At 56.9% G+C, this 57,059-nt stretch carries 55 protein-coding genes (1 of these 55 running past the window's edge); 20 read left to right on the top strand and 35 right to left on the bottom strand.

Annotated elements, in window-relative coordinates; translation table 11 throughout:
- On the top strand, nt 1-957 hold the 3' portion of the coding sequence (locus tag NH344_RS10395; RefSeq protein ID WP_058577520.1) for an AbgT family transporter. 615 nt of this gene lie to the left of the window's left edge; the window shows 957 of its 1,572 coding nt (coding positions 616-1,572); its start codon lies off the left edge, out of view; its stop codon occupies nt 955-957.
- A gap of 109 nt (nt 958-1,066) precedes the next feature.
- Here NH344_RS10395 and rpoD read toward each other — a convergent pair whose 3' ends face one another.
- The 3 genes from rpoD to rpsU all read right to left on the bottom strand — a co-directional run bounded on the left by rpoD (nt 1,067) and on the right by rpsU (nt 5,421).
- Entirely contained in the window at nt 1,067-2,923 is a 1,857-nt protein-coding gene (gene rpoD, locus NH344_RS10390) for an RNA polymerase sigma factor RpoD (RefSeq protein WP_044629663.1), read from the bottom strand.
- A 235-nt stretch (nt 2,924-3,158) separates the two neighbouring features.
- Nucleotides 3,159-5,018: a DNA primase gene (gene dnaG / locus NH344_RS10385; RefSeq protein ID WP_253027879.1), complete on the bottom strand. Its 1,860-nt coding sequence runs from the start codon at nt 5,016-5,018 to the stop codon at nt 3,159-3,161.
- 187 nt (nt 5,019-5,205) lie between these two features.
- Complete coding sequence (gene rpsU, locus NH344_RS10380) at nt 5,206-5,421, bottom strand: 30S ribosomal protein S21 (RefSeq protein ID WP_016416934.1); 216 nt, start codon at nt 5,419-5,421, stop codon at nt 5,206-5,208.
- A gap of 200 nt (nt 5,422-5,621) precedes the next feature.
- Here rpsU and tsaD point away from each other — a divergent pair, with 200 nt between their 5' ends.
- Nucleotides 5,622-6,665, top strand: coding sequence for a tRNA (adenosine(37)-N6)-threonylcarbamoyltransferase complex transferase subunit TsaD (gene tsaD / locus NH344_RS10375; RefSeq protein WP_058577501.1), 1,044 nt, complete (start codon nt 5,622-5,624; stop codon nt 6,663-6,665).
- 51 nt (nt 6,666-6,716) lie between these two features.
- Here the strand turns inward: tsaD and plsY are convergent, their stop codons facing one another.
- Complete coding sequence (gene plsY / locus NH344_RS10370) at nt 6,717-7,286, bottom strand: glycerol-3-phosphate 1-O-acyltransferase PlsY (protein ID WP_074210214.1); 570 nt, start codon at nt 7,284-7,286, stop codon at nt 6,717-6,719.
- A gap of 101 nt (nt 7,287-7,387) precedes the next feature.
- Between plsY and folB the strand changes: the two genes are divergently transcribed.
- Together folB and folK are read left to right on the top strand one after the other, a co-directional pair.
- Nucleotides 7,388-7,768, top strand: a complete 381-nt coding sequence (gene folB / locus NH344_RS10365; RefSeq protein ID WP_044629667.1) for a dihydroneopterin aldolase — start codon at nt 7,388-7,390, stop codon at nt 7,766-7,768.
- Nucleotides 7,765-8,310, top strand: a complete 546-nt coding sequence (gene folK / locus NH344_RS10360) for a 2-amino-4-hydroxy-6-hydroxymethyldihydropteridine diphosphokinase (RefSeq protein WP_137093555.1) — start codon at nt 7,765-7,767, stop codon at nt 8,308-8,310. The genes folB and folK overlap by 4 nt, the downstream gene beginning before the upstream one ends.
- A gap of 5 nt (nt 8,311-8,315) precedes the next feature.
- Here folK and NH344_RS10355 read toward each other — a convergent pair whose 3' ends face one another.
- Genes NH344_RS10355 through NH344_RS10325 form a run of 7 tightly spaced genes read right to left on the bottom strand, consistent with a single transcriptional unit; the run spans nt 8,316 to nt 16,099 of the window.
- Nucleotides 8,316-9,443, bottom strand: a complete 1,128-nt coding sequence (locus NH344_RS10355; protein WP_253027878.1) for a polynucleotide adenylyltransferase — start codon at nt 9,441-9,443, stop codon at nt 8,316-8,318.
- Nucleotides 9,444-10,259 (bottom strand): symmetrical bis(5'-nucleosyl)-tetraphosphatase, encoded by an 816-nt coding sequence (locus NH344_RS10350; protein ID WP_074210211.1) that lies wholly within the window; start codon nt 10,257-10,259, stop codon nt 9,444-9,446.
- Between the two features lie 22 nt (nt 10,260-10,281).
- Nucleotides 10,282-10,659 carry a Co2+/Mg2+ efflux protein ApaG gene (gene apaG, locus NH344_RS10345; RefSeq protein WP_058577498.1) on the bottom strand — a complete coding sequence of 126 codons (378 nt, stop codon included), beginning with the start codon at nt 10,657-10,659 and terminating at the stop codon, nt 10,282-10,284.
- Nucleotides 10,656-11,504, bottom strand: coding sequence for a 16S rRNA (adenine(1518)-N(6)/adenine(1519)-N(6))-dimethyltransferase RsmA (gene rsmA / locus NH344_RS10340; protein WP_054645097.1), 849 nt, complete (start codon nt 11,502-11,504; stop codon nt 10,656-10,658). The genes apaG and rsmA overlap by 4 nt, the downstream gene beginning before the upstream one ends.
- Nucleotides 11,505-11,530: 26 nt before the next feature.
- Nucleotides 11,531-12,574 (bottom strand): 4-hydroxythreonine-4-phosphate dehydrogenase PdxA, encoded by a 1,044-nt coding sequence (gene pdxA / locus NH344_RS10335; RefSeq protein ID WP_253027877.1) that lies wholly within the window; start codon nt 12,572-12,574, stop codon nt 11,531-11,533.
- Nucleotides 12,574-13,614, bottom strand: coding sequence for a peptidylprolyl isomerase (locus NH344_RS10330; RefSeq protein ID WP_054641172.1), 1,041 nt, complete (start codon nt 13,612-13,614; stop codon nt 12,574-12,576). Before NH344_RS10330 ends, pdxA begins: the two co-directional genes overlap by 1 nt.
- A gap of 37 nt (nt 13,615-13,651) precedes the next feature.
- Nucleotides 13,652-16,099 carry an LPS-assembly protein LptD gene (locus NH344_RS10325; protein WP_172514804.1) on the bottom strand — a complete coding sequence of 816 codons (2,448 nt, stop codon included), beginning with the start codon at nt 16,097-16,099 and terminating at the stop codon, nt 13,652-13,654.
- A 70-nt stretch (nt 16,100-16,169) separates the two neighbouring features.
- Between NH344_RS10325 and NH344_RS10320 the strand changes: the two genes are divergently transcribed.
- From NH344_RS10320 to speD, 4 genes are all read left to right on the top strand, one after another.
- Nucleotides 16,170-17,180 (top strand): phosphotransferase, encoded by a 1,011-nt coding sequence (locus tag NH344_RS10320; RefSeq protein ID WP_253027876.1) that lies wholly within the window; start codon nt 16,170-16,172, stop codon nt 17,178-17,180.
- On the top strand, nt 17,177-17,839 hold the full coding sequence (gene murU / locus NH344_RS10315) for an N-acetylmuramate alpha-1-phosphate uridylyltransferase MurU (protein WP_213262123.1): 663 nt from the start codon (nt 17,177-17,179) through the stop codon (nt 17,837-17,839). The genes NH344_RS10320 and murU overlap by 4 nt, the downstream gene beginning before the upstream one ends.
- Nucleotides 17,840-17,933: 94 nt before the next feature.
- Nucleotides 17,934-18,353, top strand: a complete 420-nt coding sequence (locus NH344_RS10310) for an OsmC family protein (RefSeq protein WP_054641169.1) — start codon at nt 17,934-17,936, stop codon at nt 18,351-18,353.
- Between the two features lie 227 nt (nt 18,354-18,580).
- Nucleotides 18,581-19,375: an adenosylmethionine decarboxylase gene (speD, locus tag NH344_RS10305; RefSeq protein ID WP_058577493.1), complete on the top strand. Its 795-nt coding sequence runs from the start codon at nt 18,581-18,583 to the stop codon at nt 19,373-19,375.
- Nucleotides 19,376-19,453: 78 nt separating this feature from the next.
- On the opposite strand, the gene lpxL is transcribed toward speD, so the two are convergent.
- The 12 genes from lpxL to NH344_RS10245 form a co-directional block, all read right to left on the bottom strand.
- Entirely contained in the window at nt 19,454-20,368 is a 915-nt protein-coding gene (lpxL, locus tag NH344_RS10300; RefSeq protein WP_054641168.1) for an LpxL/LpxP family Kdo(2)-lipid IV(A) lauroyl/palmitoleoyl acyltransferase, read from the bottom strand.
- 12 nt (nt 20,369-20,380) lie between these two features.
- Nucleotides 20,381-21,481 (bottom strand): alanine racemase, encoded by a 1,101-nt coding sequence (gene alr, locus NH344_RS10295; protein ID WP_074210204.1) that lies wholly within the window; start codon nt 21,479-21,481, stop codon nt 20,381-20,383.
- Between the two features lie 180 nt (nt 21,482-21,661).
- Nucleotides 21,662-22,636 (bottom strand): RNA polymerase sigma factor RpoS, encoded by a 975-nt coding sequence (gene rpoS, locus NH344_RS10290; protein ID WP_044630278.1) that lies wholly within the window; start codon nt 22,634-22,636, stop codon nt 21,662-21,664.
- Nucleotides 22,637-22,789: 153 nt separating this feature from the next.
- Nucleotides 22,790-23,830 (bottom strand): peptidoglycan DD-metalloendopeptidase family protein, encoded by a 1,041-nt coding sequence (locus tag NH344_RS10285; protein ID WP_228168297.1) that lies wholly within the window; start codon nt 23,828-23,830, stop codon nt 22,790-22,792.
- 28 nt (nt 23,831-23,858) lie between these two features.
- Nucleotides 23,859-24,824, bottom strand: a complete 966-nt coding sequence (locus tag NH344_RS10280; RefSeq protein ID WP_253027875.1) for a DUF368 domain-containing protein — start codon at nt 24,822-24,824, stop codon at nt 23,859-23,861.
- Complete coding sequence (locus tag NH344_RS10275) at nt 24,821-25,498, bottom strand: protein-L-isoaspartate(D-aspartate) O-methyltransferase (RefSeq protein ID WP_054641166.1); 678 nt, start codon at nt 25,496-25,498, stop codon at nt 24,821-24,823. Before NH344_RS10275 ends, NH344_RS10280 begins: the two co-directional genes overlap by 4 nt.
- Entirely contained in the window at nt 25,485-26,231 is a 747-nt protein-coding gene (gene surE / locus NH344_RS10270; RefSeq protein ID WP_062374003.1) for a 5'/3'-nucleotidase SurE, read from the bottom strand. Before surE ends, NH344_RS10275 begins: the two co-directional genes overlap by 14 nt.
- Nucleotides 26,232-26,252: 21 nt before the next feature.
- On the bottom strand, nt 26,253-27,293 hold the full coding sequence (locus NH344_RS10265; protein WP_253027874.1) for a tRNA pseudouridine(13) synthase TruD: 1,041 nt from the start codon (nt 27,291-27,293) through the stop codon (nt 26,253-26,255).
- Nucleotides 27,286-27,774 carry a 2-C-methyl-D-erythritol 2,4-cyclodiphosphate synthase gene (gene ispF, locus NH344_RS10260; protein WP_062360982.1) on the bottom strand — a complete coding sequence of 163 codons (489 nt, stop codon included), beginning with the start codon at nt 27,772-27,774 and terminating at the stop codon, nt 27,286-27,288. Before ispF ends, NH344_RS10265 begins: the two co-directional genes overlap by 8 nt.
- Complete coding sequence (gene ispD, locus NH344_RS10255) at nt 27,774-28,484, bottom strand: 2-C-methyl-D-erythritol 4-phosphate cytidylyltransferase (protein WP_074210202.1); 711 nt, start codon at nt 28,482-28,484, stop codon at nt 27,774-27,776. Before ispD ends, ispF begins: the two co-directional genes overlap by 1 nt.
- The gene (gene ftsB / locus NH344_RS10250) at nt 28,481-28,843 is read right to left on the bottom strand and encodes a cell division protein FtsB (RefSeq protein WP_044630252.1); all 363 of its coding nucleotides are present in this window, start codon (nt 28,841-28,843) and stop codon (nt 28,481-28,483) included. Before ftsB ends, ispD begins: the two co-directional genes overlap by 4 nt.
- A gap of 82 nt (nt 28,844-28,925) precedes the next feature.
- Nucleotides 28,926-30,074 (bottom strand): GNAT family N-acetyltransferase, encoded by a 1,149-nt coding sequence (locus NH344_RS10245; RefSeq protein ID WP_253027873.1) that lies wholly within the window; start codon nt 30,072-30,074, stop codon nt 28,926-28,928.
- Nucleotides 30,075-30,245: 171 nt separating this feature from the next.
- Between NH344_RS10245 and NH344_RS10240 the strand changes: the two genes are divergently transcribed.
- The 4 genes from NH344_RS10240 to NH344_RS10225 all read left to right on the top strand — a co-directional run bounded on the left by NH344_RS10240 (nt 30,246) and on the right by NH344_RS10225 (nt 36,923).
- A complete protein-coding gene (locus tag NH344_RS10240; RefSeq protein ID WP_253027872.1) occupies nt 30,246-31,601 on the top strand; it encodes an aldehyde dehydrogenase family protein in 1,356 nt (451 codons plus the stop codon).
- Nucleotides 31,602-31,673: 72 nt separating this feature from the next.
- Nucleotides 31,674-34,304 carry a GAF domain-containing protein gene (locus tag NH344_RS10235; protein WP_253027871.1) on the top strand — a complete coding sequence of 877 codons (2,631 nt, stop codon included), beginning with the start codon at nt 31,674-31,676 and terminating at the stop codon, nt 34,302-34,304.
- Nucleotides 34,301-36,070, top strand: a complete 1,770-nt coding sequence (locus NH344_RS10230; RefSeq protein WP_172514808.1) for an EAL domain-containing protein — start codon at nt 34,301-34,303, stop codon at nt 36,068-36,070. Before NH344_RS10235 ends, NH344_RS10230 begins: the two co-directional genes overlap by 4 nt.
- Nucleotides 36,060-36,923, top strand: a complete 864-nt coding sequence (locus tag NH344_RS10225) for a MurR/RpiR family transcriptional regulator (protein WP_054641164.1) — start codon at nt 36,060-36,062, stop codon at nt 36,921-36,923. The genes NH344_RS10230 and NH344_RS10225 overlap by 11 nt, the downstream gene beginning before the upstream one ends.
- 13 nt (nt 36,924-36,936) lie before the next feature.
- Here NH344_RS10225 and NH344_RS10220 read toward each other — a convergent pair whose 3' ends face one another.
- Both NH344_RS10220 and NH344_RS10215 read right to left on the bottom strand, forming a co-directional pair.
- Nucleotides 36,937-37,296, bottom strand: a complete 360-nt coding sequence (locus tag NH344_RS10220; RefSeq protein WP_044630258.1) for a RidA family protein — start codon at nt 37,294-37,296, stop codon at nt 36,937-36,939.
- Between the two features lie 81 nt (nt 37,297-37,377).
- Nucleotides 37,378-37,854 (bottom strand): Lrp/AsnC family transcriptional regulator, encoded by a 477-nt coding sequence (locus tag NH344_RS10215; protein WP_044630259.1) that lies wholly within the window; start codon nt 37,852-37,854, stop codon nt 37,378-37,380.
- Between the two features lie 197 nt (nt 37,855-38,051).
- Here NH344_RS10215 and NH344_RS10210 point away from each other — a divergent pair, with 197 nt between their 5' ends.
- Entirely contained in the window at nt 38,052-39,737 is a 1,686-nt protein-coding gene (locus NH344_RS10210) for a 2-isopropylmalate synthase (RefSeq protein WP_228168300.1), read from the top strand.
- A 58-nt stretch (nt 39,738-39,795) separates the two neighbouring features.
- On the opposite strand, the gene NH344_RS10205 is transcribed toward NH344_RS10210, so the two are convergent.
- Nucleotides 39,796-40,650, bottom strand: coding sequence for a universal stress protein (locus tag NH344_RS10205; RefSeq protein WP_253027870.1), 855 nt, complete (start codon nt 40,648-40,650; stop codon nt 39,796-39,798).
- Nucleotides 40,651-40,827: 177 nt separating this feature from the next.
- On the opposite strand from NH344_RS10205, the gene crcB (NH344_RS10200) reads away from it, so the two are divergent.
- Nucleotides 40,828-41,205 (top strand): fluoride efflux transporter CrcB, encoded by a 378-nt coding sequence (gene crcB, locus NH344_RS10200; RefSeq protein ID WP_253027869.1) that lies wholly within the window; start codon nt 40,828-40,830, stop codon nt 41,203-41,205.
- Between the two features lie 13 nt (nt 41,206-41,218).
- Complete coding sequence (crcB, locus tag NH344_RS10195; RefSeq protein ID WP_253027868.1) at nt 41,219-41,614, top strand: fluoride efflux transporter CrcB; 396 nt, start codon at nt 41,219-41,221, stop codon at nt 41,612-41,614.
- Between the two features lie 93 nt (nt 41,615-41,707).
- Here the strand turns inward: crcB (NH344_RS10195) and cfa are convergent, their stop codons facing one another.
- The 3 genes from cfa to NH344_RS10180 form a co-directional block, all read right to left on the bottom strand.
- Complete coding sequence (gene cfa / locus NH344_RS10190; RefSeq protein ID WP_054641161.1) at nt 41,708-42,862, bottom strand: cyclopropane fatty acyl phospholipid synthase; 1,155 nt, start codon at nt 42,860-42,862, stop codon at nt 41,708-41,710.
- 157 nt (nt 42,863-43,019) lie between these two features.
- Nucleotides 43,020-43,877: a universal stress protein gene (locus NH344_RS10185; RefSeq protein ID WP_058577479.1), complete on the bottom strand. Its 858-nt coding sequence runs from the start codon at nt 43,875-43,877 to the stop codon at nt 43,020-43,022.
- A gap of 19 nt (nt 43,878-43,896) precedes the next feature.
- Nucleotides 43,897-45,387, bottom strand: a complete 1,491-nt coding sequence (locus tag NH344_RS10180) for a SulP family inorganic anion transporter (RefSeq protein ID WP_074210198.1) — start codon at nt 45,385-45,387, stop codon at nt 43,897-43,899.
- Between the two features lie 499 nt (nt 45,388-45,886).
- Between NH344_RS10180 and NH344_RS10175 the strand changes: the two genes are divergently transcribed.
- Nucleotides 45,887-46,900, top strand: a complete 1,014-nt coding sequence (locus NH344_RS10175; RefSeq protein WP_044630268.1) for an isocitrate dehydrogenase — start codon at nt 45,887-45,889, stop codon at nt 46,898-46,900.
- A 2-nt stretch (nt 46,901-46,902) separates the two neighbouring features.
- Here NH344_RS10175 and NH344_RS10170 read toward each other — a convergent pair whose 3' ends face one another.
- Nucleotides 46,903-47,679, bottom strand: a complete 777-nt coding sequence (locus tag NH344_RS10170; RefSeq protein WP_074210196.1) for a ZIP family metal transporter — start codon at nt 47,677-47,679, stop codon at nt 46,903-46,905.
- 56 nt (nt 47,680-47,735) lie between these two features.
- On the opposite strand from NH344_RS10170, the gene NH344_RS10165 reads away from it, so the two are divergent.
- Complete coding sequence (locus NH344_RS10165; protein WP_082051476.1) at nt 47,736-48,005, top strand: sigma factor; 270 nt, start codon at nt 47,736-47,738, stop codon at nt 48,003-48,005.
- 60 nt (nt 48,006-48,065) lie between these two features.
- Here the strand turns inward: NH344_RS10165 and NH344_RS10160 are convergent, their stop codons facing one another.
- The gene (locus NH344_RS10160) at nt 48,066-48,716 is read right to left on the bottom strand and encodes a peroxiredoxin (protein WP_044630270.1); all 651 of its coding nucleotides are present in this window, start codon (nt 48,714-48,716) and stop codon (nt 48,066-48,068) included.
- Nucleotides 48,717-48,821: 105 nt separating this feature from the next.
- The gene (locus tag NH344_RS10155) at nt 48,822-49,859 is read right to left on the bottom strand and encodes a CNNM domain-containing protein (protein ID WP_044630271.1); all 1,038 of its coding nucleotides are present in this window, start codon (nt 49,857-49,859) and stop codon (nt 48,822-48,824) included.
- Between the two features lie 171 nt (nt 49,860-50,030).
- Between NH344_RS10155 and NH344_RS10150 the strand changes: the two genes are divergently transcribed.
- Genes NH344_RS10150 through NH344_RS10140 form a run of 3 tightly spaced genes read left to right on the top strand, consistent with a single transcriptional unit; the run spans nt 50,031 to nt 55,074 of the window.
- A complete protein-coding gene (locus NH344_RS10150) occupies nt 50,031-53,507 on the top strand; it encodes a DNA methyltransferase (protein WP_228219440.1) in 3,477 nt (1,158 codons plus the stop codon).
- The gene (locus NH344_RS10145) at nt 53,507-54,256 is read left to right on the top strand and encodes a HipA family kinase (protein WP_058577478.1); all 750 of its coding nucleotides are present in this window, start codon (nt 53,507-53,509) and stop codon (nt 54,254-54,256) included. Before NH344_RS10150 ends, NH344_RS10145 begins: the two co-directional genes overlap by 1 nt.
- Nucleotides 54,253-55,074, top strand: coding sequence for a DUF3037 domain-containing protein (locus NH344_RS10140; RefSeq protein WP_054641159.1), 822 nt, complete (start codon nt 54,253-54,255; stop codon nt 55,072-55,074). The genes NH344_RS10145 and NH344_RS10140 overlap by 4 nt, the downstream gene beginning before the upstream one ends.
- Before the next feature lie 92 nt (nt 55,075-55,166).
- Here the strand turns inward: NH344_RS10140 and NH344_RS10135 are convergent, their stop codons facing one another.
- The 3 genes from NH344_RS10135 to NH344_RS10125 form a co-directional block, all read right to left on the bottom strand.
- Nucleotides 55,167-55,634 carry an S-ribosylhomocysteine lyase gene (locus NH344_RS10135; protein WP_054641158.1) on the bottom strand — a complete coding sequence of 156 codons (468 nt, stop codon included), beginning with the start codon at nt 55,632-55,634 and terminating at the stop codon, nt 55,167-55,169.
- Nucleotides 55,635-55,687: 53 nt separating this feature from the next.
- Nucleotides 55,688-56,035 carry an antibiotic biosynthesis monooxygenase gene (locus tag NH344_RS10130; protein WP_044630276.1) on the bottom strand — a complete coding sequence of 116 codons (348 nt, stop codon included), beginning with the start codon at nt 56,033-56,035 and terminating at the stop codon, nt 55,688-55,690.
- 63 nt (nt 56,036-56,098) lie between these two features.
- Complete coding sequence (locus tag NH344_RS10125) at nt 56,099-56,776, bottom strand: haloacid dehalogenase type II (RefSeq protein WP_228219439.1); 678 nt, start codon at nt 56,774-56,776, stop codon at nt 56,099-56,101.
- Between the last annotated feature and the right edge of the window lie 283 nt (nt 56,777-57,059).

Genomic DNA, 57,059 nt, shown 5'->3' with positions numbered 1-57,059 from the left:
GCACGGTTGCTCGACCCTACCTATTCAGTCGGGGCTGAAGCCAACTGGTTCTTTATGTTTGCCAGCACCTTCTTTGTGACTCTCATTGGCGGCTTGGTCACCGAACGCATTGTGGAACCTAAGCTTGGCAAGTTTGACTCCGCCTATGCGGATAGCGATATCGACCAGAACCGTATGGAGGGCCTGACGCCCACTGAAAAGCGGGCACTAAAAGGTACCGGCTTAGCCACCCTGGCCCTCATTGCGCTGGTCGCTGTGATGGTAGTGCCAGAAAGTGGCATTCTGCGGAACCCGGAGACGGGCCTTGTGAGCGGCTCACCCTTCCTGCGCGGCATTGTGGTTATTGTCGCCATTGCCTTCACCGTGCTGGGCTTTGTCTATGGTCGACTCGCGGGCACCATGCAAAACGATCGCGATATCGTCGATGCCATGGCCAAAAGCATGAGCAGCCTGGGGCTCTATATTGTACTGGTGTTCTTTGCCGCTCAGTTCGTGGCGCTGTTCAACTGGAGTAATTTTGGCACCGTGACTGCCGTGGCGGGCGCTGACCTGCTGGACTCTCTTGGCTTGCGCGGCCCGGGCTTGTTTGCGCTGTTCATCCTCATGTGTGCCTTCGTCAACCTCTCGCTGGGCAGCGCCTCGGCGCAGTGGGCGGTCACTGCCCCCATCTTCGTGCCCATGCTGATGCTGATGGGCTACGCTCCCGAGGTCATTCAGGCGGCGTATAGGATCGGCGACTCCGTCACCAACTTGATTACACCGATGATGAGCTACTTTGGCCTGATTCTCGCAGTGGCGACCCGTTATCGTAACGACATGGGCATCGGCACGCTGGTCGCTCTCATGCTGCCTTACACGCTGTTCATGCTGATCGGTTGGAGCGTGCTGTTCTTTATCTGGGTGTTTATTCTTGGCTTGCCGGTTGGTCCAGGCTCTGCCACTTACTACACGCTCTAAGCTTTAAACGGCATAACATAAACCGAAAAGCCCGCCGTTCAGAGAACGGCGGGCTTTTCGGTCTTCGTGGCGACTCTATTTCACCACTCACTCTTCACTACTCGCGGCTTTACTCGTCTAGGAACGAACGAAGCGGTTCTGAGCGGCTGGGGTGACGCAGCTTGCGCAGCGCTTTGGCCTCGATCTGACGAATCCGCTCACGGGTGACGTCAAACTGTTTGCCCACCTCTTCCAACGTGTGGTCGGTGTTCATGTCGATACCGAAACGCATACGCAGGACTTTCGCTTCGCGGGCAGTCAAGCCACCCAGCACGTTGCGGGTTGCTTCGATCAAGCCTTCGCCGGTGGCCATATCGATCGGCAGCAACATGGTGCCGTCTTCGATAAAGTCACCCAGGTGCGAATCGTCGTCATCACCAATCGGCGTCTCCATAGAGATCGGCTCTTTGGCGATTTTGAGCACCTTGCGCACCTTGTCTTCCGGCATTTCCAGGCGTTCGCCCAGCTCTTCCGGCGTCGGCTCACGACCCATCTCTTGCAGCATTTGACGGGAGACGCGGTTGAGCTTGTTGATCGTCTCGATCATGTGGACCGGAATACGAATGGTCCGCGCCTGATCGGCAATCGAGCGAGTGATGGCCTGACGAATCCACCATGTCGCGTAGGTCGAGAACTTGTAGCCACGACGGTATTCGAACTTGTCCACCGCCTTCATCAAGCCGATGTTGCCTTCCTGAATCAGATCGAGGAATTGCAGGCCGCGGTTGGTGTACTTCTTGGCAATCGAGATTACCAAGCGCAAGTTCGCCTCAACCATCTCTTTCTTGGCGCGACGAGCTTTTGCTTCACCAATCGACAGCTTGCGATTCACCTCTTTGAGGTCGGCAACCGAGAGCTGCACCATGTCCTCTTCGAAGGCAATCTTACGCTGAGCGCGGGCGATATCGGCACGCAGTGGCTCTAAGCGGTCAGCGTACTTGGGATGCGCTTCTTGGAAGGCGTCCAGCCACGTCGGATCCGACTCGTGGCCCGGGAACGACTTGATGAACGTCTTGCGCGGCACCTTGGCTTTCTTGACGCACAGCTGCATGACCGCTTTTTCTTGGGCACGCACCTGTTCAACGCTGATACGTATCTGACCGACCAAACGCTCAAAGTGTTTAGGCACCAGCTTAATCGGCGAGAACAGCTCCGCTAGGCGGGCTTGTTCAGCCTTGAGCTCAGCGCTACCCCGACCATGCTTGGCCAGCACTGCTTCAACGGCAGCATTTTGCTCACGAATCTGCTCAAAACGTGCCTTCGCCTCTTCGGGGTCCGGGCCACCTTCACTGGCGGTAGTGTCGTCCTCTTCGTCGTCATCGTCGCTGTCGATATCGTCATCATCGCTCAGCTCAGTCTCAACGACAGGCTCCGGCACTTCCGCTTCAGCAACACCCGGAATACCTTCGTCGGGGTCGATAAAGCCAGAGAACAGGTCAGATAGGCGCCCAGGTGCTTCTTCATCCTGGGTAGCGTCGTAGGCTTCGAGAATAGAGGCAACTGCACCCGGCAAATAAGCCAGTGCGGACATCACTTCCCGCGTGCCTTCTTCGATCCGCTTGGCGATTTCGATTTCGCCTTCACGGGTCAAAAGCTCAACCGTTCCCATTTCACGCATGTACATGCGCACGGGGTCGGTGGTGCGACCTACGTCGCTTTCCACGGCGGCGAGTGCCGCAACGGCCTCTTCCGCAGCGGACTCGTCCGTGGAGTGATCCGACATCATCAAAGTGTCTTCATCTGGCGCTTCCTCAACGACACTAATACCCATGTCGTTGATCATGCCAATGATGTCTTCCACTTGATCCGGGTCGGCGATATCCTCGGGTAGATGGTCGTTGACCTCGGCATAGGTCAGGTAGCCCTGTTCCTTGCCGCGCGCGATCAACTCCTTCAGACGTGACTGCTGCTGCGCATTTCCAGCCATAGAAACCCTATCTCGACGAAGAAGAATGAAACACCTGGGGCGCTGAATCGATTAAACTCAACAAGCCGAACAGTATAGCGTAAATAGCTGGAATTTTTCCAGCGAAACGTATTTGCGCGGTCATTCAGGTGTGTTAGGTTGTTCGGTTAGGCCAGCGCCTGGCGACTAACCCTGTATGTGGTGCTGAAGCTTGTTAATTCAACCCCATTGTGCGAATTGCTTTGGTTTGACGCCCTCATATGCGCTGAATTAGCTCCATCATCAGACTCGCCAACCGCTGCCGCTGAGCTTTATCCAGCTTCTGGCCAGAACGCTCTAGTGCCAACAGCGCATCGTACTCTTCCTGGGGCGAACGCTTACGCTGCTTCTCGACCAAATGCTCTACCAGCCCGCTTAGCTCTGCTTCCCTTGCCCCCTTAGGAATCAGCAGCTCCCGCTGTGCCAGCTCTGCCAACACCTGCCCCTCATGGCTACCCTGAAAATGCGCTAACACCACCTGCGGACTGCGATAGCGTCCGGCGCGCAGCAGCTCGATTAAAGCGCGGCACAGCGGCGCCTCTTCACTATTTTCTGGCAGCCAATCCAGCGATTCGGGTAGCGACGCCACCAAACGCGGCTCATGAAGCAGCAGCTGCACAATACGGCTCACCGTAGAGAGCGTTTGCAGCCTTGCCCCTTGGCGGCGGCCACGTGCCGCCGAGCGAGGCAGCGCCTGCTCTGGCACCATTTCAGCGGCTGGTTCCTCAACAGGCCCCCACTGCGGCAACGCTTTTGCAGCGGCATCTGCCGTGCGCCTATCTAACAGCGCCTGCAACTGCGACTGCGCCAGCCCGCTACGCTTTGCCAGTGATTCAAGCAGTAGCGATTTGAGCATGCCTTCAGGCACTTTGTTCAATGCCTCTAGCACCTGGGTGGCAAAACGCTCGCGCCCTTCCACGGTATTCAAATCGCGCCCCTGGGCGGCCTGCTCGAAGAGAAACTCCGAGAGCGGCATCGCACAGGTGACACGATCTTCGAACGCCTCTCTGCCCTCGCGACGCACCAGCGAATCCGGGTCGTCACCTTCCGGCAAAAACAGAAACCTTGCCTCGCGCCCATCGATCATCTGCGGGAGTGCGGTTTCCAACGCGCGACTTGCCGCTTGGCGGCCCGCCCGGTCACCGTCGAAGCAGAACACTACCCGGCTCACCAAACGAAACAGGCGGCTCAAGTGATCTTCCGTGGTCGCCGTGCCCAACGTAGCGACGGCGTTATGAATGCCGAACTGAGCCAGCGCCACCACGTCCATATAGCCTTCGACCATCACCAACTGCTCAAGTTTGCTAGACGCTTGACGCGCCTCGTACAAACCATATAGCTCGCGCCCTTTATGAAAGACAGGCGTTTCTGGTGAATTAAGATATTTGGGCTGTTCATCCCCCATGACCCGGCCGCCAAAGGCGATGGTTCGGCCACGCAGATCGCGGATGGGAAACATCACCCGGTCACGAAAGCGGTCATAGGTGCGGCCGGTATCTTCCCGGTGAATCAGCAGGCCGTACTCTACCTGTACCGGCTCGCCGATACCTTTTGCAGACAAGTGCTGTTTGAGCGCCTCCCAGCCACCCGGTGCATAACCAATACCATAGGTGTCGATGACCTCTGGCGACAGTCCACGGCCCTGCAGGTAGCGCTGAGCACTTTGACCCTCCTGCATTTTCAGCCGCTCACGGTAGAAGCTGGCGGCCACTTCCAGCAGGTTGACGCCCTCTTTACGCTTTTTCTCGCGCTGCTGAGCACGCGGGTCATCCGCTCCCTCACGGGGAACATCGAGACCTAAACGCCCGGCCAACTGCTCTACCGCCTCGGGGAACGGCAGCTTGTCGTACTCCATCAAAAAGCGCAGCGCGTTGCCATGAGCGCCACAGCCAAAACAGTGGTAGAACTGTTTATCGGCACTCACCGTAAACGACGGCGTTTTTTCTTGATGGAAAGGACACAAACCGGAGAAGTTACGACCCGCTTTCTTGAGCTGCACGCGCTCGCCGACAACCTCCACCACGTCAACGCGGCCGAGCAGATCGTCAATGAAACGCTGTGGAATTTGGCCTGCCATGAACTGCGGGCATCCTCGCGCGAAGCGCTAATGGGCGAGTCTAACGTCATCAGACAGCGCGCCTGATCACCTTAAACCGCGCAAAACACACATCACAGAACGAAAAACAAACGGCCACCTAGTGGCGGCCGCTTGGCATCCCTCTTGAGATAACCGGCTAACTGCGCAGGCTATCCCCAGGTACGGATCAATAGAGCCGTTCGAAACGCTTACGCTCACGCTGCAACTTCTTGGCGTGACGTTTTACGGCAGCTGCCGCTTTGCGCTTGCGCTCAGCAGTCGGCTTCTCGTAGTGCTCGCGACGACGTACTTCAGAGAGAACGCCAGCTTTTTCGCAAGAACGCTTGAAGCGACGCAGGGCGACGTCAAACGGCTCGTTATCACGTACTTTTACAGAAGGCATTAAGCACTCACCTACCTTAAGGAGTCTTGAGTTCGGATAGTTCGCACACCGAACACAACGGTGTACGACCCAGTTTTACAGCGCACAGTAGTCTAGTCGCGGTTGGCGATCTTTGCAAATGCTTACGCCCCTCTACTGCCATAATGCTAGACTAGCCGGTTTTAAACCTCTGCCTTACCACCTACACGAGTTCTTTTGCCATGCGCGTACTGGGCATTGAAACGTCTTGCGATGAAACTGGCGTCGCTATTTACGATACCGCGTTCACCGGTGGACAGGGTCTGCTGTCCGATGCGCTGTATAGCCAAATCGCCATGCATGCGGAGTATGGCGGCGTCGTGCCTGAGCTGGCCTCTCGGGATCACACCCGTAAACTGCTGCCTTTGATCGAGCAGGTACTACAGGACGCGAATCTGACAAGAAACGACCTGGACGGTATCGCCTACACTGCCGGACCAGGCTTAGTTGGTGCCTTGATGGTGGGCGCTAGCACCGCTCACGGCATGGCCAAAGCTCTGAACATACCGGTGCTGGGCGTTCACCACATGGAGGGCCACCTGCTCGCCCCGATGCTGGAAGATGACGCGCCGGAGTTCCCGTTCGTGGCCCTTCTGGTCTCGGGCGGCCACACTCAGCTAGTCGAAGTACAGGGGTTAGGGCACTACCAACTGCTGGGGGAGTCGGTGGATGACGCCGCCGGGGAGGCTTTCGACAAGGCCGCCAAAATGCTCGGCCTTGCTTATCCAGGCGGCCCGCTGGTCGCAAAGCTTGCCGAACAGGGCGACCCAAAGCGCTTTCGTTTTCCGCGCCCAATGACTGATCGTCCGGGGCTGGACTTCAGTTTCTCAGGCCTTAAAACCCACACCCTAACGGCCATTCGCCAGCTAGAAGCGGCAGACGAACTGGATGATCAGGCGAAGGCCGACGTTGCGCGAGCCTTCGAAGAAGCCGTCGTCGATACACTGGTGATCAAATGCCGCCGCGCCCTTGACCAAACCGGCCTAAAACGCATCGTGATGGCAGGCGGCGTGAGCGCCAATACGCGCTTGCGTGAACGGCTAGCGCTGGAGACCCAAAAGCGCCAAGCCCGTGCTTATTACCCTCGCGGGCGCTTTTGTACCGACAACGGCGCCATGATTGCCTATGTCGGTGCGCAGCGCTTGGCAGCCGGCGAGCGTGATGACAACGGCATAATGCAGGCGACCCCTCGCTGGCCGCTCGATACGCTTACAGCACCACGGTAGCTCTCGCGCCTATCCGCGTAGGGCTATCCGCGTAGGGCTATCCGCGTAGGGCTATCCGCGTAGGGGCGGCTCTTCCCCACGGCGTAAGCGGCGAATATTGAGGCCATGGCGGGCCAATACGAGCAGGCTAAAGCCCCCTACAACGCTGACGTAGCCGGGGGCTAGCCAGAGGCACAGCAGCGGGGCCAGTAGCGCGCTAATAAGCGAGGCTGCCGCTGCGGTACGCAAACGCCATGCGAGTAGCGCCCAGCAAAGCGCCGTGATCAGCGCCACGCTGGGCACCAATACCAGCAACACGCCAAACGCACTGGAGACCGACTTTCCACCACGGAAGCTAAACCAAATCGGGTAGCTGTGTCCCAGCAGCACAGCCAAGCCGACAAGCCCCTGCAGCCATACCGGCAGCGCCAGCAGCTTGGCAGCCAGCACGGCAGGCACCCCTTTTAACGCATCGAGCAGCAGCGTGGCCGCGGCGAGCCTTGGACCATACAGGCGGAGCACGTTAGAAAAACCTGGATTATAGGAGCCACAAAACCGAGGATCGGCAACGCCTGCCCAGCGGCACACACTCACTGCCGCCAGCCAACTGCCGCTTAAATAGCCGATCACTATCCATATCATGGCCTGCCCACCCTGGCATTAGCGGCCAACGCCGCTGCCTTACTGTCGTTTCTGGTCATCCTCAAGTACAATCGCCCGCTTGTTGACCCTGGGGAAGGCCTGTGGACCGCATTTTGATCGAAGCACTCACCGTAGACACCGTCATCGGTGTGTACGACTGGGAACGCACGATAACGCAATCGCTGAGCCTGGATCTATCGCTGGCAACGGATATTCGGCCAGCGGCCGCTACGGATGATTTACGCTTAACGCTTGATTATGCCGCGATATGCCAGCGAATCCAGCAGTTCGCCGATGAGCATCAGTTCGCCTTGGTAGAAACCTTCGCTGAACGTCTCGCCGCCTGCTTGCAACATGAATTCCCGATTAGCTGGCTGCGCATGACCGTCCGAAAGCCGGGCGCGGTGCCTCAAGCGGCAAGCGTTGGTCTTGAAATCACTCGCGGTACGCTGCCGGAGGCTACCAAGGACCCGAACTTATGAGCCTGGTAACTCTCAGTCTAGGCAGCAACATTGATCCCGACACGCATATTCGCCTCTGCCTGGATGCTCTGGAAGCTACGTTTGGCCGCGTACAGATATCGCGCATTTTTGAAAGCGAGCCCGTAGGTTTCAAGGACAGCCGCAACTTTTACAACTTAGTGGTGGCGTTTGATAGCGACTGGTCGGTGGGTGAGCTCCAGGCGTGGTCTAAGCAGCTTGAGATTGATCATGGCCGCACCCCCAACATGGCTAAATACAGCCCTCGTGCTCTGGATATCGACCTGCTGACCGTCGGCAGTGTCTGCGATACGATTGATGGCGTCGCCCTGCCCCGCGCGGAAATCACCCGCAATGCCTTTGTGCTCCAGCCACTCGCTGAACTGTTACCCAACGAGCGCCACCCCGCCTGCCAAACATCCTACGCTACACTCTGGAAGCGCTTCACATTAGGTGACCAGCGCCTGTGGGCGATTGATTTTCACTGGCGGGGCCGTTGGATTTCCCAAGCAGATCCGCAGCCTCGTGCGGCGATGCCGCGCTAGCGCGACTACCCCTCGCCTAACGCGCCTGCCACCGCCTTCTGCCGATGCTGGCGCAGCGCTTCTCCTAATGCCGCTCCCCGATACCCCTCGCTCAGCAGCGCTTGCGGGCTTACCGCTTGCGCTGCCTGCCACGCAGCGCGCAGCACAGCTTGGCGCTCAGGTGCCAGACGACTAACAAGCGCCAGCTGCGCCGCTACCTGGGCAGGTTTACGCCAGCCATCCAGCCTCTCCAGCCAGTGCAACACTCGCTCGCCGTTTAACGGTTCATTGAGCAACGCTTTAGTCAGCGCGGTATGGCGAGCCAACTGCGCTACTGCGTTGGGCAGCCGCAGCCTGCTCGCTAGCGCATCCCGCTGCTCATCACTAAGCACCGATACCAATAGCGCATAGCGCCAGTGGGCCAGCACGGGTGACGAGGTCTCAGGCGCGCTTGGTATTTCAGCGAGCGCGGCAGTCAACGTCTCGCCCTCGGCAAGCTCAGGCCACCAAGTGGCAAGCGCCTGGCACTCGTTTAGCGTGGTGAAATATTGTTCAGGATTGGGTTCACCCAATGCTTTCTCGGTTTCTATCCACACCCGCTCTGCGGCTAAGTGGCCAAGCTCACCGCTTTGGCTCACTTCACGCATCAGCGTGTGGGTATCTGAGGCAATGGTAAAACCCAAATGAGCATAGCGGGCTAAAAAGCGCGCGGTACGCAGCACCCGTAACGGGTCTTCGCTAAACGCAGGCGATACATGGCGCAGCAGGCGCTGCTCTATATCCTGCTGGCCGTGAAAGGGGTCTGTCAGTTGGCCGCCTGGCCCCTGGGCAATGGCATTGATCGTTAGGTCACGCCGGGAGAGATCCTCTTCCAGTGTTACATCGGGGCTGGCATACACCTCGAAACCACTGTAGCCATGGCCGGACTTACGCTCGGTGCGCGCCAGCGCATACTCTTCCGCGGTGTGCGGGTGCAAAAACACCGGAAAATCTCGGCCAACGGGTTTAAAGCCCCGCTGACGCATCGCTTCCGGTGTGGCACCCACCACCACCCAGTCGTGGTCCACTACTGGCCAGCCAAGCAGCGCATCCCGCACCGCGCCGCCTACCCGGTAAACGTCAAGCCCTTGGGTCAATGCATCCTGTTGAAACACTTAACGGCCTCCTTGCAGGCTCGGCACGCTAGTGCGTTCACCGGTGTCCAGGTTCATCGCGGTGAGCGAGCCACCCCACACGCAGCCGGTATCCAGCCCTTGAACGTTGATCTTCGCATTCGGCGTGCGCCCTTCCAGCGCCGCCCAGTGGCCAAACAGAATGTGCAGATCATCCTGACGAGCAAATTGAAACCAGGGGGCAAAGCCTGTCGGTGCGCTATCGAGCCCCTCTTTGGCGGCAAAATCGAGGCACTCCTGCGCATCAATGAAGCGCATGCGGGTAAACACGTTAACGATGCAGCGCAGGCGATCCACGCCTTCCAAGTCCTCCCGGAAACGGTCAGGCTGATTACCAAACAACTGGGTCAGAAACGCACCCGCGCTTTCACTGTGTAGCGCCGCCTGAACTTCACCGCTCAGCGCCAGAGCCTGCTCAGCACTCCAGCTCGGCAACACTCCGGCGTGGGTCATTAACGTATTGCCTTCTTGAACCGCCAAAGGCTGGCTCTGCAGCCAATCCAGCAGCGCTTCCCGCTGGGGCGAGGCGAGAATATCGTCCAGCGTATCGTTTTTCTTCAACCTGCCGCCCCCGCGGGCGACCACCAGCAGGTGAAAATCGTGGTTACCGAGCACACAGCGCACGGCACTGCCCAGCGCTTTAGCTTCCTGCAGGCAGGCAAGCGACCCTGGGCCACGGTTAATCAAATCCCCAACCAGCCAGAGCGTATCGTGGGTCGGGTTAAAGTCTATTGCTTCCAGCAGGCTAATAAATTCAACATGGCAGCCGTGCAGGTCGCCAATGACATAGATACTCATGGGCATTCCCGGCTAACAGAGTTCAGTGCAGTTGACGGGGCACCGCTAGACGAAAAGGCGAAACGGGCACATCAAAAGCCCGCTGGGTATACGTATTAAGCAGGGTGTAGGCACCCTCCATCACACCGACCGGCGTTTGCAAAATCGCCCGGCTGGTATAACGAAAACGCTGGCCAGGGCCAATCAGCGGCTGCTGGCCCACCACGCCCTTGCCACGCACCTCTTGGCTGTCGCCGCTGCCCTGGGTGATTTTCCAGTAACGCGCCATTAGCCGTACGCTGTGCGGGCTTTGGTTATGAACCGTCACCGTGTAGCTAAACACGTAGCGGGATTCACTGTCGCTAGACTCTGCGTCACGAAACTCCGGCGTGACGCTCACCTCAATGTCTAAACCGCTCAAGCCTCATCACTCCCCTTAGTATCACCGTTAGCCACTGCGCTGGCCGCCTCATCGGCGGCTACTTGGTTGGCAATTGCCACGTACTCCGCCACGGTTAGAGTTTGCGGCCGCCGTGCAGGGTCAATGCCTAGCGCTTCCAACGTGTCGGCACTCACCCGCCCTTTCAGGTTATTCCGCAGGGTTTTACGCCGCTGGCCAAAGGCCAGCTTCACCAGCTCGAACAGCAGCGTCGGGTCATCGGCGGTGTGGGGCAGGTGTTCGTGGGGCGTTAAGCGCACAATCGCGGAATCTACCTTCGGACGCGGTACAAAGGCTTCCGGCGGCACGATGAACAGATGGTCTACCTGGCAGTAGTACTGCGCCATGACGGAAAGACGGCCCCAGTCGGTGCTGCCTGGCTCGGCGGCCAAGCGCTCCACTACCTCTTTTTGCAGCATGAAGTGCATATCGGCGATGGCGCTGCCCATACTCAGCAAATGCACGATCAAAGGCGTGGAGATGTTGTAAGGCAGGTTACCCACTACCCTCAGCGCCGGGCCATCGCCCTTCAGCTCGGCAAAATCGAACTTCAGCGCGTCGCCTTCGTGAATCACGAACTCGGGGTAGTTGAAAAACTGCACCCGTAGGCCAGGAATCAGGTCGCGGTCGAGTTCGATTACTTCCAGCTTGCCGGTTGCCTCTAACAGCGGCGCCGTCAGTGCCCCTTGCCCAGGGCCAATTTCGACGAGTCGGTCGCCTTCGCGTGGCCCGATAGCGCGGACGATACGCGAAATAATGCCGAGGTCACGCAGAAAGTTTTGACCGAAGCGTTTACGAGCACGGTGCTGCTGAGGCACTTGAGACATCTAACAGTGTTCCTTGGAGGGTTGATTCATAAAGCGGCCAGGGTGCTGGCACGCTGAGCAGCAAGGCGCTGCGCGAGGGCGAGCGCAACGCCCAGGCTATTGGGGTCGGCAGTGCCGCGGCCCGCCAAATCCAGCGCGGTGCCGTGGTCCACTGAAGTACGTACCAGCGGTAGGCCGAGGGTAATATTCGCAGCTTGCCCAAAGCCTGCGTATTTTAGCACTGCCAAGCCCTGGTCGTGATACATCGCCAGCACCGCATCGACTCCGGCTAGGTGGCGTGGAGTGAACAGCGTATCGGCGGGCAGCGGCCCTTGGATATCCAACCCGTCGGCACGCAGCGCGTCGAGGGCCGGAATGATCGTGTCCAGCTCTTCGCGCCCCAAATGCCCTTCTTCCCCGGCATGGGGGTTGAGGCCGCACACCGCAATGCGTGGATTCAAGATGCCAAATTGGCGCCGCAGGTCAGCGGCCAGTAAGCGGCTAATCTGGGTGACCCGCTCGAACGTGATGGCATCGGCCACGTCACGCAGCGGCAGATGAGTCGTCACCAGCGCCACGCGCAAATCGCCGCTGCCTTGCCAAAGCGGGTTCTTGGCATGCAGCGCGGCATCGGTCGCCAGCAGCATCACCACCTCATCGACGCCACAGGCGTCGCGCAACCACTCGGTATGGCCGGTGAAGTGGGGAAAGCCCCCTTCGATGATGACCCCTTTATGCAGCGGCGCGGTGACCATTGCCGCAGCCTGCCCTGCTTGGCAGGCGTCTACGGCAATTTGCAGTGTCTCCAACACGTAGCGGGCATTGGCGGGATCGAGCACCCCAGGCGTGGCAGGCGCTCGCAGTGTGGCGGGCCACACCACCAAACGCCCTGGAGAGGATATATCCAAGCCACCCGGCGCGGCCTCGACGACCTCTACGGCCAGCCCGAGCAGCGCGGCGCGCTGGCGCAGCATCTGCGGGTCACCCACCGCCACCGTGTTGGCTAATTGCCCACGAGCGGCCAGCATCAGCGCAAGCTCTGGCCCGATGCCCGCAGGCTCACCGGTGGTCAACAGCAGCGGCCGCGTCATTAGAGACGAATATCCACGAAGGCCTGTTCACGGATTTCACGCTGCCAGGTTTGCAGCTCTTCGTTGGCACGACGCTGGAAAATCGCTTGGCGCACCTGCTCACGACGGCTCTCTTCGGTCACGTCCTGACGGCGACGCTCCAGCACTTCGATGACGTGATAGCCGAACTGCGAGCGCACAGGCTCGGAGAGCTGGTTCGGGCTGAGAGACGTCATGGCTTCTTCGAACGCAGGGACCGTTTGGCCAGGGCGCACCCAGCCCAGGTCGCCGCCGTTCATGGCGCTACCACGATCGTCGCTGTACTCACGGGCCACCGACGCGAAGTCTGCGCCCTGCTGTAAACGCTGGCGAGCCTCTTCTGCGCGGGCGCGGGCTTGGTTCTCGTTACGCGTAGGCGTCAGTTCCACCAGGATATGGCGGGCACGGGTCTCTTCGATAAAGGCTTGCCCCTGCTGCTGGCTTGGCTGCTGGCTCAAGAAACGCTCCACATCGCGATCGGAGACCGTGACGCGCTGACTGATCTGGCGCTGCTGTACTTGACGCATCAACATTTCACGGCGTACGTCTTCGCGCACGTCGGCCAGAGTAATGCCGTCGGCTTCTACCGCATCGGCAAACTGATCCAGCGTCATGTTGTTGGATTCGGCAATGCTGCGTAGCTGGCGGTTGAGTTCGGTGTCATCCACACTCAGATTGGCTCGGCGGGCCATTTGCAGCTGGATTTCATCCATGACCATACGCTCCAACACTTGCTGGGCCAGCTGGTTACGCGGCGGCAAATTGCCGCCCTGAGCCGCTGCTTGCTGCTCCACCTGGGCAATGCGGTCATCCAACTCGCTGCGCATGATGACGCCATCATTGACGACCGCGACGACGCTATCCAACTGCTGACGCTGGGCCGACTCGAAATTTTGCGCATGCACGGTCAGCGGAACCAGCGCCGCACCCGTGCTCAGGCAGAGCACCATCAGGCTGCCTGCGGACAGCTGGGTGGCTCGTTTCTTCAGCGCGCAGCTCAGCAAGGTCTTTCTGATCATCATAAAAAGTCTCTTTCAGTCGCTATTTTAAAGTGGTCGTTCATAAGGGCGTGGGACGGTAGCCAGGAATCGCCTGCTCAAAGTAGCCGTCGGCCTCTTGACCCACGCCACCTAGACCACGAAACACAAAGCGCAAAAATAGCCCGCGGTCGTTGAAGTCATCGCCAACCCGCGCCGTATCGTTATCGTCGATCCATTCACGCCATACCAGCTGTACGCCATAGCAGCAGTCGTTCCACTGCAGGCCCGCGAGCTGTTCCAGGGGACGGTTGTTGGTTTGATCGTGCAGGTAGCGGCCAATCAAATCAATCCTTGGGTTCGCTTTCCACGCCAGCGAAAGATCCCACTCTTCGCGACTGTAGTCACGGAAGCCATAGTCGCCGGGTATCACGCTCGGATCGAACCCTTCGATCTCCCAACGGTAGCCAAGGTTCACTACGTGCCCTTCCGGGTGGCGATAGCGTACATCCACACTGGAGCGCTCGGTCTGTTCACGCTCGTCATCGTAGAGCCATTCGTAGCCGGTACTCCAGCGATCCGATATTTGCCAATCCAGGCGAGTGACCAGCGGAGAGCGGTCACGGGTGGCCTGATAGCGGCTTTCCGGATTCACGGAAGGGTCTTCGCTGGGGCGCGGCGGCAGCGTGTCCGGGTCGCCTTCGCTATCGATGCGCCGCTCGGAGAAGTAGTAGCTTTGACCGACGCCGAAGGTGAGTCGGTCCCGACCAGCGCTATCTTCGATCAAGCGTGACTGTACGCCCAACGAGACGCGATTCAGATCACCGACCCGGTCAGCCCCCGAGAAGCGGTGCGGGGACCAGAGCTGATCCCAGGAGAATACCCGTTCACGGCTATCGAAGTACGGCAGCTGGGTCTGGTCGGTACGCGGCACGTAGGCATAGTTAACGCGGGGTTCAAGCGTCTGGCGATAACCGCGCCCGCCTAGCTCAAGCTCACGCTCAAATACCAGGCCGCTGTCGATGGAAGTGATCGCCACGCTACGCGAAGGTGAGGTCGTGCGATCGGTCACGCGGTCGCCATAATCCAATTCGTACGCGGTGTGCCAAAGCTCGGTGCGTGGCTCGATATAGCCCCAGGGCTGCTCATAGCGCCAGCCCACCGCAGGCGTCAGGTGAAGGCGCGAACCGATGGCCGCCTCGCGCTCCGGAACTCGCCGCTCATCCACGTCGCGCCAGAAATAGGTCGCGTTCGAGCGCCACTGGGTATACAGGCCGTTGTCTAGCTGCCAGTTGGCATTGGCGGTCAAACTCGGCAGGCGGTAGAACGGACGGTCGGTATCGCTGAGCGGGTCTTCCAAACGTTGGAAGCCCTGGGCACGGGCGTCTAACTGCCAGCGCTCGCCGCGGTAGTCCACCTGCGCCAGGCGCTCCATACTGACCCGATCACCGCTGCCGAACGCACCCCCAAAGTCGTCGAAATAGCGCCCATCGCTGGCGGCGCCGTAACGGAGCCGGTAATCACTGCGGGGCGTTAACGTGCCCGCGTGCTGGGCATCAATGTACCAGCGGTCGTCGCCTTCAAAGCGGTTGTCACCTCTATTGGTGCCGCCGTCGCTATCGAGATAACCGCCCTCGACCAAGCCTTGGCTCTCTTCCAGCAGGTAGCGGTACTCGCCGTTGAGCAGCAGTCCTCGGTCAGACATCCAGCGCGGGGTAATGGTGGCATCCTGGTTCGGTGCAATGTTCCAGTAGAAAGGCTGGGTATAACCAAAGCCATCGCTTGAGAAGCCCACTGACGGCGAGAGCAGTCCGGTATGGCGGCGGTCATCAATGGGGAAGCGCAGCCACGGCCAGTAAAATACCGGCACATCTTTAACTTCCAGGCGCGCATGGCGGGCAGTGCCAAACCCCGAGGCTTGATCGAGGCGAATATCACTACCTACCAACTGCCAGCTATTGGCGCCGGGGTCACAGGTGGTAAACGTGGCCTCCTGAAGGCGGTACTGATTTTCGCCGGTCTGCTCTAGCTGGCTGGCCTGGCCGCGCAGGTGCTGGTCGTAGAGCACATAGTGGCTGTTACGCAGCGATGCGCGGTCTTCGTTCAGCATGAGGGTGGCTTGCTCGCCACGCACCAGGGCTTGTCCATCGCGGATAGCCAGGTTGCCCTCAGCATCCACCTGCTGACGGTCTGCGGGTAGAAAGACGCGCTCTGCCTGCAGTTCGGTATCGCCCCGGCGTAGTACCACGTCGCCACGCAGCAAGGCTTCACCGTCTGCGGCGTAATCCACTTCCCGGGTTTCTACCGAGAGCGTTTCCGGGTTCTCTTCCGCTGGCAAGCGGTAGGCGGGCATCACATAGCGCCCCCGACATAGCTGTTGCGGCGCTTCGTCTTGGCTCCAGGCCTGCCAGTCCAGCGCTTCTGCGGGCAGGGTTTGGTCCTGCGCCACCGCTGAAAACGAGGCGCCAGCGAGCAAACTGCCCAGCAGCGTATGCGCAACCGGTACGGTGCGCGAGATTCGCTTGCCCATGTTCGTTATCCTTGGCATCCAGAATCGGTATTATACAGCCCGCATGATGCCCGACCAGCAAGGAGCTTGCATGTCCTCTTCTCGGATTGACGCCCTCACCCAGTGGGCGGCGCAACACCACGGCCTTGATAGCGCCACTATTCGCCTCTCTGCTGCGGGCGGTGACGCCAGTTTTAGGCGCTATTTTCGACTAACGCTACCGGATGGCAACACCCAAGTGGTGATGGATGCACCCCCGGCACAGGAGGACTCGGCGCCGTTTGTGGCTATCGGCCAGCGCTGGCACGCCGCCGGGCTGCCTGTGCCTTACATTCACGCCAGCGACTTAGACGCTGGTTTTTTGCTGCTTGATGACTTGGGCGACACACCGCTGCAGGCTACCTTCACCGATCCAGCACGCACAGAGCAGAGCCATTTAGACGCACTTGCTGTGATTGCCCAGTTGCAAAACCGCACTAACCCGGCCGCCCTGCCTGATTACGATGCCGCCCTGCTTGGCCGGGAGCTGGACCTATTTCCCGAGTGGTGCCTGGGGCGCTGGCTGTCGCTATCAGTTCCCGATAGCTGGGAGGCAGTACGCGATAAATTGATAGAGCATGCATTAGCGCAGCCGGTGGTGAGCGTCCACCGCGATTTCGATGCCATGAACCTGATGCTGCACGATCAAACGCTTTACATGATCGACTTCCAGGACGCCGTGGCAGGCCCGCTCAGCTACGACGTTATTTCGCTACTGCGGGGCCGCTACTGCCGTTTTAGCGCTGACCAGTTTGCCTCCTTCGTCGGCGCTTTCTATCAGCAGGCGCGGCAAGAAGGTCGTTTGACCCGCTCGGTCAGCGAGGAAACTTTTTTAGCGCAGTGCCACGCCATGGCCGCACAGCGCTCGCTGAAAGTGCTGGGCATCTTTTGTCGGTTGACGCTGCGCGACAGCAAAGAAGGCTATTTAGCCCGCCTGCCCCACTTTTTGGCGCACCTGGAAGATAGCCTAGCGGCCCTGCCCCAACACCGCGAGTTTGCCGACTGGGTAACGGGCGTGCTGCGCCCGGCGATCATGCAGCGCCTGGAAGAGGACGCTCCATGAAAGCGATGATTTTGGCGGCAGGCCTGGGCAAACGGATGCGCCCGCTCACCGACCACTGCCCTAAACCATTGCTGCCCGTGGCGGGCAAACCGCTGATCGTGCACCACTTGGAGCGTTTAAAGCGTGCAGGCATTAATGAAGTGGTCATTAACGTGAGCTACCGTGCCGAGCAAATTATCTCTGCACTGGGCGATGGCTCGGCCTACCAAATGCGCATTCACTGGAGCCAGGAGGCTAGCCCGCTTGAGACCGGCGGTGGTATTCAACAGGCACTACCGCTGCTGGGCGATGCGCTGTTCTTACTGGTCAATGGTGATGTGTGGTGTGACTACCTACCGAGTGCTTCCACGCTGGCAGCAGGTGATTTGGCGCATCTGGTATTGGTGGATAACCCTGCCCATCACCCTGAAGGCGATTTTTCACTTCGCCAGGGGCGCGTTTCACCACACGGGGAGGCTCGCTTCACCTTTGCAGGCATCAGTTTGATACGCCCTGAACTGGTCGCCTTTGAACCTGCCGGCGCCTTCGCCCTGGCCCCATTGCTGAAACGGGCCATGGCAGAGCACCGCGTTAGCGGCGAGCACTTTGCGGGCCACTGGGTTGATGTGGGAACCCCCGAGCGACTAGCCGAGCTTGATAGGCACCTTCAATCAGCCTGATACCAACTGGCAGCGCACGATGAAGCCGTGCGTTGCCTTCTAGAAATGTTATGCTGCGCGACTTACCTTTCGTCGCCAAGATGAGGAGAGCAACGTGAAAGCACGGGTAAAATGGACCGATGGCCGCCAGTTTGTAGCGGAATCCGGTAGCGGACACAGCGTTGTGATTGATGGCCCACCCGACCACGGCGGTCGCAACACCGGCCCTCGGCCGATGGAAATGCTGTTGATGGGCATGGGCAGTTGCACCGCCTTTGATATCTTGAACATTCTTGATAAGGCCCGCGCAGAGGTCACCGACTGCGTTGCCGAGCTGGACGCCGAGCGCGCCGATGAAGTGCCGTCCGTGTTCACCAAGATCCACGTCCACTTTGTGGTCACTGGTCGTGGCTTAAAAGAGAAGCAGGTTCAGCGGGCTGTGGAGCTATCGGCAGAGAAATACTGCAGCGCTTCTATCATGCTGGTCAAAGGCGGCGTTGAGATCACTCACTCCTATGAGATCCGCGAAGCTTGAGCCGTCATGGGTCGGCTGGCCACGCGGGTGACGCTGCAGCATCAAAAAAATGGCGTGACTGGATGCAAGCCACGCCCTGGGCGGGCATAATACGCCCGCTTGTTTTTCCCTTTACTGCGTAGTGCGGGGTCGTCTTCACGGCGGCTGCGTTAGCACGGTGACAAGTGTTTATCGGTTCCGGCGCTGGCTCGTCGGGGTGTCCTCATCTGCCATAGGGAGGTTCGGAAGTGTCAGATAATCTCCGACTCCACGGGTTCAACAACCTGACCAGCTCTTTGAGCTTCAATATTTACGACATCTGTTACGCCAAAACCGAAGAGCAGCGTGCGGCTTATATCGACTATATCGATGAGCTTTACAACGCCGAACGTTTGACGCAGATCCTGAAAGACGTCACCAACATCATTGGCGCTCATGTACTGAACATCTCGCGTCAGGATTATGAGCCGCATGGCGCGAGTGTGACCATCCTGATCGCCGAACACGAGCTGGATGAGCCAACGCCTGGACAAATCGAACCAGGCCCAGGCCCGCTACCGGAAACCGTGGTGGCCCACCTGGATAAGAGCCATGTGACGGTACACAGCTACCCGGAGTCGCACCCTGACAACGGCATCAGCACCTTCCGTCTGGATATCGATGTCTCGACCTGTGGGCATATCAGCCCGCTGAAAGCGCTGAACTACCTGATCCATAGTTTTGATTCCGATATCGTGACCATGGATTACCGCGTGCGCGGCTTTACGCGGGATGTGGATGGCAAAAAGCTGTTTATTGACCACGACATCACCTCGATCCAGGACTACTTGGCGGAAGACACCAAGCAGGCCTATCAGATGATCGACGTGAACGTGTATCAGGAAAACATGTTCCACACCAAGATGCTGCTCAAGGACTTCGAGCTGGATAACTACCTGTTCGGCACGTCGCGCCGCGACATCACCTTCGAAGAAGCGCGGGATATCGAAAGCCGCCTACGTAAAGAGATGCTGGAGATCTTCTACTCCCGTAATCTCGATTAAGGCGTTGCCTTAAGCAAGCTATGAAGCCACCGAAAAGCTGCCCGCGGGCAGCTTTTTTTATGCGCTTTGTTGATACGGCTAGTAAAAACCTGCCTCGCCCTCAGGACGGGTTTTAAAGCGCCGATGCAGCCATAGATACTGCTCGGGATGTTTGCGTATCGCTCGCTCGATGAAGGCATTTACCCGCGTAGCATCGGCCAGTTCATCGCCGCAGGGGAAATCCTCGAACGCCGGCAAACACTCAATGGTGTAGGTGCGATTATCCGGATTACGGTGGAACATCAGCGGAACGACGGGGGCGCCCGTCATGCGGGCAATTTTGGCCGTAAGACGAATCGTCGCCGCTTGCTGACCAAATAGCGGCGCAAAGACGCTGACATCGCGGCCGAAATCCTGATCCGGTGAGTACCACACGATGTGCCCTGCTTTGATACGGCGCACCACGCCGCGCAGGTCATGGCGATCAATGGCTTGGCCGAAAATACGCGAACGGGCGCGGGTCATAAATCGCTCGAACAGCGGGTTGTTATGGGGGCGGTAAACCACATCTGCCGGGAAGAACAGCGAGTGCAACGCCCCGCCTAAGTCCAGCGTCGAAAAGTGGATACCCACCACCAGCACGCCTTTGCCCTGGGCTTTAGCGCGTGCAAGGTGCTCTTGGCCGTGATAGGCCACTCGATGACGCAGCCCTTCGGCATCACGACACCAGCCAGTTGCGGTTTCAACCAAACCGATCCCGTTGGCAATGAATGTCTCTTTGACCAGTTGACGCTGCTCGTCGGCGCTTTTTTCTGGAAAGCAGAGCGCGATGTTCGTGGCGGTGATGTGCCGACGACGCTTCACGAAGCGCCACGCCAGCAGGCCAATCGCTTTACCTACCCATAGCTTCAACCGCCAGGGGAGCCACGCGGCCACATACATTAGGCCAATCGCCAGCCATGTCGGCCAGTAGCGAGGGTGCGCAAAGGAGCGCGGATAAGACGCTTTTGACATACAGATAACCGTTTAAACGTGAGCCCCATGATAGCGCCGAGGAGCCCTGGGAAGCACACCGGTCAGCAGCGTATAGCTGATGGTATCGCAGTAGCGGGCCACCTCGTCCACCGGCAGCACACTGCCATTGCTAGCAGTTCCCCATAGCACCACTTCACTGCCAATCGCGGCATCAGGCACGTCGGTAACGTCCACCGTCAGCATATCCATAGAGACCTTACCGGCAATGGGGCAGCGCTGGCCGTTGACCAGTACCGGTGTACCATCGACCGCGTGGCGGTCATAGCCATCGCCATAACCTGCGGCGACTACGGCAATTTTAGAGGGTCTCTTGGCCTTCCAGCGGCCGCTATAGCCCACCTGATCCCCCTCCGCCAACTCGCGCAACGCAATAATTTCTGAGCGTAATGTCATCACCGGGCGTAGCTGCTGGGTGATCTCGTTGGGCACTTCCAGCGGGTCGCTGCCATAGAGCATCACGCCGGGGCGATTCCAGTCGCCATGTGCGGCAGGCCATGCCAGCGTCGCCGGGGAGTTGGCCAGACACAGCGGTGCCTTCAGCTTGGCAGCCAGCGCTTTTAGCGTATTCATCTGGCGGTTGAAGTAGCTAGGATCTTTCGCATCGGCGGTGGCAAAGTGGCTCATCAGATGCAGCGCCGTTACCTGCGGCGCATCCACCAAACGCTGCCAAACACTGGTCGCCTCCTCCGGCGAGAACCCCAAACGGTGCATCCCCGAATCCACCTTTAACCAAACAGGAATAGGCTGCCGTGGCGAATACGCCAGCAGCGCTTCGACCTGCCACGCACTGTGCACACTGATCCATAAACGGTGCTGATCGACCAGCGCCAGCTCATCGGCACTGAAAATACCCTCTAGCAGCACAATGGGCGCTTTGATGCCTCCTTCGCGCAGGCTCAGCGCCTCTTCGATGCAGGCCACTGCAAATGCCGGAACGTCAGTTTCTAAGGCACGGGCACAAGCCAGTGCACCGTGGCCGTAGGCATCGGCTTTAATGACGGCAACTGAGCGACTTTGCGGGGCGCAGCGGCACGCCAGTTGATAGTTGTGACGCAGCGCGTCCAAATCAATATGGGCCACTAACGGGCGCATGGCTCTCTCACTTACTAGGTCACTGACCGGCGTACTTGCCGGACTGAGCGGAGTCACTCAGTAATGTATGAATGAAAATGGTTCGCCCTAAAAACAGCGCACCGAGCAGATAACTCGGTGCGCTATTTAATACTTCCGTTGGGCTTGTCGGAAGCAGCTGGTTTAACTCTCGACCCGGAATTAACTCTCGAAAATCGCGTCGAGGGAAAGCCCCTGTTTTTCCAGGGAGCGGCGCAGCTTCTTTAACGCTTCTACCTGAATTTGTCGAACGCGCTCCCGCGTTAGGCCAATCTCGGCACCCACTTCTTCCAGCGTTGCTGCCTCGTGACCGCGTAAACCGAAACGGCGTACCACGACTTCGCGCTGTTTTTCGCTTAGCTCATCCAGCCAGTGGTCTACGTGTTCGCGCACGTCGCCATCCACCAAGCACGCTTCCGGCCCCAGCACCTCATCGTCGGTGAGCGTATCAATCAGCGGCTTATCGCTGTCGCCGCCCATGGGAGAATCCACCGACGACACCCGCTCGTTAAGCCCCAGCATTTTCTTAACTGTCTCGACCGGTTTATCAAGATGCTCAGCGATCTCTTCGGCGGTAGCTTCGTGATCCAGCTTTTGAGTCAGCTCACGGGCAGCACGCAGATAAATGTTGAGCTCTTTCACCACGTGAATCGGCAGACGAATAGTACGCGTCTGGTTCATCAGCGCACGCTCTATCGTTTGGCGAATCCACCACGTGGCGTAAGTAGAGAAGCGGAAGCCCCGTTCGGGGTCAAACTTCTCCACCGCCCGAATCAAACCAAGATTACCTTCCTCGATTAAATCGAGCAGCGTTAAGCCTCGGTTCAGGTAGCGCCTGGCAATCTTGACCACTAGGCGCAGGTTAGACTCAATCATCCTTGAGCGGCCAAGCGCATCGCCTTTACGCGCTAGGCGGCCATAGTACACTTCTTCTTCCGGCGTCAGCAGCGGAGAAAAACCAATTTCGTTAAGGTAGATCTGTGTCGCATCCAAGCTTTGAGTCGATTGACGGTCTTCACGGCCCAGCGCTTTTTCAAACGCCTCCTCCTCTGCCGTGGCGTCGTCGTCAGCGTCATCTAACGCCTCTTCAACCTCATCCAGGTCAATCTCCTGTAGGTCCTTCTCCAGCATACTCATGTTCATACCCCCGTTGTCTCGCCTAACCGCCATTTAGAAAAGTAAGGGTGGTCGCACTCCCTGTGCGCATACACCTTATTGTTATATGACGCTCTAATTCAGCTATGCGGGTTGCCCTAGCAGGCTTGACACGTTACACCTGCTAGGTAATGACTAGCGCGATGGCAGATAGTCCAACGGATTTTGCGGCTGACCATCGCGGCGCACCTCAAAATGCAGTTTGACGGCATCTGCATCGCTATCGCCCATCGTGGCGATGACTTCACCAGCCTCGACGACATCATTCTCTTTGACGCTTAAACTATCATTATGTGCATACGCGCTGAGAAACTGATCGTTATGTTTCAGTAGTATTAGGTTACCGTAGCCACGTACACCGCTACCGGCATAGACCACAATACCAGGGCCTGCTGCACGAATAGGTTGCCCCTTTTGCCCAGCGATATCAATCCCTGCTGTAATGCTGCCTCCCTGCCCAAACTCACCGATGACCTGACCATCGGTTGGCCATTGCCAATCGATGTTTTCGGCAGGCGTAAAGGTACGCGACGAGCGATCGGTGCGGACGGTTTGAGTGGGCTGAGCGGCAGGTTCCGGCTCAGCGGCAGGTTCCGGCTCTGGCTCTGGGGTCGGTTCAGGCGTGGGCGCTGGCTCCTGCGCGGGCTGGGCTGGCGGCTGTTGATTAGTGGATTCAACCGGGGCATTAGCAGCGGCAGCTACCTGCTGGGATGCTTCCACCGCCGTGCGCTCAGCCCGCTCGGCGGTTAGGCGCTGGTTGCGCTCGATGGCACTCTCGTCCGGCAGCAGCCAGTCGAGCTCCTGGTCATTGCTTGCCACGGCAGTGGCTTGTGGTTGCAGCCCCGTAGCAACGGCACCGCTGGTCGAAGCGGGTGACGCGTTGCTGCCAGACGAAGTCGACATACCTCCCGCTCCTTCACGCAAAGCGATGGTTTGACCAGGATAAATTTGGTAAGGCGCATCGATATTGTTGATGGCGGCGAGCTGGCGATAGTCCAGATTGTGCTGCCACGCGATGCCATAGAGCGTATCGCCTGCTTTGACGGTGTACTGTGGTGAGTTTTCCACCGCACGGCGTGCGTCGCTCAAATCGCGCACCTGGGGAGTGTTGGACTGCTGACTGGCACAGCCACTCACCGCCAGTGCAAGCACCGTCATCATAAAAACCTTACGCATGGAAACCCTACTCCTGTTCAACGCCGTGCTAACGATCAATGGAACGATTATCTGTCGAGTGATGCTGGGCATGAGTGGCCGCACGACGGTTGAGCGCTACGACGAGTAGCGCACCGACGACCATCAACGTTATCACGCCAGTTACCTGTGCCGACGCCCCTGTCAGCACGGCGTAATCGCTGGGTAATAGATAGCGATAATCCAGCGGAATCATTTGCCCATCGGGACCTAGCTGGTAGCGTAACAGCTCACGCCAGGGCCAGAGAACCGGTAGCGAGCCAACAATAAAGCCCAACAATAGTTGTAGTGTCGCGCCATGGTAGCGCCGCAATAGCCACGAAAGCAGTCGTGAAAAGAGCGCCAACCCGATGATGCACCCCACTCCAAACAGCATGATAATGCCAAGATCGAAGCTGCGAATAGCCCCCATGATGGTGCCGTAGAGTCCCATCGTGAGCAATAAAAAGCTGCCGGATACGCCGGGCAGCAACATAGCACTGATCGCAATGGCACCCGCCAGGATGACGACCAGCGACTCGTTACCCGCCATGAGCACCAGCGGCATCAGGCTCGGCAACCATTCGGCGAGCATCAAGCCAATGAGCAGCGGCAGCAAGTACCAAATTTTCCATCGTTCTCCAGCCTGCCCAACCACCAGTGCCGAGGCCGCTACAAGCCCGAAAAAGAACCCCTCCAATAGCAGCGGTTGCGCCTCCATTAGCCACAGCGCTAAGTGAGCCACGCTCACCAAACTGACCGCAACACCCAGCAGTAGCGGTATTAGAAACGCCAAGTTCAGGTGCCGACTTAAGCCCACCCAGCCCTCGCGATGCCAAGCGCCAAAGGCGCTAGGCCCAAACTGTTTAATAGTGTTGATTAACTCTTCATAAATACCGGTAATAAAGGCAATCGTGCCTCCCGATACGCCAGGTACTGCATCGGCAGCGCCCATCCCGGCGCCTTTTAAAAACAGTCCTATGGGTCGACGCTTCAATCCACCACTCCTTGCAATAGGGGTACAAAACGCACGGGTTCAAGCCTGCGCTTTTCAAAGGCAGAGCCAATACGCTTAATTTGGGTAAGCCACTGACTGCCATCTGACTCTTCCAGCGGTGCAATAAGCACACCGTCATAACTCAGCTGTTCAAGTAATACTTCCGGCAGCGTTTGCGCGCAGGCCGTGAGCAAAATAACGTCAAAGGGCGCAGCTTCCGGCCAGCCTTCGCTGCCGTCGGCCACAGCTAATGTCGCTGGGGCACCTAGCCGCCATAGCCGCTCTGCTGCTCGCTCGTGCAGCGTATAGATTCGCTCCACGGAGTAAAGCGTTTCTACTAGGCGCGACAAAATCAGCGTTTGATAACCTGAACCAGTCCCCACTTCCAGCACGCGCTGGGGCGACGCGCGAAGTACCAGCTCGGTCATGCGCGCGACGGTTAGCGGCTGGGAAAGCGTTTGACCAAAACCAATGGGTAGAGCGGTATCTTCATAGGCGCGATGAGCGAGCGCTTCATCGACAAACAGATGACGCGGCTCGCTGGCCATCACGTCTAACACGCACTGGTTACGCACGCCTTGTTGAATCAGGCGCTTGATCATACGGTCACGGGTGCGCTGGGAAGTCATTCCACGGCCGCGCCGCTCACCAGGAGATAGCTCAGGCAAAGGCATCCAACCAGTCCTGCACATCACGACGCGCGGAGTGGCGCGTTAAATCAGTTTGCAGTGGCGTAATCGATACATAACCTGCTTCGATGGCCGCAAAGTCGGTATCTTCACCGTCGTCAGCGTTAGCCGCCACCGGGGCAATCCAGTAGCGGGTACGGCCCCGGGGGTCTTGCACCGGCACAGGCTTTTCGGCTGGGCCGCGGTAGCCCAAGCGGGTAACTTTAACACCTTTGATTTTTTCCCAGGGCAGGTCAGGGACGTTCACATTCAGCAGCGTACGAGGCGGCAGTGAGAGTTGATCAGCGGCACCGATGAGGCTCGCGGCAAACTGGGCTGCCGTCGCAAAATGGTGGGCGCCGCACAGCGACATGGCAATCGCCGTCATACCTAGATTACGCCCCTCCATCGCGGCGGCGACCGTGCCTGAATAAAGCACGTCATCACCGAGGTTACTGCCATGGTTAATCCCTGAAATGACCAAATCAGGACGCTCGTCCCACATCCCATTCACGCCTAAATAGACGCAGTCGGCCGGAGTGCCGTCCACACTATAAAAGCCGTTGTCTAACGCCGTCAGCGCAAGCGGACGCGATAGCGTCAGCGAATTACTGGCCCCGCTGCGGTCACGGTCAGGGGCAACCACGCGTAGGTTAGCGTGGGGTGTTAGTGCCTCGTAAAGCGCTCTAAGGCCGGGGGCGTGAACACCGTCATCGTTGGAAAGCAGCAGTCGCCGCATCAGAATCTCCTCACCTCAGCGTTAAGCCGTGTCGGGATGATGAATTAACTCGCCAATGACCGCCGTGGCAAAGCTGCCTCGCGGCAGGGCAAACGAGAGTAGCACGGCGTCTGCATCGAAGGTTATTTGCGGCGCAATAAGCCGGGCACGTAGCGCACGCTGCCCGCGCTTGACGCCGCTTTTTTCAAGCCCTTCACACAGTGCAGGGTGCTGAGCGGCGAGCTGCGCTTCATAAGCCCCAGCATCTCCTTCAGCCGAGCGGCCAACGCCCCACAGCACGCCGGTTGGGTGAACGTCTAGCGCAACGGCGCGCTCCACCAAACTCTCCTCCACCGCCTCAATGCCAAACACACTTTGGGTGCCATCAAGCATGAGAGCATCGCCAGCGATGGGCTGGCACCAGTTACCATCCTGCAGCCGCACGCTAAGCAGCTCGTTGAACAGAAAGCTGCGCGCAGTGGAGAGCATCATGCCCTGCCGGTCGTCGCGCTTGCGCCAGCCTTTCGCCAGCACGGCGGCGGCACGCTGTAAGTTGCGCGCCCCTGCGCCAAAGCGCTGATGGCCGAAATAGTTGGGCACGCCCTGGGCGCAGAGCGTTTCCCAGCGTGGCAAAAAATCGGCCGACTGAACCGCCTCACCGCTCAGGCGTAGCGTAAAGTGGTTAGTGCGATGCACGCCCCGCTTTAGCTTACGTGGGTGGCGCGCCTGCTCAAGTACCGTAACCCCCAGCGCTGCCAAAGAAGCCGACAAATCCGCCGGGGCATCGCGCCCTGGCAAATGGACGCTTAACCATTGGCGAGCCACCGCGACCCGATCTTTCATGCCGGAATAGCCAATATCTCTAGGCGTGACGCCACACAGTCGGCTTAGCTGTTTCACCATATCTAACGTGGTTTGGTTACGCTTTTCAAGCCGCAGCCACAGGTGTTCACCATGAGCTTCCGGGATAAAATCAAGCTGCTCATCGACGATAAAGTCTTCCGGCTGAGCACGGTACTGCCCTGGCGCGGGCACGCCGAAAGCGGGCGTTAGGCTACGCTGCCATGGGGGTAGGTTAAGCATTCAGCGCCTCTGGGGCCGTCAGCAGTACCACCGCCTCTGCGGCAATGCCTTCACCGCGCCCGGTGAAGCCAAGGCGCTCAGTAGTGGTGGCTTTGACGTTTACCTGGCCAAGACTAATTCCTAAATCTTCAGCGATGACGGCGCGCATAGCGTCAATATGGGGAGCCATTTTGGGCGCCTGGGCCATTAACGTTGCATCCAGATTCACCACGCGATACCCCTCGCTACGCACCAGGGTTACCACATGGCGCAGCAGGCCACGGCTGTCAGCACCGGCCCAGGCGGGGTCGGTATCCGGAAAGTGACGGCCGATATCCCCCAGCGCACAGGCACCCAGTAGCGCATCGCTGATCGCGTGGAGCAGTACGTCGCCATCAGAGTGGGCCACAAAACCGTGGTCAAACGGCAGCTTAACGCCGCCAATCATTAAATGGTCACCCGGCCCAAAGCGGTGTACGTCAAAACCGTGGCCAATTCGCATTAGGAACTCCTGTTGCTGGCGGTTGCCGACTGGGCGGCCAGAATGGCAGCCGCCAGGGCTAAGTCGTCAGGGTGGGTCACTTTTAGATTATCTCGGCGTCCGCTCACTAGCCGTGGCGCCTCGCCCAGCGCTTCTACCGCCGAGGCTTCATCAGTGACCACCGTGCCGGTTTGCTGAGCCTGTTCAAGCGCATGGCGCAGCAGCGAGTAACGGAAACTCTGTGGCGTTAGCGCGTGCCATAGACCATCCCGCGGTTCGGTAATTTGGCTGAGCTGGTCACCGTTATCGCGCTTCATGGTATCCGCCACCGGCATTGCCAGAAGCGCACCGCCTGAGTGTGTCTGCGCTGCTTGATAGAGCGCGTGGAGATCATCACGAGTAATGCACGGACGCGCGACATCGTGCACCATCACGAGGTCTGAGCCCTCGGCGGTCATCGCTTGCAAAGCGTTTAATACGCTATGCATACGCTCAGCACCGCCTGACACACGCTGCCACTGCGCAAAAGGCACCCAGGTGGGGTCGAACCAGCGGTCGTCGCTGTCTAGGCAAAGTACCAACCGCGCCTGCGGAAAAGCGGCGTGAAGCCTTGCCAAGGTGTGGGCCAGAATGGGCTGATTGTTCAACGTCAAATACTGTTTAGGCTTATCGGCCCCCATACGTCTGCCCTGCCCCGCTGCAGGAACGACGAGCCATAGTGTGTTACTCATTCTGCGGCGCCTTCACTGCTCGGTGGTATAGCTCCAGGCAGGGAAACCAGCCCCGCATTGATTCCCACTAGCTCGTTTTTGATGGCAACACCGGGCACCCAATAAAATTGTTCATCGGTGCGCACCATTCCCATATCGCTACGGGCGCGCTCTTCAATGGCATCGAGTCCCGTTTTTAAGTCAGTGACTTCCGCTGCGAGCCTTGCATTGCGCTCACGCATTGGCACGTTGTCGGCTTCCTGCACGGCAACGCGTTGCTCTACCTCCTGGAGGTCTTGCCAGCCGCCGTTTCCCAGCCACAGCTGGTACTGCAGCAATCCCAGAGCGGCAAGCAGTATCACCACAAGCCATTTGTGCATCACAGAGATCCTTTGTGAAAGCGAGAACGGCGCGCATTATGCCATTAAGGGCGATAGGCAGCGAGCCGCAGCGCTGTGGGAATTATTTAAACGGTAAGGCATCTTCGGCGGCACGGCGATAGGCCATGATATGGGCAGCCTCTTCTTGGCAAAACTGCGCGACCCCTGCGGCAAGCCCTGGATGGGCCACATAGTGCAGCGAGCGAACCCGCTGCGGTGCAAAGCCCCTTACCAGTTTATGCTCGCCCTGGGTGCCAGGGTCAAATAGGGTTAGCCCCTTGGCTAGGCAGTAGTCGATACCTTGGTAGTAGCAGGCTTCGAAATGCAGGCAGTCCGCGAGGATTTCACTGCCCCAGTAGCGTCCATAAAGAGTGTGTGCACCGCGAAAATAGAGCGCAGCGGCCACGGGCCTGCCCTCCAAACGCACCTGCACCAACATCAGCGCCTCGGGCATTACTTGGCGTAAGCGTTCAAAGAAGACGTGATTAAGATAGGGTGGTCGGCCACGCTCATGATATGTAATGGTGTAGCAGCGATAGAAGTGCGCCATATCGACATCACTAATCGCAGCACCTTCCAGACGATGCAGCGTAAGGCCCTGATCAGCGACTAACCGCCGCTCACGCTTTATCATTTTGCGACGCTTTGAGGTCAGACTAGCTAAAAAGCCGTCAAAATCGCCGACACCTCGGTCTCGCCACTGAAACTGTACCCCTTCTCGCGCAATTAGCTCAGGACACTGGCGCTGCCACGCCTCGACCTCTGGCTCCTCGGCAAACAGCAAGTGCCAACTGGAAAGCCCCACCTCATCGCACTGCTGTTTCCAACCGATGGCTAACTGCTCACGGACAGCGGCAGTATCGGCATTCGCGGCGATCAGTGCTCGGGGGCCAGGCACGGGAGTAAAGGGAATAGCGCTTAGCCCTTTGGGGTAGTAGTCGCCACCTGCCCGCTCCAGCGCCTCCGCCCACCCCCAATCAAACACATATTCGCCATAGGAGTGGTCCTTGCGGTACATGGGCAGCGCCCCGACCAATCGGGAATCTTGCCAAACGCATAAATGGCAAGGCACCCAGCCAGTAGCTGCACCCACCGAACCGCTCGCTTCAAGTGCAGCCAAAAAGGCATGACATAAAAAGGGCTGCTCTTCACTCACCAGCGCATCCCACTGGCTTGCCGCAACGGCATCAATCGCAGGTAGAATGGTAAGGGACAGCGAGCGTGAACGCATAACATCTCCCATGGCACACTGGCATAGGTTGTGAATCGTTTACTGTACCATCAAGGCCATGACAGCGTACCAACCACCTTGTTTTGCTTACGATCTTTTGGACCGATAAACACTGCACCCACGCGCAATGAAACCAGCACTGTCAATAACGGATGATTCCAAGGAGAGGCTATGAAGCGCGACCTGACGAGTATGTTTAATGCTCAGCGTCATACGGCTGGCCAAGCGCCATTTCCAACGTTAGGGGTGCGCCGAGAACGTTTGGCCCGCTTAGCCAAAATGACGAAGCGCCATCAGCAAGAGATCGTGCGAGCAATCCAAACCGACTTTGGCCAGCGTAGCGACGTAGAAATACACCTTGTTGAAATTAGCGCTGTGCTGCAAGCAATTCGCCATGCACGCCGCCACTTATGGCACTGGATGCGCCCTCGCCGAGCAGGCGTACCTTGGAAAATGTGGCCCGCTCGTGCTCACGTTGCCCCTCAGCCCCTTGGCATTGTGGGAGTGATGTCCTCCTGGAACTACCCTTGGCATCTTGCTTTGATGCCGGTGGTAGATGCGTTCGCCGCAGGTAATACGGTCCTGGTAAAGCCCAGTGAGCAGGCGCCACATACCAGTGCTCTATTGGCCAAATTGGTGCCTCAATACTTCACCGACGAAGAGTTTGGCGTGGTGGAAGGTGGCGCTGATATCGCCACTGCATTTAGCGCGCTGCCGTTTGACCACTTGCTCTTTACCGGCTCAAGCGCAGCGGGCCGCCAAGTAGCTGCTGCCGCGGCAACCCACCTCACCCCCGTCACGCTGGAGCTGGGTGGCAAATCACCTGCGCTTGTCGCGGGTGACGCTGATTTAGAACAGGCGGCCGCCGCGATTATCTTTGGCAAAGGCATGAATGGGGGGCAATCCTGCATAGCGCCGGACTATGTACTGGTTGAGAGCCGCCACCTTGACGCCCTTACTCACGCTCTAGAGCGAGCCATCCAACATCAGCGGCCAAACGCAAAAGAGGCCACCGGCTATGTGAGCGATGCCCACCAAGCGCGCATCGAGCAGCTATTGGATGAAGCACGCGACCACGGCTGCCGTGTAATTGACCAAGGCGCCCATTCCCCCGCGCTCGTCATCGACCCGCACCAGGGTTTAGCGCTAATGCAGAAGGAGATTTTTGGCCGCATCCTGCCGCTTATTAGCGTTAAGCAAATGGACGACGCCATTCGTTTTATTAATGCTCGCCCTCACTCACTCGTTCTCTACGCGTTCACCCGTAACAAGGCGCTCCAGGAATCCCTTCGTCATACCACCCGCTCTGGTGCGCTGGTGTTTAATGAGACGCTGCTGCACCACGCCGTTTCCTCTTTACCCTTTGGCGGCGTTGGTGAAAGCGGCATCGGGGCTTACCACGGCCGTCACGGTTTTGAACGTTTTAGCCATTTGCGCGGCGTCTTTTATCAATCCCAGCGCCCCACCAGCCGGTGGTTAAGGCCCCCTTATCGACGTTGGTTGCTGAAATTACTCGGGCTTGACTAAAGCTATTAAGCTAATGTCCGATATTCACTTAATACGCCTTATAGTTACAGGCCACTACGTTTAGGAAACATTATGCAAGCCGCCGACCTACCTAATAATGAAACACAGCGCCTGACGGCCTTGCATGCACTCAATGTTCTCGATACACCTGCCGACACAGCCTTTGATCGCATCACTGAGCTGGCCTGCGAGCTGTTTGAAGTGCCGATTGCTTTAGTATCGTTGGTTGATAAAGAGCGCCAATGGTTTAAAGCTCACAGCGGGCTTGAGGCCTATGAAACCAACCGTGAGATCTCATTTTGTGCCCATGCCGTAGCAACTAATCGCCCCTTAGTCATTGAAGATACCAAAAACGACCCGCGCTTCGCTGATAACCCATTGGTATTAGAGCAGCCTCATATCCGTTTTTATGCAGGCCACCCGCTTTGCCCCAGCGATGACCAGTTACCCGTTGGTACGCTGTGCTTAATTGATGAACAACCACGCACCTTTACTGAGCGTGATCATCGCATCCTGCACAATTTAGCCAAGCAGGTAGATGAATTGCTCCGCCAACATGAGCTTAAGGAGCGGCTTTCACGTACGGCAAAACAGTTTGAAGCACTCTTTACCAAAAGTGCGACAGGCAAACTACGCGTCGATCGGGCGGGAAATGTCATCGCCATTAATCCATTTGCACTCAACTTATTGGGCTACCAAGCTGAAGAAGTTGTCGGCAACAATGTGGGAATGCTCGCCTTCCCAGAGACCGCGGAGAAATACAATTATTTAATTAGCCGCTACTTCTCTTCTGATGCTAATGAACAGAGTGTTGGAAAAGGGCGCGAAATCGTGGTGCGCCACAAGCAAGGGCATGAGATACCCGTACACTTGGCAGTAAATGCCATCCACAATGACCGCCAGGAATTTGTTGAGTTTCTAGCCATACTGACTGATCTTTCAGACATCAGTGAAGCAAAACATCGCGTAAACCGGGAACGCCGCTTATTACAAGTGCTTCATCAGGGCATTACCGACTACCAGGCACTAATGTCCGGCGAGCGGCTTTGGACCTTTCTGATGGAAGCACTGCGTGAGCTAACCGACAGCGACTACGCGCTGATTGGTGAAGTACTACCAACTGAGACCACCAACGCGCTGAAAATACACGCCATTACCGATCTCTCGTGGAACAAAGAGTCCCGCGAGCTGATGGAGAAGCTGCGCAGTGGCGATATGATGCTTACCAACCCTAACTCCTTGCTAGGGCAGGTTTATGCCTATGGCAACGTGGTGATTACCGATGATGTGTATAGCCATGCCAAGCGTGGCGGTTTCCCACCGGGCCACCCACGGATCAATAACTATTTGGGCGCGCCTATTTTCAACGGCGACCAGCTGATTGGCATGTTCGCTATTGCCAACAGCCAGCAGCCTCTTAGCCAAGCGCTGCTGGACTGGCTACAGCCGTTTACCGACACCTGCGCCCTACTGATTAATCTCTATCGCCAAATGGCCGAGCGCGAACAAGTCACCAAAGACTTAGCGGCCGCACGGGATCAGGCAGAGAAAGCGAATAAGGCGAAGAGTGAATTCCTCTCTTCCATGAGCCACGAGCTACGTACCCCGCTAAATGCAATCATTGGTTTTGCCCAGTTACTCAGTAAAGGGCGACGCGACCCTCTTAGCGAGAAGCAACAGCGCCAGGTCGGCCAAATTGAGAAGAGCGGCCAACACTTGTTAAGCTTAATTAACGAAGTGCTTGATCTAGCGAAAATTGAAGCTGGGCATATGACCCTCTCCATAGAGCCGATCTCTATCGAAGGCGTTATTGAAGATGCTTGCAACACGTTAGAAGCTAATATGAATGCCACTGGCATTCAGTTAATTCGCTACCCAATAAACAGTACCTGGTCTGTCTCTGCTGACTACACCCGCACGAAACAGATACTGCTCAACCTGTTATCTAATGCCATCAAGTACAACCGCGAGCACGGCACCATTACCATTGGAGTAACGCAGCAAGATTCTGAACTACGCTTCAGCATTAGCGACACAGGACCGGGTATTGCCCCCGAGCGGCAAGAGGAACTCTTTGAGCCGTTTAATCGCCTAGACGCTGAGTACGGTACCATCGAAGGCACGGGTATTGGGCTAGCAATCACTCGAGAACTGGTTGAGCGCATGTCGGGGTGTATTGGCGTGGACAGCCAGCCGGGCGAAGGATCTACTTTCTGGTTTACGCTCCCTGTTGCCAACGTTGCCCCACTAACAGAACAGACCGCAACACGCACCTTGGCCGATGCGGAAAAAGCTCAGCGCGATTATCGACTGCTTTATATTGAGGATAACCCCACCAACCAACGCCTGATGGAAGACATTATTGATGACTTCCCCCACGTGGACCTTCAAACCGTTAATAGCGCTGAACTCGGGCTTGAGATTATGCGTCACTCACCGCCTGATCTTGTACTTATGGATATCCACCTGCCGGGGATGAACGGCTACCAAGCCCTCGCTGCCATACAAAACGATACGCAACTGAAGCATATTAATGTAGTTGCGCTCTCTGCCAATGCGATGGAACGTGATTTAACCCACGGCTTAGCCGCTGGTTTTGCTGATTACCTGACCAAACCTATCGATATCGACAAGCTATCGGCAACGCTCAGCACCTATTTTTCCGCTGCACCGGCAACAGACGCACCAAGGAAGGCTCCATGATATTTATGAACAAACACCTGCTTGTTGTTGACGACAACAGCGTGAATATTGAGCTGCTTCTCGACCTATTAGACGATCATGGGTTTGACAATGTGCATGGGCTAAGCGACCCGCGTCACGTACTTGCCTACTGTCAGCAGCAGTTGCCCGATTTGATTTTGCTCGATATCCGTATGCCTCATATAGATGGCTACGCGGTGATGGAGCAGCTGCAGGAACATTTTGCAGACCAGACGCCCCCCGTCATTGTACTGACCGCCCAAATTGACGACGACACCCGCCACCGGGCGCTTAAAATGGGCATTCGTGACTTCCTTACCAAACCGTTTAAGCACGATGAAGTGCTCCAACGCATTCGTAATACGCTTGATGTCGAGCATCGCTACCAGGTTCGCGATAAACAAGCAGAAACCCTGGAGCAAATGGTTGCCAAGCGGACAGAAGAGCTTGATCACCAGTCACGCACCGACCCCATCACACAGCTACCCAACCGGCGGGCACTGACACAGCTATTGCAAGAAGCCGCTCAACGAGGGCACGGCACTGGGCTGCTGTTTATTGCTTTGGATCACTTGGACGATGCGGTTCGACTCCATGGCTACGGTATTGCAGACCAGTTAATGATGCATATCAGCCACCGCTTAAACGCCCAATTATCCCCTAAATGTACATTAGGACTCTGGGGCGGCAGCGAGCTACTGGTGATCACCCAAAGTGCTGAGCTCACCGGGCTACGGCAGTTAGCCTCTCGTCTACTAAGCTGTTTCGACCATGACCAGACGCTGGGCGATTTACTGCTACCGCTCAACGCCCGCATGGGTATTAGCTGGTCCCATGGCCATTTTGAAACCGAGCGACTTGTGCACATGGCCGCCCTAGCCCTGCCCCAAAACGGCTCTTTACGTATCCAAAACTACAACGAAACTCTGGAAACCCAGCAGCGTCATCGCCTACACCTGCAACAGGCGGTTCGCGGGGCAACCCAACGGGGGGAAATGTCACTGGCGTTTCAGCCCAAGCTATCGCTCGCCACCCAGCAAGTCATCGGCGCGGAAGCCCTGCTCCGCTGGTACCATCCAGAACTTGGTCATGTGTCACCTGCAGATTTCATCCCCCTTGCCGAGGCAAGCGGTGATATTCTCTCCATTGGTGAGTGGGTGCTAGAAGAGGCCATGCGCTATATTGTGCAGTGGCGCCAGCAAGGGCTTCTTAATGACCGCTTCCATATTGCGGTTAACGTGGCGGCCCGCCAGCTGGCACGTAAGGATTTTGCTCAAAACCTACTAACACGCTTAGCTAAGCACAACATTCCTGAGCGCTTTTTTGCTTTAGAGGTCACCGAATCCGGCCTGCTCAGCGATATGCACAACGCGCGCATCCAGTTAGCTCAATTGACCGAAGCAAAGATTGCTGTTGCCATCGATGATTTTGGTACCGGGCACTCCTCGCTGGCTTATGTAAAGACACTACCTTTTTCAACCCTAAAGATTGACCGCGCCTTTGTGCTGGACTTGGAAAAAGACACGGTGGATCGCCAACTGGCTCTGACCATCACCCAGTTAGCCCATGCAGTAGGCTGTAATGTGGTGGCTGAAGGCATCGAAACCGCAGCTCAAGCAGACTACTTACGTTCTATTGGTTGCGAAGCTGCACAGGGGTATTACTATGCTCGTCCGTTGCCCGCCGATGAATTTTATCGCTGGTGCACGAATTGGAAACCTCACCCAAACTTAACGCCTGCCACGGAGTCTGTTAATGGCGCATGACCTGCTAGACCGCTTACGGGAACGCTTAGAAGAGTTGAACCGCTCAGAGCGCAAAGTCGCGAACGTAATTTTGGAAGACCCCGCCGCGGCCACCAGCCTGAGCATCGCAAGCCTTGCCCAGGCAGCTAGTGTCAGCGAGCCGACCGTTAACCGTTTCTGCCGTAACTTTGGCGCCAAAGGCTACCCGGATTTTAAAATCAAGCTGGCCCAAAGCTTGGCGGGGGGCACGCCCTACGTCACCCGCGCCGTTGAGCCCGGCGATACTGCCACGCAGTACACCCATAAAATCTTTGGGGCCACCATTGCCGCGCTGGACGAAGCCCAGCGTGAAGTGGATATGGCCGCCGTCGAGCGGATGGTGGATTATCTGACGCAGGCCAAGCAGATTCACTTTTTTGGGCTGGGTGCGTCAGGTGCCGTGGCGCAAGATGCGCAGCATAAGTTTTTCCGCTTTAACCTGCCGGTCATGGCCTATGTAGACGTGCTGATGCAGCGCATGGTAGCCGCCGCCTGCCACACCGGCGATGTGGTGGTGATCATCTCTTATACCGGACGCACCAGGGAGCTGGTGGATATCGCCAAAGTGGCCAGGGAAGCAGGCGCCGTCGTACTCGGCATTACCGCACCGAACTCTCCGCTCTCACAGGAGTGCACCGCCACGCTTGAAGTCGCCACTCCAGAGGACACCGACCACTATATGCCGATGACCTCACGAGTTATTCAGCTCACCTTAATTGATGCGCTCGCCACCGGGGTAACGCTTAGGCGCGGCGAAGATTTTCTGCCGCACCTGAAAAAGATCAAAGACAGCCTGCGCGATACCCGCTTTCCAGCGGAAAAGCCCACTAAATAAGCGTCGCTAGTGGTTACGCGTCCACAGCGGTGGTGACGGTAATTTCCACTTTTAACTCGTCGGCAGGCATTGGCGCGCATACGCAGGTGCGTGCCGGTGCATAGCCATCTGGCACCCAGGCATCCCATACTTCGTTCATCGCTGCGAAATCGCCACCATCTTTCAGGTAGATAGTGGCACTTAGCAGCTGCTCGCGGCTGGAGCCAATCTCTTTTAGCAGCGCATCTACCCGCGCCAGCATGCTCTCAGTTTGCGCTTTGATGTCGCCATGGCGCGCCTCAGGACCCGCCACCTGACCGCATAAATAGGCAACGCCCTGGTGAATCACGGCGCGGCTCATACGAGCTTTTGTATCATGACGCTGAATGCTCATAGATTAATCTCCTAAGAAGATGAAAAAAACTAGTGTAAACCGCCACCAAGCCACTGCCTATGCTTCGTTAGCCAACGCGCATTAGGTGGGCACGGGACGATGTTCAAACACGCGGCGCAAAACGAAGCTCGTATGGGCCCCGGTAACCCCTTCAATTCGGTTGATGACGTGCAGCAGCAGGTGCTGGTAATCATCCATATCCTTCACCAGAATTTTGAGCTGAAAATCCGCTGCTTGCCCGGTAATGATCAAACACTCCACCACGTTGGGGATAGTGCGAATATGTCGCTCGAAGTTATCAAACCGCTCAGGGGTGTGCTGGTCCATCGAGATGTGCAGCAATGCCATCAGCTGAAACCCCAGCGGGCGCGCATCCACCACCGCACGGTACTGGGTAATCAGCCCATGCTCCTCCAGCGCCCGCACCCGGCGTAAGCAGGGCGATGGCGAAAGGCCAATACGCTCGGCCAACTCCTGGTTACTAATGCGCCCTTCCACCTGTAGCACATCCAGAATACGCCGATCAAAACGATCCAGCGTCAAGGGTGATACCGTCATAGCCGACAGCTCCTACCAATAAAAAAGCATATATTGATACATTCTGCCACTTACTCTCAATAATGCCATTTTTTCGCAATAACCTTTCAAGGCAAGTTGAGTAAACTGGTGTGACTGTCACAAGCAGGATCGTCTTAAAAGCGGCTGACGCCACAAGCGGCCGCCCCAAACAACTCAACGTTTTCAGGAAACTTACCATGGCTGCTTTTGATCATCGCAAATATCGCCCTGCTCCGCGGGTGCCCGCCTTTAACCGCCAGTGGCCCGACCGGGAGCTTACCCACGCTCCTATCTGGGTAAGCGAAGACCTACGCGATGGTAACCAAGCCCTACTGGAGCCCATGACAGTTGAGCAGAAGCAGCGCTTTTGGCACCAGATTATTAAAGTGGGCATTAAGGAAGTCATGGTGGGCTTCCCCTCCGCCAGCCAGCCGGATTACGACTTCGTGCGCTGGTTGATCGAAGAGGACCAAATCCCTGAGGACGTCACCATCGCCGTGCTGGTACAGTGCCGCGAACACCTGATCGAAAACACGTTTGCTTCGCTGGTGGGCGCTAAACGCGCCATTATCCATCTGTACAACTCCACCTCGACCATTCAGCGAGAGCGGGTGTTCGAGATGGACCGCGATGGTATTACCGATATCGCCGTGCAAGGGGCGACCTGGGTGAAAACCTATGCCGCGCAATATCCAGACGTTGATTGGCGCTTCCAGTACTCGCCGGAGAGCTTCTCCAGCACGGAAATCGACTTCTCACTGGCTATTTGCGAAGCGGTGATGGATGTCTGGCAGCCCACCCCAGACAACAAGTGCATTCTTAACCTGCCCACCACAGTAGAAGTGGCTGGCCCGCATCATCACGCCGACCAAATCGAGTATTTCTGCCAGCACATTAGCCGCCGCGACAGCGTGATTATTTCAGTGCATACCCATAACGACCGCGGCGGTGCCGTGGCCTCGGCTGAGCTTGCACTGTTAGCGGGTGCCGACCGGGTAGAGGGCACCTTGCTGGGTAACGGCGAACGCACCGGCAATATGGATATTGTCACGCTGGCGATGAACCTCTACAGCCAGGGGATTGACCCCGAGCTGGATCTTTCCAATCCAGACGAGATCATTCAAGTGGTTCACGAATGTACCGGCATTACGATGCACCCCCGCCACCCCTGGGTAGGCGAAATGGTCTACACCGCCTTCTCAGGCAGCCACCAGGATGCGATTCGCAAATCGCTCAAACACCAGAAACCCGATGAGCCGTGGCAAGTAGCCTACCTGCCGATTGACCCCCACGATATTGGGCGGGATTACCAAGCGGTCATTCGGGTCAACAGCCAGTCGGGTAAGGGTGGTATGGCCTTCCTACTGGAGCGCGACTACGGCATTAACCTGCCCCGCTGGATGATGCTAGCGCTGGCCCCTTACGTGCAGAAAGAGAGCGAGCGACGTAACGGCGAGCTCTCTAGCGAGATGATTCGCCAAGTGATGTTCGATAACTTCTCCCATGACGCCCCCCTAGCGCTGGCCGACTACCGGCTCTCGAAGGGGCAGCAGGAAGGTATCGATGTGACGCTGTGGCAGGGTGCCGAAACGCTGCGCCTATCCGGCACGGGAAATGGCGCGATGTCATCATTCACCGACGCCTGGAAGAAACATACCGGCACCCATGTGGCCATTCTCGATTACAGCGAGCACTCGCTAGGCGGCGACAGCGAGGCCAACGCCATTGCCTTCGTGCAGCTTAATATTGATGGGCAGCGCATCTGTGCCGTGGCGGAAGATAGCGACACGGTCAGCGCCTCGCTTAAAGCGGTGCTATCGGGGATTAACGCAGCGCAACCAACCCGCACCACTCAGCCAGAGGCCGCCACCAGCCTCGCGTAAGCCGCCTGGCCGCCACCAAGGGGTATAGCGGCGGCCAGGGTTTAGCGTCAACCGCAATTCAGCGCAGTATCAACACCGGTAAATGCGCATTACGCAGCATTGCCGTGGTGGTGCTGCCCACCAGCAGATGGCGAATGCGCGAGTGGCCGTAAGCCCCCATCACGAGCAGGTCAATGTCCTTTTCTTGCTTATAAGCGCGCAGCGTCTCTTCCACCTCACCGGCGCGAATAGCGCCTTCGGTTTGGCGGCCTGCGGCCTGGAGGGTATCCATAGCCCACTGCAGCTGCGAGTGATTCTCTGCAGTCTCTGCGCCCACAATCACCACATAGCATGATGCGTCATCAAACAAGGGGCTTTTCGCCAGCATTTCAACGCCTTTTCGCGCTGTTTTGCTGCCATCGAAGGCCATCAGCACGCGTTTGGGCAGCGTAAACGCCTTCGGCACCATCAAGATGGGACGGTGAAGCTCACGTACCACGCGCTCAAGGTTAGAGCCCAAGTGGCCGCTGGCTTGGTGGGCCGTTTCCCCTCGCTTTCCTAGCACTAGCAAGCGGATCTCTTTTTCATGCTCGGCCAAGGTATCCACCAGGGTGCCATTGCGCTGCATACAGGGCGGCTCTGCAAACCCAGCCGCTTCTACCCGCGCTTTTGCGGCATCCAACATCAAGCGCCCCTGCTGGCGAGCAAGCTTGCCGCGCTGCTCTTCAATATCCGAGAGCTGTTCCAGAAGATGTTCTCGCGTGCCCAGGCCTAGATGGCCGGTTAAGTCGGGCTCCGCCACCTGCGTGTGGTTATCAACGGTGTGAAGAAAACGCAGCGGTGCCGAAAGCGCCGTGGCTGCCCAAACCGCATAGTCACACACACTTTCTGCATAGTGGGACCCATCAATGGCTGCTAACACGTAATCAGACATACTGGCTTCTCCTTGAAGAGGGTGCACCAAACGTTGTCGTTATTCTGACTCTGTTGTACACGAAGACGTTGGACAGCAACACCGTCAGCGGCACGTTTTTAGGCGCTCCGACCTTGATGGATACAGATGCTACAATTAGCCGCCTATCAATAGATTCATCATAGGGCGAGGAGCAGCATGGGACATGGCATCACCAGCGTATTACTCGTGGCACTGGGCGGCGCACTGGGGGGTATCGGGCGCTTTGCCATTTCCAACGCGATGGCTCATGCGCTGGGTAAAGCCTTCCCCTGGGGAACACTCTGCGTCAATGCTAGCGGAACGCTATTAGCAGGTTGGCTACTAGGCGTTTACGGCGTGGCTAATACGCAGTCGCTTTGGCTATTTGCGGTAGCGGGCCTGTTAGGCGGCTATACCACGGTGTCGTCGTTTAGCTTGCAGACCCTTGAGCTGTGGCAGCGCGGCCAGGCAATTCGCGCCGCGCTCAATATGGTCGCTACGTTACTATTAGGCATCGCCATGGCAGCGCTAGGCTGGTGGTTGGCCCAGGGTTAGCAAGGAGTCCTTGATGAGTATCAACGCCTATCTAGCCGTCGGCCTTGGCAGCGCTATAGGAAGCGTTCTTCGCTATAGCGTTTCGCTGGCTTCAATGGCCATGCTGGGTACCCACTTCCCCTGGGGAACGCTATTGGTAAACGTGCTAGGCTCCTGCCTCATCGGCTGGTTAGCCGCGACAGCTTCACGCGCGCCACATGGCAAACTGGCGCGCTGGCAGCCGCTGTTAGTGGCAGGGTTTTGCGGCGGCTTCACTACCTTTTCGCTCTTCAGCCTGGAAACGCTGCACTTGGCACAGCAGGGCAGTATGGGGCTGGCGCTGCTGTACGGCATAGGCAGCCTGCCCCTCTGTGTATTCTCCGCCTGGATGGGCGAGCGTTTGGCCTTTTCACACCCACCAGCGGCCTAACCTTTTGATACGCGGGTCGCTCGAACAGCAGCAGCCCTAGGTTTATCTCTCCTTGATCCTCTGGCTGCCACAAACTGCTGCCGGGGCGAGTGGTTAGCTAACACGGGAGTATCCACCAAGTATCCCTTGCTTGCTCATCACTAGTTGCCAGAGCTGAATTTGCCGGGCGCGAAAAGCCCCTGCACACACCAGCAGGTAATAGCGCCACATGCGGTAAAAGCGCTCGCCATACTGCTCTTTAAATCGCGGCCAGTGGGTTTCGAAGTTATGGTGCCAAGCCATTAAGGTGCGATCATAGTCAGCCCCGAAGTTATGTAGATCTTCAATAACAAACAGTGCTTCGGCGGCGTCTGTGATTTGCCCTAAGGTAGGCAGCTCACCATTGGGGAAAATATACTTATCAATCCAAGGGTCGGTCACGGTATTGCTTAAGTTTTTACCAATGGTATGCAGCAAAAATAGTCCATCATCTTTTAAGCAGCGGTGAACAACACTCATATACTCGCGATAATTTTTATGACCTACGTGCTCAAACATACCGATACTCACTACGCGGTCAAACGTCTCGCTTTCATCACGATAATCCTGCAGGCGAAACTCTACCGGTAAGCCTTTTCTTAGCAGCCGCTGCCCAAATTCAGCCTGCTCCTTAGAAATGGTCAGGCCCACACACTCCACCCCATAATGCTCGGCAGCGTAGCCCATAAAACTGCCCCAGCCGCAGCCGATATCCAGAACACGCATCCCTGGTTTTAGCTGGAGCTTACGACAAATAAGATCAAGCTTGGCTTCCTGGGCTTCATCCAGCGTTTGGGCATGTTTCCAGTAGCCACAGGTGTAGGTCATCCGCTGGTCGAGCATCGCGGCATAAAAGTCGTTGCCGAGATTGTAGTGCTTCTCCCCTACTTCCCACGCCCGCTTCGCTGTTTGGCGGTTGAGCAGGCGTGAACGTAGCGAGTGGTAAATCAGCTGGGTGGGCTTAATGCGTTGGCCAAGCTGGGCACGCATGATGCGGTAAAACAGCTCATCTAGCCGTATGGCATCCCACTCCCCTCGCATGTAGCTTTCGCCAAGTCCCAGATTACCTCGCGAAAGAGCACTATCGATAACGCCGGGTGCGTACAGCTGTATATCCCAAGGGCGGCTCCCATCCAGTTGAATGTCAGCCTCGCGCAATAGCTCGGCAATAAAACGGTGAGAGGGTGAGGTTGCATCAAAGCCAATAGGCGATTTTTCCAACGTTGGCACGGCAGGCTCCTCGCTATTCCAGAGAGTGGATAGGTAACAACCTGCCTAACAGCATAGTATCGAATAGCACAGTATTGCACTGCAGCATCAACAACCTCCCACAAAAAAGCCGGGCTGCTCTTACGAGCAGCCCGGCTTAAGCGATGTTGATAAGCGGTTAACGCAGTATTAACACAGGTATCCGGCTGCTTCGCAGCATGGCCGTGGTGGTACTGCCTACTAGCAAATGACGAATGCGCGAGTGCCCGTAGGCTCCCATCACCAGTAGATCAATACCGCTTTCCTGCTCGTAAGCTTGCAAAGCGTCATCCACTTCACCCGCGCGAATCGCGCCTTCTGCATGATGCCCTGCTTCACGCAAAGTGTTTAGCGCCCACGCCAGCTCACTGCGGTGCTCGGCTGTTTCTGCTCCTACAATCAGTACATGGCAGGTTGCCCCCGCAAATAGCGGCGAGCGGGCCAGCATCTCCACCCCTTTGCGGGCGGTTTGGCTGCCATCAAAGGCAATCAGCACCTTTTCCGGCCGCTGAAAGGCTTTCGGCACCATCAAAATCGGGCGGTGCATTTCGCGCACCACCCGCTCTAGGTTAGCGCCCAGGTGCCCACTTGCCTGGTGGGCGGTTTCGCCGCGCTTGCCTACCACTAGCAGGCGCACGTCTTTTTCCAGCTCTACCAGTGTTTCCACTAGCGTGCCGTTTAACTGGCGGGTCGTGGGGCTACTTACCCCATCTTCCACCGCCCTGGCCTTGGCCGCTTCGAGCATCAGCTTGCCTTGCTCACGATTTACCCTGGCACGCTGCTCATCAAGCGCTGAGAGTTCTTCCATCAGCTTTTCGCGGGCACCGAAGCGCAGGCTGCCGGATAAGTTTTGCTCTTCGGGTGCCCAAGAGTGATTATCTACAACGTGCACAAAGCTTAGCGGTGCACCCAGGGCCAGGCTTGCCCAGGCGGCATAGTCGCAAACGCCTTCGGCAAATTGGGAGCCGTCAATGGCGGCGAGTACGTGTTCAGTCATGCTGCTCTCCTTGCCTGGCTTAGTGGCCGCCCATCAGTTTTTCAACGGCTTCCGGGTCGTTATGAACGGCGTAGCGGTCCACCACGGTGGCGCTTGCTTCGTTTAGGCCTACCAGTTCAACCTCGGTGCCTTCGCGGCGGAATTTAATCACCACGCGGTCAAGCGCCTGAACGGCGGTCACATCCCAGAAGTGCGCCTTCGATAGGTTAATGATCACCTTATCGATGCTCTCTTTGAAATCAAACGCGGCCATAAAGCGCTCAGACGAGGCAAAAAACACCTGTCCAACCACTTGGTATTCGCGCTCTTTACCGGCCTCTATTTCTTTTGAGCCGACGTACATGATGTTGCTAACTTTATTGGCGAAGAACAGCGCCGCCAGCAGCACGCCGACAAAAACCCCCATAGCTAAGTTATGGGTACCGACGGTCACCGCGACAGTCGCCAGCATGACGATATTGGTGCTCATCGGATGCTTTTTCAGATCGCGAATGGACTCCCAGCTAAAGGTACCAATCGAGACCATAATCATCACCGCGACCAGCGCCGCCATGGGAATTTGCGATACCCAGTCTGACAAGAACACCACCATCAGCAGCAGCACCACGCCCGCAATCAGCGTCGATAAACGCGTCCGGCCACCCGATTTAATGTTGATCACCGACTGGCCAATCATCGCGCAACCAGCCATACCGCCCATTAAACCAGCGCCAATATTAGCCACCCCTTGGCCTTTACACTCGCGGTTTTTATCGCTGGGTGTATCAGTAAGATCATCCACAATCGTGGCGGTCATCATCGACTCAAGCAGGCCCACCACTGCCAGCATCACGGCGTAGGGAAAAATAATCATCAGGGTTTCAAGATTTAACGGCACGTTCGGCCATAGGAAAACCGGCAGCGTATCCGGCAGCTCGCCCATATCGCCCACGGTGCGAATATCCATACCGCTCACCATATACACCACGGTCAGCACCACGATGCACACCAGGGGCGAAGGAACCGACTTGCCAATCTTCGGCAAATAAGGGAACAAGTAGATAATCCCCAGGCCAGCCAGCGTCATGGCATACACATGCCACGTCACATTAGTAAGCTCCGGCAGTTGCGCCATAAAAATCAGGATCGCCAGCGCATTCACAAACCCGGTGACTACCGAGCGGGAGACAAATCGCATCAGCTCCGCCAGGCGCAGGTAGCCCGCGATAATTTGCAGCACGCCGGTCAGCAACGTGGCGGCCAGCAGATACTCCAAGCCATGCTCACGCACTAGCGTTACCATCAAAAGCGCCATGGCACCGGTGGCCGCAGAGATCATACCGGGGCGGCCACCGGTAAAGGCGATAATCACCGCGATACAGAACGAGGCGTAAAGCCCCACTTTCGGGTCCACGCCCGCGATAATTGAAAAGGCGATCGCTTCAGGAATTAGCGCCAGCGCGACGACAATACCTGAGAGCGTGTCGCCCTTAATGTTAGAGAACCACTCATGCTTACTGAAAAGTGCCATTCAGGGAGTCCATGGTTAGAGGTTTAAAGACATTGCGCGCCGCAGCCGCACACAAAGGCAGCACAAGAGCGCACGTTAGTAATAGATTGTCGGATGAATGCTACCAATCGAAGACGCAAACGCGCCGGTAGCCAAATAGCGGCAACGGGGTGCCATAGCACCGATATAACGCGAAGAGCGTTATGGCGCTAATTAAGGAGGGAGAACCTAGGGTGGAGTCATCAGCCCTGGTGCCGGCAGAGCAACGGCTGCCATTACATTGATCATTACAGATAAACCTTGCTGTTTTAACATCGTTATTCAGGCGACGGGGTAGCCGCTAAGTGCTTAGGTCACCGTGAGCGCGGCATTCTATCAATAAACAAACCGATTCGCACCCGCCACCCTAGACGTTTAGACGATGACCTGATCCCTAAGCTTGGCTTACCATGGCACTCAAACGGCGGCCCCACCGCCCTTTCCTCGCCACTTTCTACCCTACCAACGAGAGGACCCGCTCATGAGCCAGACAGTCGCAGTGATTAAAGGCGATGGCATCGGCCCCGAAATCATGGATGCCACCCTGCAAGTGCTAGACGCCCTTGAGTGCGGGCTGAACTACGAGTTTATCGACGCAGGTCTGGTAGCGCTTGAAAAGCACGGCACGCTGATTCCACAAGCCTCGTTGGACGCCATTGAAAAGCACGGCATTGCCCTGAAAGGCCCGCTCACCACGCCGATTGGTAAGGGCTTTTCATCCATCAACGTGCAGTTACGCCGCCATTTTGACCTCTATGCCAACGTGCGCCCCGCCATCAGCTTTCCGGGCACCCGCTCCCGCTACGATGATATCGACATGATCACCGTGCGGGAAAACACCGAAGGGGCTTACCTCTCCGATGGCCAAGAGATGCTCGACGACGGCAATACCGGCATCTCGGTGATCAAAGTGACCCGCAAAGGCTCCGAGCGCATCGTGCGTTACGCCTTTGAGCTAGCCAAACAGAATGGTCGCAAGAAGGTCACCGCCGTTCACAAAGCCAACATCATCAAGACCAGCTCCGGCCTGTTTTTAGACGTTGCCCGTGAAGTGGCCAGCGAGTATCCCGAGATCGAATTCCAAGAGATGATCGTGGATAACGCCTGTATGCAGCTGGTTATGAACCCTCACCAATTCGATGTGGTCGTCACCACCAACCTGTTCGGCGATATCCTCTCCGACCTGTGCGCTGGACTCGTGGGCGGTTTGGGCTTAGCCCCAGGGGCGAACATCGGTGAAAAAGCGGCCATTTTTGAAGCGGTACACGGCTCGGCGCCGGACATTGCAGGCAAGAAAATTGCCAATCCCTGCGCCCTGCTGCTTGCCGCCGCCCAGATGCTCGACCACCTCGGCATGACCGCCAAGGGGGATGCCATTCGTCAGGGGATTCGCGCCGTGCTGGAAAAACGCCGCGATATGGTCACACCCGACATGGGTGGCACCGGCACCACCGATACCTTCGCCCAGGCGCTGGTGGAGCACCTAAAAGGCTGAGCCTAGCCCAGCCATACATCGAGAAACAGCATGATCACCAAGCCCATCGCCAGGCCAAACGTCGCTTTCTTCTGGTGGCCACAGCGATGGGTTTCGGGAATGATTTCGTGGCTAATCACGTAGAGCATGGCACCCGCAGCAAACGCCAGGCCCCAGGGCAACAGCACTTGAGAAACGGTGACGACGCTGGCGCCAAACAGCCCGCCAATCGGCTCAATGAGCCCGGTCAGCGCCGCAATCGACCAGGAGCGCCACTTGGAGTAGCCTTCCCCCATCAGCGCCACGGCTACCGCTAACCCTTCCGGCATGTTCTGCAAGCCAATGCCAATTGCCAGCGGCATCCCGCCTTCTAATCCATTGGCACCAAAGCCAACGCCGACCGCCAAGCCTTCCGGCAGGTTGTGAATTGCAATAGCAAACACAAACAGCCATACCCGGCGCAGCGATGCGGCTTCAGGCCCTTCCCTTCCTTGCTGAAAGTGCTCGTGGGGTAAGCGCTCGTTGAGCAGTGCAATCGCCGCCATACCCAACAAAATAGCGGTGCACACCAGTGCCGCCGGAATTGGCCCGCCCGAATAGTAGATCTCTGCGGCATCTAGCGCCGGAATAATTAGTGAGAAAAACGAAGCCGCCAGCATCACCCCGGCCGCAAAGCCCAGCGCTAAATCACGAAACCCCCGACTTGGCGTTTTGCCCAGCAGCACGGGCAACGCCCCCACGGCGGTCAATAGCCCAGCCACCAAACTGCCTAAAAATCCTAATAACAGCGTATTTTCCATGAATATCGTAAACTCGATGTGCGATGAGAAGGAACCAGCAACGACAAGGGGACACTGTGACCATCACCGCTTCACTGGCCGCCACGCATTTCAGCTACATGCGCCCTCGCCTACTTGCCTTTGCGCGCTTACAGCTAAGGGACTCAGCCGCCGCCGAAGATGCCGTTCAAGAAACTTTACTGACCGCCTTTGAAAAAAGCACGACGTTTGAAGGCCGCTCAGAGTTTGAAACCTGGGTATTTGGCATCTTGAAATTCAAGATTCTAGATCAGTTACGCCACCAGAAAAAACAGGGGCGCTGGCAGCCACTAGAAGAACCCGCCTAGCATAAAAAAAGCCCCGACAGTGGCACTGGCGGGGCTTCCAATCGACTGCTTGTCGCGCGATTAACGCAGCTTGGTCTTGCGTAGGTAAGGCAGCACGGTGTCAAACTCACCAAATTTCTGCTTGGCGTCCTCGTCTGAGACGCTGGGCGGGATGATGACATCCTGGCCGACTGTCCAATCCGCCGGGGTGGCAATCCCATGCTTTGCCGTGGTTTGCAGCGCATCCAGCGCACGCAAAATTTCGGCAAAGTTACGGCCTACGGTCATCGGGTAGGTCATGGAGAGCTTTAGCTGCTTATCCGGGCCGATGATGAAGACCGAACGCACGGTGGCGCTGTCCGCTGGCGTGCGGCCATCGGGCAGGTAGGCATCTTCCGGCAGCATATCGAACAGCTTGGAGACTTTGAGGTCTTCATCAGCAATGAGGGGGAAACCCACGCTACTGCCGCTCGCGGTTTCGATATCGCCTGCCCAGCGATTGTGGTCTTCCACGCCGTCAACAGAAACACCAATTACCTTAGTGCCGCGCTTTTCCCATTCGGCACTCAGTTTCGCTACTGCGCCCAACTCAGTGGTGCACACCGGTGTGAAGTCTTTGGGGTGCGAGAAGAGAATCGCCCAGCTATCGCCGATCCAATCGTGAAAACGAATCGGCCCTTGGCTGGTTTCTGCTTCAAAGTCAGGTACGACTGCATTGATACGTAATGACATCGTTGCTCCTCGTTAAAGTGAAGTGGCTCTCATACCTTATATGACTTTCAACGCCTTCACTATAGAAGAACGTTTAGCGCTAAGACAATGAGGTTATGGCAGCGTTCACTCTGCTGGTTTCACATTCTTATCTTCGCGTTTAATACGTTTGACCCAACGCTGTTTCGCATAGTGGCGCAGGTTCGCCACGCTGTCAGTTTCATCGACGATATCTTGGCCGAGAATGGTCTCAATAATATCTTCCAGCGTGATCAGCCCTACAAAAGTGCCGTGCTCATCGTAAACCACCCGCATGTGCAGGTGATCTTTCAACATAGAGGTAAATACCTGCTCCACATTATTGGAGACGTCGACGCTACCAATGGGGTGCATCAGCTCACGCATCGTTTTGGTGTCGTCGGCATGGTACATATCCGCCTTGTGTACGTAGCCAAATGCCTGTTCGCCGTTATCCATCACCGGGAAGCGAGTAAACGGCGCTTTACCGTACTGCTCGTCAAATTCGCTAACGGACATGTTCGGTGGCACGGTCTCACACACGGTGCGAGGCGTCATGGCCTTACTCACCGCAATTTCGTGCAGGTTGAGCATGTTGATGATGGTGCGCGACTCATCGGCGTCCAACACTTGCTGTTCCAGGCCAACCCGCGCCAGCACTTTGATCTCATCGCGCAGATCCACGTCATGCTCTGACTTACCTAAGCGGCGGGTAATCTGCTCCGACATCCAAATAAACGGCAGCAGACCCATAATCATCGGGTTGAGCAACTTCGGCAACAGCGGCGCTAGGCCACGCCAGTAGGTAGCACCGATCGTCTTGGGGATGATCTCTGAAAGAATCAGAATCAGCATGGTCATCACGGCAGAGACAATCGCAATGGATGCCTCACCAAACACGACCGCTGCCTGAGCACCCACCGCCGTTGCCCCGACAGTATGAGCAATCGTATTGAGCGTCAGAATCGCGGCAAGCGGCCGATCGATATTGGTTTTCAGCTTGGTCAGCGCGGTGTGAAGTTTGGGATTGTCTTCTTTTTGCTTGGCAATATAGCTCGGCGTAATCGACAGCAGCGCTGCCTCAAGAATAGAACACAGAAAGGAGAACGCGATTGAAAAGGTGGCAATCGTGACGAGGAGGAACATGGAAGGCTCATGTAGTTGATGATAAATGCGTTATAGGGGCACTGACCGCCAGAAGCAAGTGGCGGTTCAACAAAAGGGCTTTTTCACTTAGATACCCATGCTAACATCTAACCTCTCTTAATCTAGTTAAATAACCTTGTTAAATACTGCTGCCTGAAAGGATGCTTGCTGATGTTTGACGCGCCCGCTGCTGTTGCTACGCCTGAAGCCGTTGATACCTTTATTGCCCGCTGGAAGGGCACTACCGGCACCGAAAAGGCCAACTATCAGCTATTCCTTTCAGAGCTATGCGCACTGCTTGCGCTACCCACGCCCGACCCCGCCAGCAAAGACAACAGTGAAAACGCCTACACCTTTGAGCGCCGGGTAGATATTCAAAACCCCGACGGCAGCGAGAACCGCGGTTTTATCGACCTCTACAAGCGCGGCGCCTTTGTACTGGAAGCCAAGCAAACCGGCAAAGGGCTAGAAACCAAAGGTTGGGATAAAGCCATGCAGGCGGCCTATAACCAAGCCGACCAGTACGTGCGCGCCCTGCCCGCCAACGAAGGCCGCCCGCCGTTTATTGTGGTAACGGATGTGGGCCGCACCCTGGCACTGTATTCGGAATTTTCGCGCTCTGGCGGCACCTATGTGCCCTTCCCCGACCCGCGCAACTACCGCATCAAGCTGGAAGACCTGCGCCAACCTGAGGTTCAACAACGCCTAAAAGCCTTGTGGGAAGCGCCCGACACCCTAGACCCGAGCCAATACGCTGCCCGCGTGACCCGTGAAGTCAGCGCAACGCTAGCCCAGCTTGCCAAAGCGCTGGAAGCCGATGGTTACGAAGTGGACCGCGTGGCGCACTTTTTGAAGCGCTGCCTGTTCACCATGTTCAGTGAAGACGTAGAGCTACTGCCTAAAAACAGCTTTACCGACTTCCTCACCCGCATGAAAGAGACCCCCGAGCACTTTGCCGACGCCATTGGCTCGTTATGGGAAAGCATGAACAGCGGCGGTTTTAGCGGCGTGCTCACGGCCAAGGTAATGCGCTTTAACGGCGGCCTGTTCAAAGGCATCGACCCCATCCCGCTCACCCCCGAACAAATTCAGTTATTGATTGATGCCGCCAAAGCCGACTGGCGCTTTGTGGAACCGGCCATTTTCGGCACGCTGCTGGAGCGCGCCCTAGACCCCCGCGAACGCCACAAACTAGGTGCCCACTACACGCCCCGCGCTTACGTCGAGCGGCTGGTGATGCCCACGCTGATTGAACCGCTACGCCGGGAGTGGGCCACCGCCCAGGTGGTCGCGGAAACCCACAACCAGAAAGGCAAAACCGATAAAGCGCTAGAGAGCCTGCGCGCCTTTCACCACAAGCTCTGCCAAGTACGCGTGCTGGACCCCGCCTGCGGCAGCGCCAACTTCCTGTATGTCGCGCTTGAGCACATGAAGCGCCTGGAAGGTGAGGTGTTAAACCTGATTGCCGACCTCAGCGGCGGGCAAGACTCCTTGGAAGCCGAAGGCTTTACCGTCTCGCCCCAGCAGTTCCTCGGCATGGAAATTAACCCCCGCGCCGCCGTCATTGCCGAAATTGTGCTGTGGATTGGTTACCTTCAGTGGCACTACCGCATTAACGGCAAGCTCGACCTGCCCGAGCCGATACTCAAAGACTTCCACAACATCGAAAACCGCGATGCGCTGATAGAATTTGAACGCCGCGAACCGCTGCTGGATGACAATGGCCAGGAAGTCACCATCTGGGACGGCATCAGCATGAAGAAAAGCCCCGCCACCGGCGAGCTGATCCCCGATGAAGCCGCCCGCACCCCCGTGTACCGCTACCACAACCCCAGGCGTGCCGAGTGGCCAGAAGCGGATTACATTGTCGGCAACCCGCCGTTTATTGGGGCCTCTACCATGCGCCGCGCCCTCGGCGATGGCTATGTAGACGCCGTGCGTCAGGTATTTAAAGGCACGGTGCCGGAATCTGCCGATTTTGTGATGTACTGGTGGCACATTGCCGCCGAGGCGGTGCGCAACGGCCACGCTCAACAGTTTGGCTTTATTACCACCAACAGCCTGCGCCAAACCTTCAACCGCCGCGTACTGGAACCACATTTAAACGATGCTAAAAAGCCACTTTCGCTCACCTTCGCGATTCCCGACCACCCCTGGGTCGATGGCAACGACGGTGCCGCCGTGCGTATCGCCATGACCGTAGGCCGCGCAGGCGAAGCGCCGGGGCTGCTACAGCAAGTGACTAATGAAAACAGCGATGAAAGCCGCGAAGCCCGCAATGTGGCACTAAGCCGCCGCGAGGGTAAGGTGTTTGCCGATTTGAGTATTGGGGCGGATGTGGCAGGGGCGCAATTTCTGAAAGCCAACCAAGAAATTAGCTCACCCGGTGTGAAATTACATGGGGCTGGCTTTATTGTAACTCCAGAAGAAGCCAACCAGCTTGGCCTGGATAACAACCCAACTCTTAAGCAGGTAATCCGCAATTACCGCAACGGTCGAGACCTCACCCAAACTCCACGTGGCGTCAAAGTAATAGACCTTTTCGGTCTAACCGCCGACGAGGTAAAGCGGCAGTTCCCGTCTGTTTATCAATGGATATTCGAACGCGTTAAGCCTGAGCGAGACCAGAACAAGCGTGCCACTTATCGTAATAATTGGTGGATTTTCGGTGAAGCGAGAAAAGATTGGCGTCGTTATGCTAATGGCCTTCCCCGCTACATCGCCACGGTAGAAACGGCGAAACATCGTCTTTTTACCTTCTTAGATGCTGATATTCTTCCAGATAATATGCTGGTAAATATCGCTATTGATAATCCTACGTGTCTAGGAGTCTTATCGAGCCGTATGCACTTTCGGTGGGCCAATGCCAATGGTGGCTCACTTGGGATGTACGTAGGCGATGTTCGTTATAACAAAACCCGCTGTTTCGAGACCTTCCCTTTCCCAGAACTGACCGACGAGCAGGCGGCGAAGATCGGCCAACTGGCCGAGCAGATCGACGCTCACCGCAAGCGTCAGCAGGCCGAGCACCCCACACTCACGCTTACCGGTATGTACAACGTGATGGAGAAGCTGCGCGCAGGCGAAGAACTCAACGCCAAAGAGCAAACCATCAACCAACAAGGCTTGGTCAGCACCCTGCTTGCCGACCACGACGCCTTAGACCGCGCGGTATTTAACGCCTACGGCTGGGATGACTTGGCAAAAGCACTTGTGGGCTTGCCCGGTGCCACCACGCCCCTGCCGGGTAAACCCGCCGCCCAGGCAGAAGCCGAAGAAGAGTTACTAATGCGCCTAGTGGCGCTCAACAAACAGCGCGCCGCAGAAGAAGCGCAAGGCAAGGTGCGCTGGCTACGCCCGGATTACCAAGCTCCAGAAGAAGCCGCCCCCACCCAAAAAGAGCTGCAAAGCACCACGGCTGAGGCCAGCGCCCCAGCCGCCGACAAAACAAAAGCCACCTGGCCCAAAGACCTCGCCACCCAGGTCACGCTGCTGCGGGACATGCTCGCCCAAAGCCCCCACAGCGCGGAAAGCCTAGCCGCCCAGTTCAAACGCAAACCGCTAAAAGGCGTCAACGAGGTACTCTCCGCGCTGGCCGCCCTCGGCCAAGCCCAGCAGGACGACGACCACTGGCGGCTGGTGAGGTGATGATGGAAAAGCCCCGCATCGTAGAAGCCAAGGAGATTCTGCGCCAATCAACTCAAGGCCGCACTCAGCCATTTATTGTGCGTGATGTTATGGATGAGCAGTACGTGGTCAAAGGTATCCATGGCGTTGGCCAACCGTCATTGGTCGCTGAACTCATTTGCGCTGAATTGGCACGGCGGTGTGAATTACCTATCGCTGAGTACGCTTTGATGCGATTTCCAGCAGGCATGCTAGATTTTTCCATGGAGCCTCGCGCCTCCGATCTGAAAGGCGGGCTAGCATTCGCTTCTAAGGTCGCTGCGCATAGCCAGGATCTGCTTTTTTCACAAATCTCAGAAGTCGATGAAGTGATTCAGCAGCGGCTTTTGCTATTCGATATGTGGGTTAACAATGAGGATCGTCGCCTGAGCGCTCAAGGAGGCAACGTCAACCTGCTATGGAGCTCAGTGAACGGTTTGGTAGTGATTGATCATAATCTAGCTTTCGACCCTATCAACGGTAACGGCGATTTTGAAAATCATGTATTTAGCCATCAACGTGCATGTTTTGCGGACCTGGAAGTACGCGCACGCCACGAGGCGGTGCTTGACGCGGCCCTGAACGATTGGGATATGATCATCGATTCGATTCCTCTGGAGTGGCTCTATCACGATATAGACGATGACACCTCAGAGATACACCCCTCACTGGCAGAGCGCTTCAATCTATTAGCACGGTTACGCGATCCTTCCTTCTGGAGCCTGATATGAGCGCCATTATTTGTAATTATGCAGTACTGCGCTTTCAGCCCTACCTAGATACGGGTGAGTTCGCGAACCTGGGAATCATCATGCTCTGCAATAACGGCGTGTTCCTTCAACGCGTTGAAACCGTTGCTCGCAAACGCATCACACAATTTTTCGATAAACTGCCAGCAAAAGTGTTTACTCAGGCACGCCAACATTTCGTCACAGAGCTCAAGAGGACGGTTGATCTAGCCAACCAGCACCAAGGCCAACCTGAGGTGCAGCTGCGCATTTTCAAAGATTTAATAGAGCCTCGTGAAGCCATGTTTCGCTTTAGCAGGCCAGGCACGCTCGCCGCCAAAGACCCACAAGCAGCGCTGGATGAGCTATTCAACCGCTATGTTCATCATGATTTTAAGCACGTAGCATCACCAGAAGAACAGCTCACCAAAGATGTCACGCAATGGCTAAAATCGCTGAACCGTCGTTACACAGAGCAAACGCTGGGAAACGATATCGTGCGCGTAAAGTTGCCGTTCGTCTGGCAGGAAGGCGCACACATACGACAGGCCATCAAACCCATCAGTTTTGATTTGGATGACGCCAGCAAAATTATTGAGAAGGGTGATAAGTGGCTAGCGCATTTACGCCGCCTTAAAATTTCTGGCCATAACCCTGACGATATGGTGTTTATTAGTCAGGCACCGAAGGTACAAAAAGGCCCTAAATTGCAAGCATACCGAGAGATTTGCCAAGAAATAGAGGGTGAGTACTCAGCACGTGTGCTACCAGAGCAACTTGGACAACACAGCATTCTCAAGGCAGTTTCAGCACCTTTTTAGTCAACACAGCGTTAGGTGCCTTCAGTTTTTCAAGCTCACACTAAAACGCCCCAGACGGGGGCGTTTTGCGTTCTGAATCGACTCAAGGCTGTTTAAGCAAACACTTCCGTCCACTCACTGCGCTTGGCTAACAGGCCTTTGGCGAGTTCCTGAGCGCCTTCCAGGCTGTGGCTGGCGGCCCAGCCGCACTGCATTTCGTTGCAAGCGGGCACTTCGGTGGCGGTTAGTACGTCGTTGAGGGTTTTCTCGATGATCGACAGCACATCGTCGTAATCATCGTGGTTGATCAACGCGATATAGAAGCCGGTCTGGCAGCCCATCGGGCTGATATCGACCACTTTATCGGTATGGTTGCGCGACATTTCCGCCATTAAGTGCTCCAGGGAGTGCAGCGCGGGCATCTCCATGTGCTCTTTGTTGGGCTGGCAGATCCGCAGGTCATACTTGTGGATACGGTCGCCGTTCTGGCCCTCTTTAATATCGGCCAAACGTACGTAGGGCGCTTTCACCTTGGTGTGATCCAGGTTAAAGCTTTCAACGTTCATCTTCTTTTCGGTCATGGTGGCTCCGTCGTCGCTCTCTTTCGTTCGCCTATTCTACACGCTGAAGGCGGTTACACCTTGGGAGCGTCGAAATTCCACGGTTCATCGGTGTAAACGCATACATTGGCGTCTTCAATGTCGCCATCGGGCGACTCAACGTGCTTGGCGAAGAAGTCTTGAATCTCTTTACGCTGGCAGTGGGCTTCAAACTCTTCGCGACTGGCCCAAATTTCATGGAACACAATCGGGTAGCTAGTGCCTTGGGCAAACGGGTTATCGATCTGGCGAGTCACCGTGTAGTGTAAGCAGGCATCTTCGCGGTGCGTATTGGGTTCTAACGTCTGTAGCGCTTTAAATACGGCTTCCTCTTTACCAGCCTTGGGTTTGAAGCTAGCGATGCAGTAGATTTTTTTCGACATATTGTGTTCCATGTAAGGAGGGTTCTGCCCACCATTATGGGGCCGATAGCGGTAGATACCAACCTATCGCATCATCCGTTCCGCCAGCGTTTCTAATTCAGGTACCGTCATATCCGGCTCAATGCCCCAGGGGTCGAAGGGAGCGTCCGAATGGCGGCGTACCCAGGCGCTACGCAGGCCCGCGTGGGCCGCACCAATCACATCAAAGGGGTTGCTAGAGATCAGCCAGGTGTTTTCCGGGCGCGTTTCTAGCCACGTGCGTAGGTAGGCATAAACGGCGGGGTCGGGCTTGAAGCGCTTTACCTCATCGACACTGATCACGACATCCATATGACTCCTCACACCTGCGCGAGTCAGCAGTTGGCTAACAGCTTCTTCCGTGCCGTTGGAAAAGGCCACGCAGCGGATGCCCGCATCGCGCAGTTGGTCCAGCGCAGGCACCACATCTGGGAACGCAGGCAGCTCCGCATAAACGGCCATTAAGTGGTCGTGGTCATTATCGGAAAGGCCGGTTTGTAGCGCTCGATCGGTGAATACCAGCGCTTCACGCGTGCACTCGGTAAAGGACACATAAGCCCCCATCAGGCCATGGCGGAAGCTGTACTCCAGCTGCTTTTCCCGCCAGCGTTTGGCAAACTCGCCTGCCTTGGTGACATCGCTTAGGCGGCGTTCCAGTTCAACGGTTACCCCCTGGGTATCAATTAGCGTGCCGTATACATCAAAGGCTAGTACCGGTTGCATTGTGTACGTCTCCTTAACGATCCATTGTCTATTCACTGTATTCAGCATAGACACCGCGATCAAAAACAGCCGTGAACAAAATCGAGTAGGAAGGGGAGTCACCTCCCCCGTCCTCTCACACCACCGGGCATACGGTTCCGTACCACGGCGGTTCACGAACAACGTTTGAGCCATCTTACCGTATCCAGTATCGATATCAGGCCCTGATCATAAAACCACTTTCTAGGTAGGGCCTGATTCATGTGCGAGGCTCCGGCGTTCCACCAGGGCCCTCGCCCATTAC

The organism is Halomonas sp. Ps84H-12 (genome assembly GCF_024124725.1).
GTDB lineage: Bacteria > Pseudomonadota > Gammaproteobacteria > Pseudomonadales > Halomonadaceae > Vreelandella > Vreelandella aquamarina.
Note: the sequence above shows the minus strand (reverse complement) of the source record. Positions and strands in the feature narration are given on the sequence as shown.

Bases quoted from the DNA above. Each gene is read 5' to 3' on its own strand.
- rpoD (WP_044629663.1), bottom strand. From the start codon at position 2,923: ATGGCTGGAAATGCGCAGCAGCAGTCACGTCTGAAGGAGTTGATCGCG.
- dnaG (WP_253027879.1), bottom strand. From the start codon at position 5,018: ATGGCAGGCCAAATTCCACAGCGTTTCATTGACGATCTGCTCGGCCGC.
- rpsU (WP_016416934.1), bottom strand. From the start codon at position 5,421: ATGCCTTCTGTAAAAGTACGTGATAACGAGCCGTTTGACGTCGCCCTG.
- tsaD (WP_058577501.1), top strand. From the start codon at position 5,622: ATGCGCGTACTGGGCATTGAAACGTCTTGCGATGAAACTGGCGTCGCT.
- plsY (WP_074210214.1), bottom strand. From the start codon at position 7,286: ATGATATGGATAGTGATCGGCTATTTAAGCGGCAGTTGGCTGGCGGCA.
- folK (WP_137093555.1), top strand. From the start codon at position 7,765: ATGAGCCTGGTAACTCTCAGTCTAGGCAGCAACATTGATCCCGACACG.
- NH344_RS10350 (WP_074210211.1), bottom strand. From the start codon at position 10,259: ATGAGTATCTATGTCATTGGCGACCTGCACGGCTGCCATGTTGAATTT.
- rsmA (WP_054645097.1), bottom strand. From the start codon at position 11,504: ATGTCTCAAGTGCCTCAGCAGCACCGTGCTCGTAAACGCTTCGGTCAA.
- pdxA (WP_253027877.1), bottom strand. From the start codon at position 12,574: ATGACGCGGCCGCTGCTGTTGACCACCGGTGAGCCTGCGGGCATCGGG.
- NH344_RS10330 (WP_054641172.1), bottom strand. From the start codon at position 13,614: ATGATGATCAGAAAGACCTTGCTGAGCTGCGCGCTGAAGAAACGAGCC.
- NH344_RS10325 (WP_172514804.1), bottom strand. From the start codon at position 16,099: ATGGGCAAGCGAATCTCGCGCACCGTACCGGTTGCGCATACGCTGCTG.
- NH344_RS10320 (WP_253027876.1), top strand. From the start codon at position 16,170: ATGTCCTCTTCTCGGATTGACGCCCTCACCCAGTGGGCGGCGCAACAC.
- murU (WP_213262123.1), top strand. From the start codon at position 17,177: ATGAAAGCGATGATTTTGGCGGCAGGCCTGGGCAAACGGATGCGCCCG.
- lpxL (WP_054641168.1), bottom strand. From the start codon at position 20,368: ATGTCAAAAGCGTCTTATCCGCGCTCCTTTGCGCACCCTCGCTACTGG.
- alr (WP_074210204.1), bottom strand. From the start codon at position 21,481: ATGCGCCCGTTAGTGGCCCATATTGATTTGGACGCGCTGCGTCACAAC.
- rpoS (WP_044630278.1), bottom strand. From the start codon at position 22,636: ATGAGTATGCTGGAGAAGGACCTACAGGAGATTGACCTGGATGAGGTT.
- NH344_RS10285 (WP_228168297.1), bottom strand. From the start codon at position 23,830: ATGCGTAAGGTTTTTATGATGACGGTGCTTGCACTGGCGGTGAGTGGC.
- NH344_RS10275 (WP_054641166.1), bottom strand. From the start codon at position 25,498: ATGCCTTTGCCTGAGCTATCTCCTGGTGAGCGGCGCGGCCGTGGAATG.
- surE (WP_062374003.1), bottom strand. From the start codon at position 26,231: ATGCGGCGACTGCTGCTTTCCAACGATGACGGTGTTCACGCCCCCGGC.
- NH344_RS10265 (WP_253027874.1), bottom strand. From the start codon at position 27,293: ATGCTTAACCTACCCCCATGGCAGCGTAGCCTAACGCCCGCTTTCGGC.
- ispF (WP_062360982.1), bottom strand. From the start codon at position 27,774: ATGCGAATTGGCCACGGTTTTGACGTACACCGCTTTGGGCCGGGTGAC.
- ispD (WP_074210202.1), bottom strand. From the start codon at position 28,484: ATGAGTAACACACTATGGCTCGTCGTTCCTGCAGCGGGGCAGGGCAGA.
- ftsB (WP_044630252.1), bottom strand. From the start codon at position 28,843: ATGCACAAATGGCTTGTGGTGATACTGCTTGCCGCTCTGGGATTGCTG.
- NH344_RS10245 (WP_253027873.1), bottom strand. From the start codon at position 30,074: ATGCGTTCACGCTCGCTGTCCCTTACCATTCTACCTGCGATTGATGCC.
- NH344_RS10240 (WP_253027872.1), top strand. From the start codon at position 30,246: ATGAAGCGCGACCTGACGAGTATGTTTAATGCTCAGCGTCATACGGCT.
- NH344_RS10235 (WP_253027871.1), top strand. From the start codon at position 31,674: ATGCAAGCCGCCGACCTACCTAATAATGAAACACAGCGCCTGACGGCC.
- NH344_RS10230 (WP_172514808.1), top strand. From the start codon at position 34,301: ATGATATTTATGAACAAACACCTGCTTGTTGTTGACGACAACAGCGTG.
- NH344_RS10225 (WP_054641164.1), top strand. From the start codon at position 36,060: ATGGCGCATGACCTGCTAGACCGCTTACGGGAACGCTTAGAAGAGTTG.
- NH344_RS10220 (WP_044630258.1), bottom strand. From the start codon at position 37,296: ATGAGCATTCAGCGTCATGATACAAAAGCTCGTATGAGCCGCGCCGTG.
- NH344_RS10215 (WP_044630259.1), bottom strand. From the start codon at position 37,854: ATGACGGTATCACCCTTGACGCTGGATCGTTTTGATCGGCGTATTCTG.
- NH344_RS10210 (WP_228168300.1), top strand. From the start codon at position 38,052: ATGGCTGCTTTTGATCATCGCAAATATCGCCCTGCTCCGCGGGTGCCC.
- NH344_RS10205 (WP_253027870.1), bottom strand. From the start codon at position 40,650: ATGTCTGATTACGTGTTAGCAGCCATTGATGGGTCCCACTATGCAGAA.
- crcB (WP_253027869.1), top strand. From the start codon at position 40,828: ATGGGACATGGCATCACCAGCGTATTACTCGTGGCACTGGGCGGCGCA.
- crcB (WP_253027868.1), top strand. From the start codon at position 41,219: ATGAGTATCAACGCCTATCTAGCCGTCGGCCTTGGCAGCGCTATAGGA.
- NH344_RS10185 (WP_058577479.1), bottom strand. From the start codon at position 43,877: ATGACTGAACACGTACTCGCCGCCATTGACGGCTCCCAATTTGCCGAA.
- NH344_RS10180 (WP_074210198.1), bottom strand. From the start codon at position 45,387: ATGGCACTTTTCAGTAAGCATGAGTGGTTCTCTAACATTAAGGGCGAC.
- NH344_RS10175 (WP_044630268.1), top strand. From the start codon at position 45,887: ATGAGCCAGACAGTCGCAGTGATTAAAGGCGATGGCATCGGCCCCGAA.
- NH344_RS10170 (WP_074210196.1), bottom strand. From the start codon at position 47,679: ATGGAAAATACGCTGTTATTAGGATTTTTAGGCAGTTTGGTGGCTGGG.
- NH344_RS10160 (WP_044630270.1), bottom strand. From the start codon at position 48,716: ATGTCATTACGTATCAATGCAGTCGTACCTGACTTTGAAGCAGAAACC.
- NH344_RS10155 (WP_044630271.1), bottom strand. From the start codon at position 49,859: ATGTTCCTCCTCGTCACGATTGCCACCTTTTCAATCGCGTTCTCCTTT.
- NH344_RS10150 (WP_228219440.1), top strand. From the start codon at position 50,031: ATGTTTGACGCGCCCGCTGCTGTTGCTACGCCTGAAGCCGTTGATACC.
- NH344_RS10145 (WP_058577478.1), top strand. From the start codon at position 53,507: ATGATGGAAAAGCCCCGCATCGTAGAAGCCAAGGAGATTCTGCGCCAA.
- NH344_RS10140 (WP_054641159.1), top strand. From the start codon at position 54,253: ATGAGCGCCATTATTTGTAATTATGCAGTACTGCGCTTTCAGCCCTAC.
- NH344_RS10135 (WP_054641158.1), bottom strand. From the start codon at position 55,634: ATGACCGAAAAGAAGATGAACGTTGAAAGCTTTAACCTGGATCACACC.
- NH344_RS10130 (WP_044630276.1), bottom strand. From the start codon at position 56,035: ATGTCGAAAAAAATCTACTGCATCGCTAGCTTCAAACCCAAGGCTGGT.
- NH344_RS10125 (WP_228219439.1), bottom strand. From the start codon at position 56,776: ATGCAACCGGTACTAGCCTTTGATGTATACGGCACGCTAATTGATACC.